We start from the raw sequence: 55,343 nt of genomic DNA, 5'->3' as shown, positions 1-55,343 counted from the left end.
ACTCCTGCCCGAGGACAAGGCCACGTTGATCGGTCAGCTCCGCAACGGCTGCAAGATCGCCATGGTCGGCGACGGCGTGAACGACGCCCCGGCGCTGACCAACTGCTGACGTGGGCATCGCGATGGGTGCGATGGGCACGGACGTGGCGATCGAGACCGCGGACGTCGCGTTGATGGGCGAGGACCTGCGTCACCTGCCACAGGTCCTGGCGCACGCGCGGCACGCCCGCCGGGTGATGCTGCAGAACGTCGGGTTGTCGCTGGCGATCATCGGTGTGCTGATTCCGTTGGCAGCCTTCGGGGTTCTGGGACTGGCGACCGTGGTGCTCGTGCACGAGTCCGCGGAAGTGCTCGTCATCCTCAACGCCATCCGCGCGGCCAAGAGCACCCCGCTGCCCGAGGTCACCGCGATCACGCCGAGCACTCCGCAGGCACTGAACCTGACGGTGGCGAGCAAGCAGGGCGATTCAGGCTGCTGCGACGCGTGCTGATTCGGCCCGCTAGCCTGGAGCGCGTGCCCGGCGCCAGCACGATGCGGAAGATCGCGCGAGTGAGTCTCGTGCGCGTCTTCGCCGTGCTCGCTCTGGTCGTCGGGATCGCACTCCTGCAGGGCACGCCCTGTGAACGGGATGTGGTCCTGACGGCGCAGTGCACGGTCTCGAGTGTTCAGGTCCTCGCCGACTCCCCGGCCACCGTGGGCGCAGCGGATCTGCTCGAAGGCCTTGGGGGCGTGCCGGAAGCCTGCCTCGCTGTGCTGCTGGCCGTGCTGCTCGCCGTTGCGGGACTTCGACTTCCTGGCTTGTTCCTGGTCAACGCCGGATCCGCGCCGGTGTTGTGGAGGGCGCCGGATCGGCGTCCGGAAGTGCGGCTCACCCAGCTCTGCGTGTTGCGGACATAGATCGCGTTGTGCCGGGCCTCGGCCTTGGCAGCGCTTGATCTTTCCCAACTCTTCGCACCGTACAGAGGTATGCCGTCATGACCAAGAACGCCAGGATTTCGTTGATCATCATCGCCGTGGTTGTGGTGGTGGTCGGAGGCTTCATCCTGCTCAGCAAGCTCAACGGCCCGTCGGCGCCGCAGCCGCAGGCCGGATCCACCAAGGCGGCCGGGCCGGTCGCCGCCGCTCCTGCGGAACTGCTCGTCCGGCCGGACAGCCACAAGCTCAACGACGCCCCCAACGCGAAGGTGACTCTCGTCGAGTTCCTCGACTTCGAGTGCGAGTCGTGCCGTGCGGCTTACCCCGGCGTCGAGCAGCTGCGCGCGGAGTACGGGGACCGCGTGACGTTCGTGCTGCGGTACTTCCCGATTCCCAGCCACCGCAACGCCGAGCTTTCGGCGACCGTCGTGGAGGCGGCGAGCAAGCAGGACAAGCTCGAGGCGATGTACAAGCGGATGTACGAGACCCAGGCCGAATGGGGCGAGAAGCAGGTCCTGCAGCGTGAGCTGTTCGTCGGATTCGCGCGGGAACTCGGGCTCGACATGGCGAAGTTCGAGGCCGATCTGAACGATCCCGCCACCCTCGAACGCGTGGTCAAGGACCGCAAGGACGGCAACACCGTCGGAGTGCAGGGCACGCCCACGTTCTTCATCAACGGCACCAAGTTCGGTGGCCGACCGAGCTACGACGGGCTGAAGGCTGTGATCGATCAGGAACTCGCCAAGTGACCTCGACCGAGGCCTCGATTGTGACCAGGCTGCTCCCGTGGGTGCTCACCGTGGGCGGCGGGGTCGGCCTGGTCGCCGCCTTCGTTCTGGCCGTCGAGAAGGTCGGCTAGGTCCTGCCCAGGGTGTTGAGGTGCGGATGGTTCACGAGACGCACGAAGAGGACGGTCCCGCTGTCCTGTTGTTGGGAGACAGCGGACTGGTGGGCATCACGCTACGACATTGCGCGGTGTGCATCAGGGGAAGCGGAACTGGTCGTCATGTCGGGGACCTGCGGCGTTGACGGCATCATTCAACGTCCACACGGGATTACCGGCGTGCAGGGAAATGGTGTTCCGTGAGCACCTTTGTCCTGGCGATCGTGCCGAGTGGAGGGCGCCTTGCCGCGACGACTCGGACAGGCGTTGTGTGCCTGGTCGTCGTGCTGAGCGTCCTGTTCGTGTTGATCGTGATGCACGCTGCTCCTTGCCTGGCCTCAGCCAGCGTCGTCAGGTTCTGGCTCCGTCTCCACTGGCGCTTGGGATCCAATCAACATTGAGAAGTCGGCGGGCCAGCGGTGCGCGAGCAGGTTCAGTGCTGTGACAACCGAAGCGATCGATGCTGCTTTGGTTGCTGTGACCGTCATTTCGCCGAAGTCGGTGTCGAGGCTGGCGTCTTGATCGTCGCCGATTCGGCGGATCTTCACCTTGGGGACCTGGAAGATGTCGTCGAGGGAGCCGCGGATCAGGCCGATGTCGCGGCTGACATCGCCGCTTTCCTCTGCGCTGACTTGGATACGTCGTGATATGCCGCGGAGGTCGACAGCGTCGAGAGCGAAGTCTGAGAGGAGGGCCGCGATGTCATCCCAGTGCGCGGCAGTTCCGTCGATTCGTCCTTGTAGGCGTCGGGCGTCGGAAGTCACGTTGACCTTCCAACGACCCACCTTGGCCGTGATGTACTTCCGGCCCTCTACCTGCCAGACCGGTGGGTCGTGCGCGTCGTCGGCTTGAACCGCGGCATCAGCACTTGGATCGTCGTCCTGGCCTGCTTCGCCGTCGATCACGAGCTGTGCCCGCTTGGCTGTCCAGGTCGTTGAGTTTGGCACGACCAAGGGACTGACGTTCACGCCTACGAGCATGTTCGCCATGGCCTCAAGTCGCTCGAGGGACATCATCGAGCCGATGTGGGTCCATAGCGCAGGTTTGGCGATGGAGGTTGGATCGGAAAGCAGGTACGGCAGCAGAACCGCGAGTTCGGTATCGGACATCTGCCCAGTCGACTCAGGTGCGTCCAGACCATCGGACGCCGACGAGCCGAAGTGGAGAAGTTCCGCGGCTCGGTTCAGCCGGAGTGCGGCCTCGAAGGTGAAAGTGTCGCGGGTGCGTTCCTGGAACGACTGGAGGAACTGCTGGCTGATGCCGTCATCGTCGGCTGTCGGGGTCGCGCCTCGGATGAGCAGCGCAGCGTCGTCGAGCGTCAGCAGTCCTCGGCCGCCTTTGATGAGGTTGGTCTGCACGAGGCGAACCAAAGGCTCCTTGGCGCGGCCTGGGGACTCTTCGAAACCTGCGGGGGTCGCCACTTCGGACAGCGCTGCGACATCGGTGACCAAGACACGTTGCTCTTGGAGGGCTTGTCGGCGCACGTTCTCGGCGCCTCCGGACGGCTCTAGGGAGGGGCCGATCGACACCATCATCGGTTCGCTTGTAGCGAGCGCTCGTACTTCGTCTGCCGTGGACGGTCGAAGTTGGTTGCGGATGAAGATGGGCCGGTGGTCTCGCTTTCCGGCCTCTTGCCACTCCACAACGAGGTCGGGCATGTAGGTGTGGTTGAAGTACTGGGTGAGGACGACCTTGGCGTCAGGGCTCAGCGAGCTGACTTCGTTGGCTACCGCCTCTTTCACTCCGCTGACGATGTCGCGCGGATTGCTCGACTCCATTGCTAGGCGGATCTGCTCCGTCACGGCTTCGCCGCGGGCGCTCACTTCTTGCCCTTGCGGTTGAGCTTGCTCTCGACGATCGAGAGTTCCTCCGGGCTGAGCATGAGCCCCTCCTGACGCTGGTGTACTACGAGCAGCCAGAGGCGGTCGGCGACCGTCCCCAACAGGTTGACGTCGAGTTCCTCATCTTTAAGCGCCTCAGGGTGTTTCTCGAGCGCGGCCTTGATCCGGTCGGCAGTGGTCAGCTTCGTCCAGTGGGTCTGTTCGAACGGGTGCCGGGTGATCCACATGAACTCCCGGCGAACGTCTTCGCCGTCCTTGAGGTCTTTGGCCGTGATGCTGTACGCGTTGGCGAGGAACTCCCAGTACTCGGCCGGCTGTTTACCGCCGGTCGACTCGTACTCCTTCACCTCGACATACAGGGGCGTTGGGGGATCGCGATGGATGAAGCCGAACAAGTCGTAGCGCTTCACCTTGTCGTCGAGTCGGCGCAGCGTACATACACCGGCGTTGTGGTACGAGTCGAAGGGCAGCTCGACCCACGTGGTGCTCTCCAGGAACCGCTTGGCGAAATCGACGCCGTCGATCCCCTTCTGCTGTATAGATTCGGCGGCCGGCATGGAGGGCATGGTAGCTGCCTGTGTCTCCGATCACATGATCTCGTGAGTGTGTCGTTATAGATCTGCACACGCGCGTGCTCCTCTGCTTGACAGAGGCATGGTGTCGTGCAGCTGGCACGCAATGCGTGCTCGGGCGCGCATGGGGCGAAGATCGTCCTGGCTACTCACGTCGACACATGCTCGCTGACTAAGAAGTCCTTGCGGTCATGTCCCTTGCTGGGCCTTCTCGCGGAGTTAAGGGATGTAAGTATCGCTCCGCCTCTCGGTGAGCGTTTCCAATCCCCAAGGGGGCACTGTGCCGACCCAGATGTATTCAACTTTTGCGGGCCCTGTGGCCGCCGCGTCCGACGCTGACGGGTGCCGGATTGTCCTGGCGGCGCAGGGTTGTCAGCGGGCGATCAGGCGCCCGATTCAGTACCGATCCTGTTCGCGCCCGCACAGGCTGCGGCGCTGCTGCAGGTACCGGAGTCCTGGCTGCGGCGTCGCGTTGCGCGCAGGGCCGTGTCGTGCACTTTCCTCGGCAAGCATCTGCGCTTCTCCGTCGAGAACCTTCAGTAGATCGTCTCTGATGTCGTGCGGTTGCCGGCGCCCAGTCGCGGTTCTTCGGTTCGGGGGACTCGCAGGCGAAACGTTGAAATGAGTCGCTGAAAGAAGGTCGCCAGCGCCTTCGGAGGTGGAGAACACATTTAGTTTTCCCTTTGTGGAGGAGCGAGTTTTCATCTGCATGTATCGGTTTCGGTGCATTCGGGGAACTTCCTGAAAAGGGTGAAATGATGGCTTGGGTGGAGCAAAATGGATGTGACTGGCGCGTCCGCTATCGGCTCGACGACGAACTGTCTACTCGGAGAACGGCTACCCGAGCGCGGCGGCGGCGGAGCGCGCGCTGGATGTGGAGTCGGATCAGCGCCGGAAGCGGTTCGCTGATCCGCGGTTGGCGAAGATGACGATCGACGAGTGGGCTCGGAAGTGGGCGGATGCGCACAGCGTGACCCTGATGACGTGGTCGACGTACGGCTCGCATCTGCGCAACCACATCCTGCCGTTCTGGTCCGGCACCGGCTTGGCGAGATCGAGCGGATCAGGGTGAAGGGGTGGGTCAACAAGACGCTGCGGTCGAAGCTCGCGGACAGAGCGCGAAGGACGTCCTGGTGTTGTTCTCTCAGATCATCGGCGAGGCGGTCGACGAAGGGCTGATCGGGTCGAACCCGTGCAGGAAGCTTCGAATCGCCTTCGCTGATTCACCAGAGCGGCCTCACGCCAGCACCGACGAGGTGGATGCGCTCGCGGGGAGGATGGATCCCGACGACGGGTTGCTTACGATCACCGCCGCCTACACCGGTCTGCGGTGGGGCGAGCTGGCCGGCCTGCAGTGGATCAGGACCTACCTCGACTCGAACCCGCGCATCGCGGTGGACCCGGAGTTCGATGCGCTGCACGAGGTTCGAGGACAGAAGCTCGTGCTCGGCCCGCCGAAAACCCCGGCCAGCGCGCGCGACGTTCACCTGCCGCCGTTCCTCGTGCGCGAGTTGCTGGCGCATCACGAGCGCAACCCCGACTCGCGATTCGTGTTCCCCGGTGCGCGAGGTGCGTTGTGGCGGCGTCGGTCCAACTTCCGGCAGCGCGTCTGGTTGCCGGCTCTCGCGGGCAATGAAGCCCTCGACTGGGCTCCGCTCAAGGAAGGGATGCATTTCCATGACCAGCGCCACACACACACGAGACCTGGCTCACTGAGGAGGACGTGCCGCATGTGCTGCGACTGGAGCGGCTTGGGCACAAGCGCAGGGAGGTCCACGACCGCTACTCGCACGTGACCGAGGCCATGATCAGCCGGATGCTGGCGCAGTTGCAGCTGCGCTGGGAGTTGGACGGCGGGTGGTCGTGGATCATGGAAGGCCGGGACGAAGCCTGGTGAACACTTAGGTACGGGAAATGTGTTCTTGGGCCCGTGCTCCCAAATTGCTCCCAATCAACGCAAACGGCCCGCCGATGGAATCCATCGACAGGCCGTCTGACTAGGTAAAACACACTGTGGGCGATACTGGGATCGAACCAGTGACCTCTTCGGTGTGAACGAAGCGCTCTCCCGCTGAGCTAAACGCCCGTGTTCTGTTGTCTTGCTGTTCCGCTCTCGCGGTGTGGCCATAGCCTACAACATCATCAACGAGAACCAAAAATCGGGCTCTGCAACCAGCTCCACTCGACGCCGAACCAGCCGCCTACCAGCGCGAACACGTTGAGGAAGTAGCAGGTTACGAGGACGATGGCGCAGACGCCTGCCATCACGAGGCCTCGGACCCAGGACGGCTGGCGCTTGAGCCACTCGACCCAGCGGTCGTAGTAGCGCTTGGCGAACTTCAGGACCTTGCCCGCCCACTCGAACTCCGTGGCGAGGATGGCGAGGCCCGCGAAGACCACCAGCCAGCCCGGGCCGGGGTACGGGATCATGATGATGCCCGCTACCAGCACCAGGCCGCCGATCACGCCCACGCCGATTCGGTAGGCGAGGTTGAGCGCCGGGTTTCTGTGGAACCAGTGGCGCCAGCCCTTGTGCTCTTCGGGCTTCACGTCGGGCTTCGTCATGTGTCGATCATCCTGTTGGGATTCAGGCGGGTGCAACCTGGCCGCCCGCTAGCACTTCCGAGGGTTTCGGCGGGGCTTGGCGGCCTGGTTCGAGCGACACCGCGAAGGTCGTGTGCTTGTGCGCGTCGGAGGACCAGGCCAGCAGTTGCGGGTCGGTCGAACCGGCACGTACGTCGAACACCGCCAACGGTACCGGCGCTTTCGTACTTGCGCCCCAAACTACGTAAACATGGCCCTGGTCGTTCGGCTTGAGGTTCGTCGGCATCACGGCGCCCGAGGTCGGGTTCGAGAGGACCACGGCCACCTCGTCGCCTGAACCGGTGCGCAGGACCGCCCTGTTCGTGGCCGGGTCCGCGGCCAGGGAGAGGGCCTTGTTCAGGTCGTTGGTGCGGGCCTCGGAGGCCGCCACCTCGCCGGAGAGCTGGTTGACGCGCACGCCGAGGTAGCCGGCGCCCGCCAGGACGGCCAGCGCTGCCGCCGCGGCCAGCAGGACGCGGCCGGTGCGGCGGCGGTGTTGCGGGCGCAGCGGGATCGGGGCCGCGTGGCGTGGCGTGTGTTGTGCGGGTGGTTCCTGGGGGATGTGCTCGATCTGTTCCATCAGCCTCGCGCGCAGGCGGGGTGGTGGTTGTTCCTGGCGGACCGCGCCGCCGATGCCCGCCAGCACCTCCTGCGTCGCCTCCACGGTGCTCCTGCACGTGGCGCAGGTCGGCAGGTGGTCGCGGACCAGTGCTTCCTCGTCGGGCTCCAAGGAGTGCATCGCCCAGCCGACGGCGAGCTCCTCCTGAGCGCACAGGTCGCCGTTCACCGGTGAACTCCTGTCGTCTCGCCGGTTTCTCCGGCCCACAAGTTCCCCAACGTGCCTCTCAGGCGTCTGATCGCCGCGAACGTGCGCGATTTCACAGTCCCCAGCGGGACGCCTGTCAGCTTTGCCACCTCGCACTGCGTGTAGCCACCCAGATAGGCGAGCGCGATCACTTGGCGCTGTTCTTCCGGCAGCGTGTGCAGGGCCGCTCTGACCTCGGCGCTCACCACGCTGACCAACGCTGCGTGGTCGGAACCTTCGACCGGAGGGGAAGCATCGTCGGTGAGGGGAACAGTCCGACGACGCTGAGTGTTCTCTTTACGTACGGCGTCCACCGCGCGGTGGTGAGTCAAAGTCATCAACCAGGTGCCGAAACTTCCGCGGGCGGGGTCGAACCTGGCGGGGTGCCGCCAGAGCGCGAGGAAGGCTTCCTGGACGACGTCCTCGGCCAGTTCCGGGTCCACGCAGATGCGCCTGGCCAGCGAATATGCTGGTGTGCCGTACCTGTCGTACAGCTCACCGAACGCCGACCGATCGCCCTGTGCGAGTCTTTGCACGAGCTCGAAATCGGTCGGCCGGCCGTCGCTCGACGCGACGGTTGGGCCGGGCGAGTCAGCCACCAGAGATGTCCTCACGTCCAACATTCGCGCAACAGCCGGTACCGGGTTCAGGTTAGACCCAGCAAGATGGGAGACGCTGAACCCCGGCTAACTAGCGAGGAGGCCACGGAGCGCGTGCACGCGGTCGCGTTACGGAGTCGAGCTGACCCGATGGGGTGATCTGCACCCGATTCGCGAGCGTTCCTCGCCACATGCACGTCACAACTAAGGTGCTCGGTCGTTTCATTGACCGGGAAGGGAGAAGAGGGTAACGACGATGCGCAACGATCACGTGACGCTCCGCTCGACAGCGGTCTTCGACCTGCTGGCACCGAGGACCCCTGCGGTCCCGGTTCAAGTGGAGTTGCGATACGACACGAAGGACCCGTACGCGGTCGTCGCCGCGTTCCGCACCGGCCGCGCCGGTTGGGTCGAGTGGGTGTACGCCCGCGACCTGCTCGCAGACGGACTCATCGCCGACGCCGGCGACGGTGACGTCCGGATCCGCCCCGCCGCCGACGACCCCGAGGTCGTCGTGATCGAGCTGAGCTCGCCTTCCGGGCACGCCATGTTCGAGGCGTCCGCCCAGGAACTCGCCGACTTCCTCGATCGGACCTACGACGTCGTCGTGCCGGGCAACGAGCACCTGTGGGTCAACGTCGATGAGGCGCTCACGCACCTCATCTCGAACGACCTGAGCTGAATAGTCCGAGGTAGGGGGCCCGCGAAGGCGATGCGGGCACCCCCGGTGAAACCCGCTTGAACCTCTCGTATAAGCTTTGTTTCAACATCATGAAGTCAGTGATGTAAGCGGATGTAGCGCAGTTGGTAGCGCATCACCTTGCCAAGGTGAGGGTCGCGAGTTCGAGTCTCGTCATCCGCTCTGTGGTTCCACGGCGTACGAGCCGTGGGGTCATGCTCCTGGCGGAGTGGCCGAGTGGCTTAGGCAAGGGCCTGCAAAGCCCTGTACACGGGTTCGATTCCCGTCTCCGCCTCGGACGATTAGCTCAGCGGGAGAGCACTACCTTGACACGGTAGGGGTCACAGGTTCAATCCCTGTATCGTCCATGTTCGGACCTCGGGGCGAGTTGTGTTCGCGGAAAGCGCGAACCGGCTCGTCCCGCAGTGTTTTCTGGGGGTGCAACCCCCAGACCCCGCCCGGCGGGCTTTGCCCCCGGACCCCCGACAGTGGGCGACCTGGGTTCAAGATCAGCCGATTTGGAACTTCCGGGGAGTGTCGGATAAAGTTCCTCTCGCGCCACGGGAAACCGGGGAGCGACGCGGATGTAGCGCAGTTGGTAGCGCATCACCTTGCCAAGGTGAGGGTCGCGAGTTCGAGTCTCGTCATCCGCTCGGACGATTAGCTCAGCGGGAGAGCACTACCTTGACACGGTAGGGGTCACAGGTTCAATCCCTGTATCGTCCACTCAAGCGCCGGAAGCCCTCGATCATCATGATCGGGGGCTTCTCGGCGTTACGGGCCGGATCCAGAAGGCCAGTTATTGTCCATTTTTTGGTCTGAAGCCCTGAAAATGCCCACTTTTTCGTCTTTTATTGACGCCGTGGGCGCATCTACCGTTGTGCGCTGTGTCCTACAAGTACGATTTCTTCATCAGCTACAGCCGTCAGGGCAGTGTGCAGAAATGGCTGTTGACCCACTTCTACAAGAAGCTCGAAGAGTATCTCGCTGACGAGTGCGCTCCCGCGCCGAAGGTGTACATGGACCGCACCATGCCGCGGGCCGTGGAGTGGGCGCACAACCTGGAGAACTCGCTGCGGCACAGCAAGATCATGATCCAGCTGCTGACCCCGCCGTACTTCGAGTCGGGCTGGTGCATGGCGGAGTTGGAGAGCATGCGGGCACGGGAGGCCATGCTCGGGCTGGCCGGTGCCGACATCTCCCAGGGGTTGATCTACCCCATCCTCTACTCGGATTCCGACAATTTCCCGGACGTCGGGCGAATGCGTTCCTGGCAGGACTTCAAGGAATACGCGCACCCGGATCCGGTCTACCAGGACTCGGTCGACTACCTCGCCTTCTGCCGGCAGGTCAGGGTGCTGGCGCGCGATCTGGTGCAGCTGGCGAAGCAGGTTCCCCCGTGGGATCCGAGCTGGCCGATCGTCGAACGCCCCGACCCGGTGGTCATCCCGCCACCGCCGTTACCGAGGTTCGTCTGATGACCGGAACCGTGATCACGTTCTACTCCTACAAAGGCGGCGTCGGACGCAGCTTCACCCTGGCCAACACCGCCGTCCTGCTCGCGCGCTGGGGTTATCGCGTGCTCGTGGTCGACTGGGATCTCGAAGCGCCCGGCCTTCACCTCTACTTCCAACCGCATCTGACCGAATGGCCGCGCAGTGGTGTGGTCGACATCGCGCAGGAATTCCACGCCGGTGTGCGAACGCCTGCCACTCACGAGGTGAAAGTCGACGTCGACGGGGTTCTCGACCTGATCGCGGCGGGCGGTGCCGACGAGAGCGGTCTCGAGGCCTCCTATCCGAGCCGGATGCAGGCGCTCGACTGGGAGGACCTGTACCGGCGAGGGTTCGCGGCCCACCTCGAGGAGTACCGCGAGCAGTGGATCGCCAAGTACGACTTCGTCCTCATCGACAGCCGCACCGGCGTCTCGGACATCGCCGGCATCTGCACCGCCCAACTGCCCGACCGGCTGGTCGTCGTGTTCACCGCGAACGACCAGAACCTCAACGACGTGGTCGGCGTCGCGCACCTCGCGGACAAGGCCAGGGACCGGCTGCCCTACGACCGGCCACGCCACCAGGTGATGCCGGTGCTGTCCCGGCTCGACAACCGCATGGAGTACGAACGGGCCGAGACCTGGCAGAAGAAGTGCGCGAAGGTCGTTGCCCCGCTGTTCCGGAACTGGCTGGTCAAGTCCGTCACCCCGGAGCAGATGCTCCGGCACGTCACCGTCCCCTACATCTCCTACTGGAGCTTCGGCGAACTGCTGCCCGTGTTGGAGGAGCAGCAGCCGTCGTCCGACCAGATCTCCTTCGCGCTGGAGACGGTCGCCGCGGTGATCGCGCAGCAGTTCGACCGCACCGACCTGCTGGCCGACAACCGGGACGCCTACGTGACGGCGGCACGGTCGCGGCGGCGCAAGTTCGACCAGGACGTGCTGGTGTCGAGCCCGCGGACGTTGTGGCGCACCGGATCCGAGCTGATCACCGAGCTGCGGTTGCTCGGGATCAAGGCGGACCGGTCCGTGTCGGGTGATCCCGGGATCCTCGAGCAGGCCGCGGACACCGCCGAGCACCTGTGCCTGGTGGTGGCCGGCGAGCTGAGCCGCTGGCAGCTCACCGAGGCGGAACGGTTCGTGCGCCGCACGCTGGGCCCGGACGGCGCTCAGCGGCAGATGTTCTGCCTGCTCACCCGCGGCACCGACCGCGAACTGCTGCCCGGCTTCCTGCGCAACCTCCGCCATCTCGAATTCGATCCGGCGATCAGGCCCGTGCGGGTCGCACGGGAGCTGCACGACCTGATCAAGGCGACACCCGCGCCCGAGACCGAGCCGGACGAGGAAGCCCTCAGGAGCGCTGAGGCCGCACTGCGCGAGTTGCCGGAACAGCTTCCGTACGCCGGGAGGTTCGCGCTCGTCGAGGAGACCGTCAGGGGAATGGCCGGCGCGCTCGACGACGGCGACATGGACCTGCTCCGCGACCGCTCGGCCGACCTGCTGCTGCTCAGCAAGCCGCACCGCAACGGGACCGCGGCGAAGGTGCCGGCACGGCTGCGCACCGAGGCGAGCACGCTGCTCGCCCGCATCGAACGACGAATCAACGCGTTCACCGACTGAAAGGGCGGCGTGATGCCGGAGACGTACGCACCCAGCGCCAGGGCTGCACTGGTCCAGCTGATGCTCGAAGACCGAGTGATCTCGAACGTGGAGCTGCTGAAGGACTACCGGATCGAGCTGGGGCGCGACGATCGTGAAGCGCTCAACGACGACGGCCTCATCGAGACGTCCAAGGAAGGCAGGCGACTGGTTCACCGGATCACCGACAAGGGCGTTGCCTGGTGCAGGAACGATCTCAGCGAAGGCGAGGCTCCGTCGCGCATGGGACCACTGGCTCGGGTGCACACCGCGGTGCTGCGCCGCGTGATGCGATTCCTCGTCGAACGCGGACTGTTCGCCGAGGCTGTGCGCACTGGCACCCTGGAGGAGTTGATCCGGCAGGTGTATCTGGAGCTGGGCGACGGCTACCAGGACTGGGTCCGGCTCGCCAAGATCCGTCCGCGGCTCGGCGCCGAGCGCGACGACGTGGACGAGACGCTGCTGCAGATGGTGAAGGCCGGAGACACACATCTAGTTCCCAGTTCGAACCGCAAGGCGCTGACCGACGAGGACCACGCCGCCGCCATCAGGATCGGCGGCGAGGACAAACACCTCATGGCGATCGAGGAATCATGACCGAGCACCTGCGTGAGGCGCTGGCCGTCCTGCGGTTCAACTCCGCCGAGACTCCCGATGACGTCTGGCACGCCTCCCCGTTCCACATCGACGGTCTGCACACCAGGGCTGTGCATCGTCTCCGTGCGGGCATCGCCGACGCGAGAGACAGCATCGGGCCGAGCGTCGGAGGCCTTGTCCTGCAAGGCGAGAAGGGTGTCGGCAAGACGCACCTACTGGGTTCGGTGCGCAGGATGGTCCAGCAGCAGGGCGGCTACTTCTTCCTCGTCGAGGTCACGTCCGGGATGGCGTTCTGGGACGATGTGGCCGAAGCGATGCGCAGCGAGCTGCGTCGTGCCAACGATGACGGTGAGCTCCAGCTCACCGTGTTGTTGCGCCAGCTGTGTCTCGGCGCGGACATGCCGGAGGAGGTCGCGAACGCGGTCGCGGGAGAGGCAGCACTGACGCCCGAACACCTGCGAACTTTCCTCAGCGGACTGCGCAAAGTGGACAGTCGCATTGCTGTGGAGTGCGGTGACACGATCCGGGCGCTGGTGTTGTACGCCTCGGAGCACTCCGACATCGGTCGCTCCTACCTCAAGGGTCTGGACGACGCGGGGGACGAACGCCGTCGCTGGGGTCTTCCGGGGGAAGCGAGCCCATCGCGCACCCTGGTGCGGGACATCTCTCGCGTCCTCGCGATGACCGGTCCCTGCGTCATCGCCGTCGACCAGCTCGACACGCTGGTCAACAAGGGCCAGGACGAGGCCGGAGAGCAGGTGACGAACCCGCAGCTGGTGCAGGAGATCGCGGACATCTCCGACGGGTTGATGCAGCTCCGCGAGACGACGAGGCGCACGATCACAGTCGTCGCTTGTCTGATCGACACGTGGTTGATGCTCAAGTCGATCGCGAGTGACACCGTCGAGGACCGCTTCACCACGACGCCGATCCTGGCCTCCATCGCCGACCCGGAGATCGGCAGGAGACTTCTCGAAAAGTGGCTCGGTGTGATCTATCAGCGCAACGGTATCGTGCCGCCACACCCGACGTGGCCGGTGGCGCCGAGCGCTTTCGATCCGGCGAACTGGGCGAATCGCACGCCGCGCCAGTTGCTCAAGCGGGTGCACCAGCACGCGGAGTCCTGCTTGTACGGCGAGCTGAGAGAACTGGGCTCGTTCGACGAGCCGGTGCAGTCCGATCCGGTGGCGCCGCCGGTGCAGGCAGGGCCTGAACCGGACTACATGGCGGAGTTCGACGCCAAGTTCGCACGGTTGAAGGAGGCGGCCGGGATCGCCGCCGCGGACATCAGGTCCGGCAACGAGGACGAGCTCGTGCCTGCCTTGTTGCTCGCGGGGTTGAAGTCGTGGATCACCGAGGTGGGCAACGACGAGCTGAAGTGGCACCCGGAACCTCATTCCGACGACATGGGGCTGCACGCGGGGTTGCGGCTCACGGTGAACGAGGAGCTGGACACCGAGGAGCGGTGGGGGCTGCGGTTCATCGCGGTCAGTCACGGCAACACGGTGTTGCGCAAGCTTCGGGAGGCTCGTGCTGCCGCGGAGGGAACGCATGGGGCGCGGGGGCGGCATCTGATCATCATTCGCAACGGGGCCAAGGGCTGGACCGGTGCGGTGACGCGGAGTCTGGTCGCCGAGCTCGAGAGTGCGGGTGGGCGGTGCGTCGACATCACGGACGAGGATCTGCGGACGTTCAGCGCGCTCAAGGAGATCTGTTCGGTGCAGACGCATCAGCTGCTTGCCTGGCTGGTGGCGCGGAAGCCTGCCAGCAGCACGACGTTTCTGAGGTCTGTCCTGCCTGATCAGGAACGGACCGCGGCCAGCCACCAGGAGACCCGGCCTCCGCCACGGCCGAGAACGCCGAAGCAGGAACCCCAGCGGGCTGACGGGGCGATCCTGCTCGGGATGGACGGCGAGATCCGGATCGAGCTGGAGTCGTTGCGCAAGCACGCGATCGTGTTCGCCGGGTCTGGTAGCGGCAAGACCGTGTTGTTGCGGCGGATCGTCGAAGAGTGTGCGTTGCAAGGGGTTTCGGCGATCGTGCTCGATCCCAACAACGACCTGGCGCGGCTGGGTGATGCCTGGCCCGAGGTGCCGGGGGAGTGGCGCGGCGGGGACGAGGCGTTGGCCGCTGAGTACCTCGCCGGCACCGAGGTGGTCGTGTGGACGCCCGGGCGGGCCGGTGGGCGGCCCTTGAGTTTTCATCCCCTGCCCGACTTCGCGCTGGTTCGGGGGGATGAGGACGAGTTCGAGGCCGCTGTCGAGGCCGCTGTGGCTCGGTTGGTGCCTCATGCGCGGATCGCGAGCGAGACGAAGTTCGCTGTTCGGGGGCGGGCTGTGCTCAAGGAGGCGTTGAAGCACTACGCGCGCAGTGATCGCAGGGATCTGAACGGGCTGGTGGACTTGCTGGCCGAGTTGCCGGACGGGGTCAGCAAGTTGTTTTCCGCGACTGCTACCGCGGCTGATCTGGCCGAGACGCTGCGGGCCGCGATGGTCAACGATCCGTTGCTCGCCGGGACTGGTGAGGCGACGGATCCCGGGGTGTTGTTCGAGCCTTCAGTGGGGAAGAAGGCGCGGATCTCGGTGGTCAGTTTTGTCGGGTTGCCGTCCGACGAGCAGCGGCAGGGGTTCATCAGCCAGTTGCAACTGGAGGTGTTCGCCTGGATCAAGCGGAACCCTGCCGCTGATCGGCCGCTGGGCGGGCTGATGGTGATGGACGAGGCGCAGACGATCGCGCCGTCCGGTGGTGCTTCGGCCAGTACTCGGACGACGATTCTGCTCGCGTCGCAGGCGCGGAAGTACGGGCTCGGGTTGTTGCTGGCCACGCAGGCGCCCAAAGGTGTGCACAACCAGGTGACCGGGAACGCCACGACGCAGTTCTTCGGGCGGTTGAACAGTCCGGCGCAGATCGCGGCGGCCACGGAGATGGCTCGGGCCAAGGGGAGTTCGATCTCGGACATCTCGCGGCTGGAACGCGGGCAGTTCTACGTCACCGGGGACACGTTCGGGTTCCGGCGGATGCGGGCGCCGTTGTGTCTCAGTCACCACCCGCCCAGTCCGTTGCGGCTGGAAGAAGTGATCGAGAGGGCCAGGCAGTGAGCGAAGGGCGGTGCCGCGAGGCACCGCCCTTTGTCGTCAGAGTGCGGTGAGCATGTCCTCGATCCGTTGCCACAGCACGGGAAGCTGCTCGGTGGAGCCGCCGAGCACGACGAAGTTCACCGTCTCGTTGTCGCTGTCGACCTGCAGCGCGTACACCGCGTCGCCCTCCCGTTCGACGCGCAGGGCGATCGTGGTGTCGCCGTGGTGCACGGTGCCGGTGAGACCGCGGCGGGCCAGTGCGGGTGAGGCTGCGGCGAACTGCTCCGCCAGGTGCCGGAGGGCGTTCGGGGCGGGGGCCGGCTCCTTGTGCGACGTGGCCAGGTCCGTCACCAGGGCTCGCTCCTCGCCTGCGGTTTCCGCCGCCTCTACGCGGGCCACCAGGGCGTCGACCAGGTGCTCGTCCGCGCGCAGGTAGATCACGTCGGACGACGCGGGCGCCTCGCCGGTCAGGACCGGTACCACGTGGTCGCGGTCGACCAGGTCGTCCACTGTGGACACGAACGGCACCAGGAAGCGCACCTGGGCCTGCGGCAGGTCGTTGCCCTCCAGCACCGTCAGGCCGCGCTGGCGGCACGCCTCGACCACCTCGTCGACGACGGCGCGCTGTTCCTCGGCGAACGACACGGCGATGTCGTAGGTCGCGGGTTCGGTCACTCCAACCTCCTCGGTGAGTTCCGGCCGGCGGCCGGGCGCGCGCAGCATTCACCGGGGTTGTCGACCAGAAGTGGATGAGGAGTGGACGCGTTGACCACCTCGGTGGGCAACGGGAAACACCTGGTTTCACGCTTTTCGAAGACGAATGCTCGAAGGGAGCCCGCAGAGAGCGGGCGAAATCCGGAAATCAATTCCGATCACCTTCGGAGGATTCGCCATGTCCAAAATCGTGTCCACTGTCGCCGCCGGCGCCGCCACGCTCCTGACCGCGATCGCCATCGCGGCCTCCGTTTCCGGTGGTGTCGCGGCCAACGCCGACGACAACCCGCCGCCGCCCCCCACCACGACCACCACGGAAACGCAGGACGGCGGCGGGAACGTGTGGCACGGCTGAGCCACTCGTGAAATCGCCCCGGCCTATTTTCTGCAAGGCCGGGGCGATTGCCTCGCGCACGTTCGGATGATGTACTCGGAACACGCCGGAAGGGGAGGTAATCGTGGCCGCGACCTTTGGTGAGTTGTTGCGCCGGCATCGCATCGCCGCGGGATTGTCGATGGGGCAGCTGGCCAAGCTGATCCACTACAGCAAGGGCTATCTCAGCAAGATCGAGAACGACCTCAAACCGCCCACCCCGACGGTCGCCAGGTTGTGCGACGGAGTGCTGAAGGTGGGAGGTGTGCTGGTCGAGGCGGCGATGCGGCCGGCCTCCAGCGGACGCAGACAGGTGCTGGTCGCCGGGACGATGCTCGGCGCGGGCACGATGCTCGGCGTCGCGCCGCTCGGGGGCGGCGGGGCGCGGTCGGTGCCGGACGAGATGGTGCTCGCCGGGATGCGCGCGTCGTTCGAGACGCTGCAGGGTCTCGGGCTGCGGACCAGTCCGCTGGTGCTCGTCGAACCGCTGAAAGCCCTGCAGCACACGGTGCACGGGATGGCGCGCGAGAACACCGGGCCGGTCGGCACGCGGTTGCTGCGGCTCGCGGCGCGCATCGCCGAGTACACCGGCTGGATGTGCCAGGAGGCCGGGGACGAGCCGAACGCGCTGTGGTGGACGAGGCACGCGTCCGAACTCTCCCGCGCGGCAGGCGATCCCGACATCGCCGCCTACGCGTTCGTGCGGGAGGCCGGGCTCGCGCTCTACCGGCAGGACGCGGTCTCCACGATCAGCCTCGCCCAGCAGGCGCAGTGGATCGGCAGCGCCGGGTCGCGGGTGCTCGCGCTGGCCGCACGGCGTGAGGCACAGGGACATGCGCTCGCCGGCGACCGATACGGGACGGAGAGCGCGTTCGACCGGGCCGCGCACCTGATGGAGGCCGTCGACCCGGACAGCGCCTACCCGGCGCTCGGTTCCAGCGCGCCCGATCCGCTGGAACTGGCCCGCGGGTGGTCGCTGTCCGACCTCGGGCTCAACGGGGAGGCGGCGGCCGTGCTCGACCGCCAGCTCGCGTTGATACCGGCCACGTCCCGCCGTTCCCGGGCCCGCTTCGGCACGCGCCGGGCACTCGCGTACGCGCTGTCAGGCGAGGTGGACGAGAGCTGCCGCACGCTCGCCCCCGTGCTGGACGACGCGGCGCAGGTCGACTCCGCGACGGTGCGGACCGACCTGCGGCAGCTCGCGAGAACCTTGGGACGGTGGCACAACCACGGCGCCGTCCAGGAGGTCTACCCGGAACTCAAGCGCCTGCTCACTCACCGCTGACGCAGGCGCACGTGAACGCTGCCCGCTGAACTCGCACCTCCTCGGCTTCGGGTTGTTCGAGCTCGCGGAACAACGCTTCGGCGGCGTTCCAGTGCGGGACCGCCTCGTCGTGCCGGTCCAGTTCGTGCAGCATCCGGGCGACGCCGATCTCGCCGTGCGCCTGGTTGGTGCGGTTCCCCGCGCCGGTCGCGATGTCCAGTGAAGACCGGAAGAGCAGCAACGCCCCGGACGGGTTGCCGGTGTCCCGCACGGTGGCGGCCCGGTCGCGGTCGAGCCTCGCGTTCAGGTCCGGGTCGGTCAACCCGATAGCCGCCTTGGCCGCCATGTTGTTGTGGTGCAACGCTTCGGTGAGCCTGCCCGAGAGCCGGTGCGCGTCGGCGATGTTGGTCAGCGCGAAGGCGGCCACGGACGCGTCGCCGAGTTCGACAGCGATGTCATGCGCTTCCAGGTGGTTCGGGATGGCCTCTTCGAGCATCCCGAGGTGCTGCCGGATCGCGCCCAGGTTGTTCAACGTGTGGGCGAGGCCTTGCTGGAACCCGATCTCCCGCGAGATCTTGACGGCCTCTTCCTGTTGCGTCAGTGCGATGTCGTAGCGCTGGTGTTGTTCGTTGAGATAGCCGAGCATGCTCAACGCGTGTGCGCGGCCGCGCAGGTCGCCGCACTGCTCGTACTTCGCTCGTGCGGACTCGAAGTGCTCCAGCGCCTCGTCGTGGTCACCGAGTTGGAGTGACGAGATGGCGAGCGCGGTCAGTGCCGCCGCCTCACCTGCCACATCACCCAGCCGGCTCCAGCGCCGCAACGCCTGCTGGGCCAGCTCCTGCGCTTCCGAGTGCCGGCCACACCTGTCGTTGGCGCTGGAAAGGCGTTGCAGCACATACGCTTGGCTGTAGTCGTCGTCCGTGCGCACGGTCTTGACCGCGTCGATCCAGTCGTCGAAGCGGTTCGTCGTGTTGAAGTGCCGCCAGATCAACGCGGCCAGCAGCCACGCGTGGTCAGGTCCGGAGTGCCCGATCGCCGCCATCAGGTTGTCGCGCTCGGCGGTGATCCACGCCAACGCGTCGTCCGGCACCGCGAACCGCAGTCTGAGCGGGCTTTCGCGGTTCACCGAGGGCAGCGCGAGGCGGTCGAACGGGTAGGCGACGCTCACGGCGTCGGCCAGCGTGACGAGGTAGAAGTCGAGGAGGCGCGTCAGGGCGTCGGCCGGTGGTCCGTCGGTGGCGGCGAACTCCTTGACGGAGTCGAGCATCTGGTAGCGGTCCGGCGCGACCTCTTCGAGCAGGCAGACCTCGTGCAGGTCGTAGAGGAGCCTGCGGGTGGCGGTGACGTCGTGGCCGGCCAGCGCGGCAGCGCCGATCAGGTCGACGTCGGGGCCCGGGAGGTGGCCGAACAGGCGGAAGAGTCGTTGCTGCTGGTCGTCCAACTGCTGGTAGGAGGCGTGGATGGCGGCGGTGCCCTCCCGCCAGGCCCCGCTGTCGTCCATCAGGCCGAGCAGGTGGTCGAGCGACCACCGGTCGTGCTTGCGCAGCAAGGCCGCGGCGATCGTGATGGACACCGGCAGGTAGCCGCAGCGCTTCACCAACCCGGCCACGGCCTTCGACCTGCCGTGCACGCGCGGTCCGGTCAGCGTCAGGAACAGCGCTTCCGCGTCGTCGCGCGGCATCGGCGCGAGCCGCACGTGTTCGCTGATGTCGGGCTCGCCCATCCTGCGGCTGGTGACGATCGCGAAGCAGTCGCCTGCCTCGGGCAGCAACGGGCGGATCTGTTCGGGTGACGCCGCGTTGTCCAGCACCACCAACGTTTTCGTGCCGTAGAGCTGGGTCTGGTAGAGCGTCGCCTTGCGGCCCTCGGTGTCCGGGATCTGTTCGGGCGGGATGCCCAGCTCCGTCAGGAGTTGCGTCAACGCCTCCGACACCGACATCGGGGCCACGTTCGGCGTGAACCCGTTGAGCCCCACGAGGAGTTGTCCGTCGGGGAAGCGGTGGCGCAGGCGGTGCGCGGCCTCGACGGCGAGTCCGGTCTTGCCGACGCCGGGCGTGCCGCTGATCCACACCGCGCGGCGTTCGTTCGATCCCGCGGCGGCGGCCTCGATCGTGTCGAGTTCCCCGGCCCGGCCGGTGAAACCACCCGGACGGGACGGCAGCGAGCTCGCCGGTTCGCCGCGGCGGGCGCGTTCGGCGAGGTTGCGCAGCACGGTTCCGGGTTCGAGGCCCAGGTCGGCGAGCGCGTCGGACGCGGCGTCGAAGGCCTTGATCGCCCCGACCCGGTCGCCGCCCGCGATCAGCGCGCGCATCAGCAGTTCCGTGTACTTCTGGTGGGCGGGCTGGAGGCGGACGGCGCGGCGCATCCGGTCGCGGGCCGAGCGGTGGTCACCGGTGACGAGCTCCAGTTCGGCCAGGTCGCCGAGCGCGTCGAGGTACGCCTCGTCCGGCGGGATCACCTCGGTCCCGCCGATCCGATCGATGTTGATGTCCTCCAGGAAGTCGCCGCGCCACAGCGCCACCGCCTCGCGCAGCAACGCGACGGCACGCCTCTGGTCGTTGTCCTGCAGGGCCTGGGCGGCTTCGGTGCGCAGCCGGTCGAAGCGCAGCGAGTCGATCTGGTCGTCGTCGACGCGCAGCAAATATCCGGTGGCCGTTCGCTCGATCTCCACGTCGGTGCCGTCGAACGCCTTGCGCAGCTTGTTGATGTACCCGCGTACCAGCGTCCGGCGTTCCGGGTTGTCCGGCCAGACGACCTCGGTGATCCGTTCGGGTGACACGGGTTTGTTCGCGTTCAACAGGAGCACGACGAGGATGAAGCGTTGTTGCTGGTCCCCCAACGGTATGGCGGCGTGGTCGTGCCACGCGTCCAGTGGACCCAGCATTCGAAATTCCACGCCGCCTCCTGCTCTGAAGCTTCCGTCTGGGTGGAATGTCGCGCAAGGTCGCTTCCGCGTGTCAGGGAATCATCTTTTTGTCCACGTTTGATCAACGCGATCCGGTAACGGTGCACGTCATGGTGTCCGATGTGTTGCCGTGCTACCTGGTGTGCGACGTGTCGTTCTCGATGAGCGACCACATCGACGAGGTCAACGCCGGAATGCGCGAGTTCCGCGGTGTGGTGCACGCGGATCGGCGGGCGTCCGCGCAGATCAGGCTGTGCGTGGTCGCTTTCGCGGAAAGCCCGCTGGTCGTGCGGCCATTGCTGCCCGCGCTCGATCCGGCGGAAATCATTCGCCCTCGCCAGGAATCGGGATCCGACTTCGGGTCCGCGTTCACCCTGGTGCGCACCGTGATCGAACGCGACGTGCACGCCCTCAAGGAACAACGGATGCGGGTGCGCCGCCCGATGATCTTCTTCGTCTCCGACGGCAGGCCGACCGATCCGGCCTGGCCCGCCGCACTGGCTCGGCTGACGGCCACCGCGTCGTGCCCGGAGATGATCGCGTTCGGGCTCGGCGCGGTCGACCAGCCGACGCTCGGCCGCATCGGCACCTCACGCGTCTTCCTGGGCCGCGACGGCGTCCGCCTGGGCAACGCGCTGGCCTCTTCGGTCGCGCGGACGGTCCTGCGAGCGGAGCACGTGTGAGGAATCCACGGCGTGTCCACTTCTCGTCCACACACGCACCGCAACCTGCCTCCGCCGCACGTGAGAGAGCACGGGAGGAGATCGGGAGATGATGACGAACCTGGTCCGGGAGCTGAAGACCCTCCGCAAGGGACGGGGCGTGCACGCCGGACGGATCGCGGACAGGGTCGGCCCGTCGCTGGCCGCCGCCTGCGGGATCACCAGCGCCGACGGGTCGGTCGCGGCGAAGCAGAAGCTCGTCACCCGGCTGACCGAGCTGGTCGAGCAGCTCCCGGAGGACCTGCAGCTCGCGGCGCGCGCGGCGTTCGGTCTCATCGCCGACGTCCGGCAGCCGCTCTACCAGGAGCGCGTCACCTGGGTGGCCGCGCGGATCGACCGCGACTCCCGCACCGTGCGGCGGCGCGTGGACGAGGCCGTGGAACAGCTGGCCGAGCTCGCCGCCACGACGTCCCCGCGCACGGACGGCGGGTGGCACACCGCGGAGCTCAGCGTCGCGGTGGTCCTGGACCAGGGCCAGCCGGAGGTGCTGGAGCGCTACCAGATCGTCGCGGACCAGGACGGCGTCGACTCGCTCGACTTCGCGCCGGTCTTCCCGGTGCGGCGGCGCGACGTGGACGTGCACCTGCTCTACGGCGGCACCCTGCAGGAACGCGGTGAAGGTGGCCGGCCCGGCTTCACGCTGATCCCGGCCGAACCGCTGGCGCGCGGCGTGACCCACGACTTCGCGATCCGCTACCGCATGTCGCACCGCGACGCCATGCACCCGTGCGTGCTGCACGTGCCCGAACGGCCGTGCGAACTGTTCGACCTGCGGGTGCGGTTCGAGCACGACCGCAAGCGGTTGGTGCGGGCGTTCGACGGGGTGCTGGTGCAGCGGTCCGACGCCGAACCGCCCGGGATGGCGCAGGCGGTGGACCGGGCGTGGGAGATCCACCTGCGGTTCCGGCGGCTGCTGCCCGGCCTGCTCTACGGGGCGCGGTGGGGGAGCGCGGCGGTGTGCTCGGCGCGCCGGGCGTCATGAGCGGCGAGGCTCGTACCAGGTCTCGCCCACCGGTTCGCCCGCCATGTTCCACGCCCAGACACGGGTCGGCGTGATGCGGCTGTAGACGCCAGGACCGACGAGGCCGACGCGGTCCGCCGGGTCGTCGGCGACGCCGTAGACCCGGATCGCCCTCGCGACGAACGGGGTGAACGAGACCAGGTCGTCGACCACGAGCGACACCTGGCGACGGCCGGCGGTGATGTTGCGGAACTTGCGGGTGGTCCTGACCTGGTCACCCGCACCGCCGACCCACAGGTACTCGCCGTCGTACTCGAACGCCACCGGCACCACGTCCGGCTGGCCGTCCTCGTTGACGGTGGCGAGGCGGGCCAGGGGTTGTTCGCGCAGGTAGGCGATCTCTTCGTCGGTGAACATGCCTCCAATACGAACAGGTTTCTGCGGATTCGACCATCAGGCGCCGGTCACGGCGCGCAACGCCCACGGCACCACCGGGTCGAGCGCGCTCAACCGGTCGCGCAGCCTGGTGTCCCCGACCAGCACCCCCGAGGCGAGTCCCGCCGCCACGTCGGGCTGACGGCTCAGGTAGGTCTGGTGCAGCGTCCCGTCGCGGAGGCGTTCGTAGTCCTCGCGCCAGTGCCAGCCGACGCCGGGATCGAGGCGGGTGTTGGCCGCGTAGGCCGCGCCGCCGTTCGCGATCTTGCGCTCGTACTGGTCGTAGCCGCGGTCCGGCACGTGCAGGATGTCGATGCCGGCCGTCGTCATCGGGCCGAGGCGCGGGCCGGCCACGCCGTGGTTGCCCTGGTCGACGGTGACGTCCGGATCGCCGCGGTGGCAGGTCTTGGGCCCGATCCTGGTGCCGCGCGGCGACAACGACGCGGTGTCGCGCAGGACCAGCCGCCGCATCCAGCCACCGTCGGCGGACGGGTCGGCGACCAGGTTGTCGCGCCGCATCTCCACCACCCCGAACGCCGGGTCCACCGCGCCGAGGTCGTCGCGCAGCGAGGTGGAGGCGGGCCAGAAGAACTCGTCGGCGTCCGCGTTGATCACCCAGTCCGCGCCGTGCGCGGCGGCCGCGCGGCGGGCCATCGCGGTCACCCAGCGGCCCTGCTCGTAGTCCTGCGCCGGTTCGTGGTGCAGTTCGAGCACGCCCGCGTCGCGGTAGGCCTCCAGGACCTCGACTGTGCCGTCGACCGAGCCGTTGTCGGTCGCGACGACCAGGTCCACCCCCGCGGCGAGGTGGTGTTCGATCATCGCGGCGACGACGTCGGCCTCGTCGCGGACGAGCAGGGTCATGATCAGGCGCACCCGCACAGCCTACGGACGGGGCCGGGGCATGCGCCGGGAGGAGTTCGTCCACAAACGACGAGCGTCGACCACCGCGCTCGTCCAGCACCGGGATCGCGGCGCGGCACCTCGCCGAAGCTCGGAAAGCATTCAGCGGCAACCTCTGACACCCCGCGAATTCACGGTTGGAGTCGAGAAGGTCTCAACCGGCGCGGCTGGCTTGACAACGAAAGCATCCCGAGCCAATCCTCCGCTGGTGCTGAAGCGAGGGAACGTCACGACGAAGTTGATTGGCGTCGGCGCGTTGGTGCTGGCGGTGGCCGCCTGTGGCGCCCCGCCCGCCAAGGAGACGCCGGCCGGCGCAGCCGGGACCGCGAAGTCCGCGAGTGAGCTCGGCGGCATGGACAAGCTGGTCGAGGCCGCGAAGAAGGAGGGCAAGCTCAACGTCATCGCGCTGCCCCCGGACTGGGCCAACTACGAGAAGGTCATCGAGGCGTTCAAGGCGAAGTACGGCATCGAGGTCAAGTCCGACCAGCCGGACGCCTCCAGCCAGGAGGAGATCAACGCCGCCAAGCAGCTCAAGGGCACCGACCGCGCGCCGGACGTGTTCGACCTCGGGCTGAACGTGGCGCTCGCGAACAAGGATCTGTTCGCGCCCTACAAGGTCAGCACCTGGGACGACATCGCCGCGGAGCTCAAGGACGCGGACGGCGCGTACTACGGCGACTACGGCGGCTTCATGTCGATCGGCTACGACGCCGCGAAGGTGCCCGCGCCGACCAGCGTGAAGGACCTGCTCAAGCCCGAGTTCAAGGGCAAGGTCGCGCTCAACGGTGACCCGACGGCGGCCGGCGCGGCGTTCTCCGGGGTCGTGATGGCGGCGCTGGGCAACGGTGGTTCCGCCGACGACATCGCGCCCGGTGTCGAGTTCTTCAAGCAGCTCAAGCAGGCCGGCAACTTCCAGCCGGTCGACCCGTCGCCCGCGACGATCGAGTCCGGCCAGACGCCCGTCGTCATCGACTGGGACTACACGAACGCCGCCCAGACCGAGAAGCTCAAGGGCAAGCTCGACTGGAAGGTCGTCGTGCCGGCCGAGGCGCAGATCGGCGGCTACTACAACCAGGCCATCAACAAGGACGCGCCGCACCCCGCGGCCGCGCGTCTGTGGCAGGAGTTCCTCTACTCCGACGAGGGCCAGAACCTCTACCTGCAGGGTCTCGCCCGCCCGGTGCGCCTCGACAAGATGGGTGACAAGGCGGACAAGGCGGCGAAGGAGAAGCTGCCGAAGACCGACGGCAAGCAGGTGTTCCAGACGCAGGCCCAGGCCGACAAGGCCAAGGCCGTCCTGACCGCGACCTGGGCGCAGGCCATCGGATGACCTCAGTCGCTCCCGTAGCGGCGGCAAAGCCCGGCGGTCCCGCCCCCAAGAAGGGTGGGGCCGCCGGTCGGCCATCTGCGGCCGCCTGGCTCGTCGCGGTGCCGTTCCTGGCGTTCGTCGGCATCTTCCTCGTCTACCCCACGGTGCTCGTGCTGGTCGGCGCCTTCCAGGACTCGAACGGCGCCTTCACGTTCGACAACCTCACGACCCTGTTCACTGGCGTCGTCTTCGACGCGTTCGTGCGCAGCATCGAACTCTCCGCGCTCACGGCGGTCATCGGCGCGATCTTCGGCGCGCTGCTCACGTGGGCGATCGCGGTCGGCAACCCCGACGGGATGCTGCGCCGGACCGTCGTCGCGGGCAGCGGTGTGCTCGCCCAGTTCGGTGGCGTGCCGCTGGCGTTCGCGTTCCTCGCGACGGTCGGCTTCGAAGGTCTTGTCACGAAGTTCCTGCGTGACAACGTTGGCATCGACCTGTTCGCCGGCAGCGCGTGGCTCTTCGAGCTGCCCGGCCTGACGCTCGTCTACACGTTCTTCCAGATCCCGTTGATGGTGATCGTGTTCCTGCCCGCGCTCGACGGCCTGCGCCCGCAGTGGCGTGAGGCCAACGCGTCGCTGGGCGGTACGAGCTGGACCTACTGGCGGCACGTCGGCGGACCGATCCTGACGCCGCCGTTCCTCGGCGCGCTGCTCCTGTTGTTCGCCAACGCCTTCAGCGCGTACGCCACGGCCGCCGCCCTCGTCTCGCAGGGCAGCCCGATCGTGCCGCTGCAGATCCGCGGGTTCCTCACCGGCGAGGTCGTGCTGGGCCAGGAGAACCTCGGCAAGGCGCTCGGCCTCGGCATGGTGATCGTGGTCAGCATCGCCATGGGCGTCAACGTGCTGCTGCAGAAGAGGGTGGCCAAGTGGGTTCGCTAGTCAAGCAGCGCGTCCTGCGCACGATCATCCTGCTGGTCCTGGGTGTCTACTTCGTCCTGCCGTTGATCGCGATGGCGGAGTTCTCCACCCGTGGCAGGAACGACACCCGCAGCCTGGAGTCGTGGACGTCCATCGTCGACGACGAAGGGCTGATGGAAGCCCTCGCCAACTCGCTGCTGCTGTCCGTCACGAGTGCGGTGCTGATGCTGGTGCTGCTCGTGCCGACGATGGCGTGGATCCGGTTGAGGCTCCCGCAGTTGCAACGGCTCGTGGAGTTCCTGTGCCTTCTGCCGCTGGCGATCCCCGCGATCGTGCTGGTGGTCGGCATGGCGCCGCTTTACGCGTGGGTGAACTACTTCCTCGGCGACTCACCGCTGACGTTGACGTTCGCGTACACGATCCTGGTGCTGCCGTTCGCTTATCGCGCGGTCGACGCCGGACTCTCCGCGATCGACCTGAAGACGCTCGCCGAAGCCGCGCGCAGCCTCGGCGCGTCGTGGTTCACGGTGCTGTGGAAGGTCGTCGTGCCGAACATCCGCGTCGCGCTGATCGGTGCTTCGCTGCTGAGCGTGGCGCTGGTGCTCGGTGAGTTCACGATCGCTTCGCTGCTCAACTTCGACACGCTGCAGGTGCAGGTCAACCTCCTGGGCAAGCGCAACGCGGGTGTGTCCATCGCGGTGTCGCTGCTGTGCCTGATCTTCGCGTTCGTCCTTCTGTTCGCACTTTCCTACGTCGGCCAACGGCGCCGTCAGACCGTGGTCGAGGAGTGAAGATGGGTCACCTGGTACTCAAGGGACTGCGCAAGACGTTCGGTGACAACACCGCGCTGGACGGCCTCGACCTGGAACTGGCCGAGGGTGAACTCGTGTCGCTGCTCGGCCCGTCGGGCTGCGGCAAGACGACGGCGCTGCGCATCGTCGCGGGCTTCGAGACGTCCGACTCGGGCACGGTCACCGTGGGCGGCAAGGACATCACCAAGGTTCCCGCCAACAAGCGGGACATGGGCATGGTCTTCCAGGCCTACAGCCTGTTCCCGAACATGACCGCGGCGCAGAACGTCGCGTTCGGCCTGAAGATGCGCAGGACCGACTCCAAGAAGGCCGGCGAACTGCTGGAACTGGTGGGGCTGGCGCACCTGGGCGGCCGCTACCCGCACCAGATGTCGGGTGGTCAGCAGCAACGCATCGCGCTGGCGCGGGCGTTGGCGATCCAGCCGCGTGTGCTGCTGCTGGACGAGCCGCTGTCCGCTTTGGACGCCAAGGTCCGCGTCTCGTTGCGGGACGAGATCCGTCGCATCCAGACGGAGCTCGGCATGACGACGCTGTTCGTCACGCACGACCAGGAGGAGGCGCTCGCCGTCTCCGACCGGGTCGGCGTGATGTCGCACGGACGCCTGGAGCAGCTCGACACCCCGTCCGTGGTCTACCGCGAGCCGAAGACCGCGTTCGTGGCGCAGTTCGTCGGCGTCACGAACTCCGTGGAGGCCAAGGCCGAGGGCCAGACCGTGGTGGTCAACGGGATCACGCTTCCGGTCTCGCACGACCAGCCGTCCGGGAGTGATGTCCGGTTGATCGTGCGGCCGGAGGACATCGGCGTTTCCGCGCACGACGGCGACGCCGGTGGCAAGATCGTGGGCGACGTGCTGACCCAGTCGTTCCTCGGGCCGGTCACGCGGATCTCGGTGAGGGTGGGGGAGCAGGTGCTGCGCATCGACCAGCCCTCCAACACCGCCGCCGCGTACCAGCCGGGGTCCCAGGTCGCGCTCGACCTCAGCGAATCACGGATCATGGTGGTGCCTGGATGATCAAGAAGCTCCTCGCGCGCGACACGGCGGAGGCCCACCGGGTCGCGACGCCGTTGGAGCTGTTGTTCGACCTGAGCTTCGTGGTGGCGGTCGCCCAGGCCGCCGCCTCGTTGCACCACGCCGTCTCCGAGAACCACGTCGGAGCCGGCGTGCTGGCGTTCTGCATGGCGTTCTTCGCCCTGTGGCTGCCGTGGCTGAACTTCACCTGGTTCGCCAGCGCGTTCGACAACGACGACACGCTGTACCGGGTCATCACGATGGTCCAGATCGCCGGTGTGCTCGTGGTGGCGGCGGGGATTCCCGCCGTCTTCGAGCACCAGGACTACCGGATCGTCGTCGGCGGGTACGTCGTCATCCGGCTCGGCATGGTCGCGCACTGGTTGCGGGCGGCGCGGGACAACCCGGAGCACAAGACCTGCACCCGGCGTTACGCCGGCGGCATCGCGTTCATGCAGGTGCTGTGGGTGTTGTGGGTCGTGGCCGCGCCGCCGTCGCTCCAGGTCGCGCTGTGGGTGCTCTTCATGATCGGTGAACTGCTGGTGCCGGCCTGGGCGGAACGCTCCGGCGCCACGACCTGGCACCCGCACCACATCGCGGAGCGGCACGGGCTGTTCACGCTGATCGTGCTCGGCGAGTCGATCCTCGCGGCCACGCTGGCGTTCCAGAAGGGCTTCGACAGCGGCGTCAACCTGATCTCGCTCGCCGCGGCCTCGCTGGTCATCGTGTTCTCGGTGTGGTGGATCTACTTCGAGGCACCGGCGCACCTGCACAACCTGAAGAAGGCGTTCCTGTGGGGCTACGCGCACCTCTTCATCCTCGGGTCGATCGCGGCGCTCGGCGCGGGGCTCGCCGCCAGCGTCGACTACGACCTGCACATCTCGCACGCTCCGGGGACGACGGTGGCCGCGTTCACGACGGTGCCGCTGGCGGTGTTCTTCCTCTGCGTCTGGTACGTGCAGGACTGTCCTGGGCAGTCCGGGGTGCGCAAGTACCTGCTGCCGCTCGGGTCGGTGGCGGTGCTGGCGGCGACGTTCGGGCCGGCGCCGATCCACGTGACGGCGGGGATCGCGCTGGTGCTCTGCGTCGCGACGCGGCTGGTGCAGACGCAGGATCACCGCGTCGAGGTGTGAGGCACTTTCGCGTCTTCTCGTCCTTCTGACACCGGTGGTGCGATGATCGTCGCCATGACCGGTGTCCGTGAACTCCGCCTGGTCGTCACCGCCGACGACTACGACGAAGCCCTGCGTTTCTACCGAGACGTGCTCGGGCTCGAGCAACGGGCGGCGTTCGCGTCCGACGGCGGGCGGGTCACGATCCTCGAGGCCGGCCGGGCCACGCTGGAGCTCACCGACCCGCCGCACGCCGAGTTCATCGACTCCGTCGAGGTCGGCAGGCGCGTCGCGGGGCACGTCCGGGTCGCGTTCGAGGTGGACGACTCCGCGGCGACCACCCGTGAACTGGAAGCGGCCGGGGCCGAGGTGATCGCGGAACCGACGCGCACGCCGTGGAACTCGCTGAACGCGCGGTTGAAAGCGCCCGCCGGGTTGCAGCTGACGTTGTTCCAGGAGCTGGGCGAATAGATGACGATCTCCGCTGCCGGGTACCGCGACCTCGCGAACCGGGACGTGCTGGCGTGCGCCGTGGTGACGGTCGCCGCGAAGTTACCGATGTCGATGACGCCGCTGATGATGGTGTTCCTGACGAGGGGGCTGCCCGGCGGGTACGTGCTGGCCGCGTCGCTGGTCGCCGTCTACGTGCTGGGCGAGATCCTCGGTGCCGCGCTGCTCGGGCTCTTCCTCGACCCGTCGCGGATGCGCGGGCAGTTGTCGATCGGGCTGGTGGTCGGGGCGGCGGCGTTCACGACGCTCGCGTTGACGCAGAACGTGACGGTGCTGGCGATCGCGGCGTTCGTCGCGGGGGCCGGGCCGTCGACGACGCCGGGCGGGTTGCGCGCGATGCTGCTCGGGCTCGTGCCGGACTCGTTGGTGCCCAAGGCGATGGGCTTCGACGCCATGATCACGCAGGTGGTGTGGGCGGTGGCGCCCGCGCTGGTCACGGTGCTGGCGTTGAGCGTCGACCACCGGGCGCCCGTCGTGGTGTCGGTGTCGCTCGTCGTCGTGGCGGCGTGGCTGGTGTTCATCCTGCCGCGCGGGCACGTGACGTCGCGGTCGGGCACGGCGAAGCCGCACGTGGTGGCGTCGGCGTGGCCGATCTACCTGGTGAGCGCGGCGGCACTGGCGCAGCTCGCGGTGGCCGAGCTCGTGCTGCCCGCGTTGCTGGAGCACCGGGGGATCGCGATCGGCTGGATCGGGCCGCTGCTCATGGGGTTCGCGGCGTGCAGCGCGCTGGGCGCGGTGCTGTACGGGCTGCGGCCGTGGCCGGGATCGTTGCGCACACAGGGTCTGGTGCTGCTCGTCGTCACGGCGACGTGCGTCGGCGCGCTGGCGTTGTTCCCGAACCTGCCGGGCATCGCGGGCGCGTTGCTCGCGGCCGGGCTGTTCCAGTCCGGGGTGCTGGTGACGCGCAGTCTGGCGTTGCGCGAACGGCTTCCGGTCGGCGCGCACGCGGCCGGGTTCTCGATGATGTACGCGGTCACGGGCGCCGGTTACGGGCTCACGGCCGTGGTCGCCGCGTGGGCGATGGACGTCGGCAACCCGGTGTGGGCGGTCTTCGGTGGTGTCGCGGTGACCCTGGTCCTGACAGCAGTCAGCGCGGCTGCCGAACGCCGGCAGCCGCGCTGATCTGAGTTGGACTCCTTCTGGATGGGAGCTTTCTACCCGCGGTAGAAGTTCCCCTGGGTCTGCACGTTCAGCTCGTCCGTGCGGAACAGCTTCGCGATGAACGTGCGCGGGTCGCGCATGTCGATCACGTCGAAGCCGCGGCCCATCTCCGAGGAGTAGATGTAGCCGTTGTACCAGTAGGTCGACCAGGTGCCGCCGGAACTGTTGTTCGGCATCGGGCCGCGCTCGAAGAAGCCGATCTCACGCGGCTTGCTCGAGTTCGTGAAGTCCCACACCGAGATGCCGCCCTGGTACCAGGACTGCACCATGATGTCCTTGCCGGGCACCGGGATCAGCGAACCGTTGTGCGCGACGCAGTTCTCCGAGTCGGTCTGCATGCGCGGGATCTTGTAGTAGGACTTGAACACCAGCTTGCGGTTCTTGCCCTTGCCCACGATGTCGTAGATGCCGTTGGCGCCGCGGTTCGGGCCGATCTTCTCGTTGCACGTCGCCGCGCCACCGCCACCGAGCTCGTCGGTGAAGACGACCTTGGTGCCGCTGTTGTTGAACGTGGCGGAGTGCCAGAACGCGAAGTTCTTGTCGTCCTGCACGCGGTTGATCTCGACCAGGTTCTCGCGGTTCGAGATGTCCCAGAGGACGCCGTCACCCATGCATGCGCCGGCCGCGAGGTCGAGCTGCGGGTAGACGGTGATGTCGTGGCAACCGCTCGTGGCCGAGGTGTAGCCGGTCTCGATGTCGCCGGAGCGACCGGGGTTGCCGCCGTCCGGGAAGAGGACCGGTGCCTTGAGCAGCGAGGCAGCGGCCGGGTTCTTCACCGGGACCTTGACGATGGAGATCTTGTCGTGCGGCGGCTGGCAGTCCGGGAACGTGGCGTTGGGCGAGTAGGAAGAGACGTAGAGGTACACGTCCTTCTTGTTCTTGCTCGGCACCATCGTGTGGGTGTGCGAACCGCAGGCGGTCTCGACGGCCGCGACGTACTTCGGGGCGGCCTTGTCGCTGATGTCGAAGACCTTGATGCCCTCCCACGACTCCTTGATCGTCGCCGGCTGGGAGACGCTGGAGCAGGAGTTGTCGCTGCGCGACGAGTCGGTCGACAGGAACAGCAGGTTCCCGTACACCGAGATGTCGTTCTGCGAGCCGGGGCACAGGACCTGGCTCTTGATCGTGGGCTTCTTCGGGTTGCGGACGTCGTAGATGACGAAGCCGTCGTAGTTGCCGACGAACGCGTAGTGGTCCTGGAACGCGATGTCCGTCTGCGTCGAGCTGAGCGGAGCCTGCTTGTCCAGGTGGGCGACCGGGACCATGTTGCGACTGCGGCTGATCTCGTCGACGCCCGGAAGAGCGGCGGACCCTTCCGCGCGCGACTCGAGCTGAGCCTCGCTCAGTCCCTTGCCGTCCGCAGGCAGGTCGGGCTCGGCGTTCGCGGACGCGGTCACCGTCGACAGCGTCAGCGCGAGCGCCCCCAGAACCGCCAACGGCGCTCTGCGCCGCCAGGCCGTTGCGCGTGAAGTCACAGCTGTACCCCCTCGGTACGGGTTGGTGAGGGGGAGTATCACCCTTTCGCCTTGCTAAGGGCCAGCGTCTTTCGGAGGTTTTTGCGCTTTTTGCGCACACCCGAAAGGCTGGAAAGACGTCATGGAGTGATTGTCCGATTTCGCACCGTCACTCTGGTATGCCACGTCGAGAGGCCCAAGATCGTGGCGCGGTGAGATGTATTGTCCGAAGCATGCGTTCTGGGGTCTTGGTCATCACGGCGGCGATCGCGTTGCTGGCGGGCTGCACGTCGGAGCCTCCCGCCCCGCCGATCATCGCGCCGGACACTCCCGGCGGCTCCGCGCCGACGGTCGCGCTCTCCGACGTGACCGGGGTGACCCAGGCGCCGCCGAACGACGCCGACCGCCAGTACGTGGCGATGATGATCGCGCACCACGAGCAGGCGCTCGCGATGACGCGGTTCGCCCCCGACCGCGCGCAGAACGAGACGGTGAAGGGCCTGGCGGACCGCATCCGGTTCAGCCAGGAGCCCGAGATCGGCGCCATGAAGCAGTGGCAGCGCACGTTCAACGCCATCGGCACGCACGGCGACCACAGCTCGATGCCCGGCATGGCGACGCAGGACCAGCTGACCGCGCTGGGTGCCGCGCGCGGCAGGGACTTCGACCGCATGTTCCTGGAGCTGATGATCAAGCACCACGAGGGTGCGATCAAGATGGCGACGGACGTGCGCGGGGCCGGTGCCAACGTCCAGGTCGAGGAGATGGCCGACGACGTGGTGGCCACCCAGGACGACGAGATCAAGCGGATGAAGAAGCTGCTGACGGAGCTGTGAGTCGGGCGCGGGCCTGGGCTGCGTCCGCGTGGTTGAGGCTGTCGTAGATCTCGACGGCCTCCTGCCAGACGCGGCGGGCCTCGTCGTGGTCGCCGGTGGCGGTGTGGGTGTCGCCGAGGTTCACCAGGGTGGTGGCGACTTCGAGTTGTTCGCCGATGGCCGTGAACACCTCCAGCGACTCCCGGTAGTGCGTGATCGCGCCGGCGAAGTCACCGAGGTGGTGCAGGTTGTAGGCGATGCTGTCGAGAGTGCTGGCCTCGCCGAGCCGGTCGCCGCCGGTCCGGTGCAGGGCAAGGGCTTTCCGGCAGTGGTCCAGGGCCTCGTCGTGCCGGCCCAACAGGCCGTGGAACCAGCCGACCTGGTTCATGGCGCCGGCCAGTTCGGTCGCGCTCGCGGCCAGTGCCATGGCGCGCTGCCCGTGGTGCAGCGCCTGGTCGAGCTCGCCCGTGCCTTCGCGGAAGCCGGCGAGACTGCGGTGGATGCGTGCCTGGCCGTCGGTGAGGCCGGCGCGTTCGTACAACTCCAGCGCGGACTCCAGGTGCGCGATCTTGGTGGCGGAGTCGCTGAGCCGGAAGTACGCGTGCGAGAGCAGGTGGTGCAGGCGGGCCTCGGCGTGGTCGTCGCCGAGCCGTCTGGTCGCGGCGAGGGCGGAATCCAGCACCGTGATCCACTCGTGCCAGCGGCCTGACCGGTCCATGTGGACGGTCAGGCACCACGGGAGCTGCCACGCGTGGACGTCGAACCGCTCGTTGGCCGCGGTCGTGCTCAGCGCGATGAGCACATCGGCCTCGACGGCGAACCACTTCGCGACGTTGCCGTGCGGGCGCTCCGGTGTGGTGCCCTCGACCGGCGGGGTGATGATCAGCTGCTGGCGGTGGGTGTCCAGCTCGGAGTCGGCGTGGTGGGCGCTGTGCAGGTAGTGGTCGAGCAGCCGGTGCAGCCCCTCCCTGCCCTCCGCCTCGCCGGCCAGGTCACGGGCGTGGGCGCGGACGAGGTCGTGCAGTTCGTAGCGTCCCGGCCTGGTCTCGGTGATGAGGTTGGCGGCGACCAGTTCGGTCAACGGGGGAACGCCCGCGGCGAGACTCCGGGCCGCGGCGGTGGACACGTCCGGGCCCGGATGCACGCCCAGGAGGCGGAAGAGGTGTTGTGCGGCAGGGGAAAGCCGGTGGTAGGACCAGTCGAAGACGGACCGGACGCTGGTCGTCTCCTCGCCGGTGTCGAGGAAGTCGAGCACGTCGTCGTTCGCGAAGTCGTCGGCGAGCGCGGTCAGCGAGTGCTGCGGGTCGGCGCGGGCGGCCACGATCGCGAGGGCGAGCGGTAGTCCACCGCACAACGCGGCGAGCCTCGACAGGGCTTGGGGTTCGGCGGTGGCGCGGGCGCCGATCCGCTGGGACAGGACCTCCTGCGCCTCCGCGTGGCTCAACGCGTCGATCCGCACCCTGGTGGTCCCGTCGAGGTCGTCCATCCGGTTGCGGCTGGTGATCACCACACGGCAGGCGGGGTCGTCCGGCAGCAGCGGACGCACCTGGTCGGCGTCGCGGGCGTTGTCGAGCAGGAGCAGCATGTTCTTGCCGCGCAACAACGTCCGGTAGAGCTCACCCTGTTCGTCGGTGCCCGCGGGCAGGTTGTCCGGTGGCACGCCCAGCGCGCCGAGGAAACCGCGGATGGCGTCCTCGGCGCGCACGGGTGCGGTCGGGTCGAAGCCACGCAGGTTCACGTGCAGCTCGCCGGCGGGGAAGTCGGCCTCGTTCGCCCATTGCAGCGCGAGTGTGGTCTTGCCGGCGCCGCCCACGCCGCTGAGCAGGGTCACCGGGCCGGACCGGCGCAACGCGGCGAGTTCGCGGTCACGGCCGGCGAACTGGGCCAGCGGTGCGGGAACCTGGCGCGGCACCGGCACGAGCGCCTCGACGGCCTCACGTTCGCGGGTCAGTTCCCTGGCGGTCGTGCTGACCGCGTCGATGCCCTCGAACGGGTCGCCGCGCCACAGCGTGAGTGCCTCGGCGTGCCGGCCCTGGTCGCGCAGCGCGCGGAAGTCGATCAGGTCCGAGTCGGCGACGTGGGCGAGGTACCCGGTCTCGTAGGTGCGGATGAAGTCCGTCTCGCCCAGCGCCCGCCGGAGTCTGCTGATGGCGGTGCGCACTGCCTGGGTGTCGCCGAGTTCGTGCAGTGGGACGACCTCGTTCGCGCGGGCGACGAGGAGCGCCAGCAGGTCCCGTCCGCGGCCTGCGGGCAGCGCGATCGGCTGCCCGCTCACCTCGACCGCGAGCGGGCCGAGCACGAAGAAGCGGACGTCCCCCACCTGGGGGAGTATCGCCTATTCGGTGCGCTGGCGCGGGAGAACCATGTCCTCGGCGTGCGTGAACCGCTCCGGCTCGTTGCCCGTGACCAGGCGTGCGATCGTGCGATGGCCCTTGTGCGCCTCGCGGAACGCGTCGGAGGCGACCCACGCGCGGAAGGCCTCTTCGGACTCGAACTCGTTGACCGAGACGTACGGCTGGTCGTCCTGGGTCGGCTTGAGCAGCGTGCTGCGCAGCAGGCCGGGGACTCCGGGCAGGTGGGTGCGCATGTTGCCGCGGAAGTACCGCTCGAACTCCTCGGACATGTCCGCGTTGACGAACATCCGGTTGGTCGCGATGAACATGCTGGCCTCCGTGATCCCGACGCTCTGTCGGGAACTATTCCAACTCCCCGTCGGGAAATCAAGCGCGATACGATCCCGATGTGCCGAGGATCAGCGCAGACACCGTGGCGGAGCACCGCGCGAACCGGTTGCGCGCCCTGCTGGACGCCGGGCGCGACATCGTGGCGACCGAGGGGGCGGAGGCGCTGACGCTCGCGTCGCTCGCCAGACGGGTCGGGCTGTCGCGGCCGAGCCTCTACGAGTACTTCCGGTCGCGCGAGGAACTGGTCGCCGCGATCGTGTCGGACGCGCTGCCGGAGTGGGCGGACAAGCTGGAGGACGCGGTCAACAGCGCGTCGTCCGTGCCGGAGAAGATCGAGGCGTACCTGCGCACGGAGCTCGCGATCATCACCGACGGCAGCCACGGGGCGGTGGTGGCGTTGTCCGCGCACACGCTGCCGGACTCGTCGCGCGAGCAGATCCGCGCCGAGCACGAACGGTTGCTGGCGCCACTGGTCGGGGTCTTCAAGACGGCCGGGGTGGAGCGCGCGCCGTTGCGGGCGATGCTCGTGCACGCGATGGTCGAGGCGACGTCGCGGATGATCACGCCGGGGCGCACCGAGCACAACGAGGCGGTCATCCGGACGCTGCTCGACCAGGTGGTGCACGGGCTGGACAAGCCCATCAGCTGAACGGCACGACCTCGCCGTGGCGGACGAGTTCGCAGTGGTGCCCCGGGTTCAGCGGATCGAGCGCCAGATCCAGCAACGCCGTCGCGGCCTGATTCGCGGTCGGGGCGGTGCTGACGTCCCACCACAGCGCGGAAGTCGGCGTGTTGATCATTCCGGGACACACCGCGGCGATCAGGATTCCTCTGGCCAGGTCGGTTTCGCGGCGTTCCCGCGCGAGCACGCGCACGGCGGCGACCTGGCCGATCTTGGAGGGATGTTCACGAAGCCCGGCCACGCCCCGGCCCGTGCCCTGCCGTCCTTCACCTCGTCGCGCCAGCGGACGATCTGCCCGTCCAGTTCGTCCAAAGAGGACGGACCGGTGAACCTCCTGTGCAGCACCGGCGCGAGCTGGCGCAGCGTGCCCAGTGAGCTCGCCACGACGATCAGCCTGCCGTTGTCGTTCAGCAGCGGGGCGAACGCCCTGAGGAGCCTGGTGGTGCCGAAGTTGTTGACCTCGGTGTAGGTGTCGATGATCGCGCGCGGATCGTCGTCCGGGCCGACGCGCATGACGGCGTTGCCGAAGACGATGTCGATGCCGCCGTGCCGTTCTTCCAGCTGTGCGGCGAGTTTCGCGGCGGAACCGGGGTCCGCGACGTCCAGGAGTTCGCCGCGGATCCTCGCGCCGCCGCCGGGCATCGACCGCACGGCGTCGGTGATCCGGTCGATGTTCCTGCCGGTGAGGTAGACGGTGTCGGTGGGCTCCAGGCGTTGGGCGAGCCCTTCGACCAGTGCCAGGCCCAGGCCCTGGGTGGCGCCGGTGACCAGTGCGACGGTCATGTCACGCCTTCGCGAGGAGGGTCTCGGAGTACGTCCAGAGGCGGGCGGCGTTGTCCGGGTCGACGGCGTAGCGGGCGACGCCGTGCAGGGGAGGGGCCTCGTCGCGACGGTCGACGGTCGGGGTCTCGGCGCAGTCGTCGAAGTAGCGGCCGCCGACGCCCTCCAGCAGTGGCGAGGTGGCCAGCAGCACCGACGTCGCCGCGCCCTGCTCCGGTGTCTTGATCGTGGAGAGGTCGACGTCGGCCTCCGTGATGCCGAGGTGGGCCGACAGGTTCGTGAAGATCGCGCCGGGCATGGCCGCGTTCGCCGTGATGCCGTCCTCGGCCCAGCGGCGGGTCGCCTCGACCGCGAACAGGACGTTGGCGGTCTTGCTCTGGCCGTAGGCGGTCCACGGGTCGTAGGTGCGAAACGAGTAGTTGACGTCGTCGAAGACCACCGGCGAGAGCATGTGGCCGGTGGACGTCACGACGACGATGCGGGCGTTGCCGGCGGCCCTGAGCGCTGGGTGCAGACCGGTGGCGAGCGCGAAGTGGCCGAGGTGGTTCGTGGCGAACTGCCACTCCCAGCCCTGCTCGGTGTACTGCTCGGGGACGGCCATGACGCCCGCGTTGGCGATGAGCACGTGCAGCGGGCCGTCCCAGCCGCGGACGAACGCGTCGACGGACGCGAGGTCGGTCAGGTCGAGCCTCGCGACGCGGACGTCGCCCCCGATGTTCCGAGCGGTCTTCTCGCCTGCGGCGACGTTGCGGACGGCCAGGGTCACCTCGGCGCCCCTGCCCGCCAGCGCCCGTGCCGTCTCGACACCGATGCCGGACGCCGCGCCGGTCACGACCACGCGCTTCCCGGTCAGGTCGACGCCCTCGGCGACCTCGGCGGCGGTGCTGCTGAATCCGAACTGAGTCTTGATCACGACCTCCAGGTTAGGCCGGTCGGAGGTATGCGGGTAGCGAGAGAATCTCATCTGAGGTATGCGTATACGTCATGGCCTTCACCGATGCGTCCCTGGTCGCTCTGCGCGTGTTCCGCGAGGTGGCGGAGCGGGGCACGCTCACCGCGGCGGCGACGGCTCTGGGCTACACGCAGTCGGCGGTGTCCCGGCAGATCGCGGCTCTGGAACGGGCGGCGGGCGCGGAGTTGCTGGAGCGGCGGCACGACGGCGTGCGGCTCACCCCGGCCGGTCGGCTCGTCCTGCGCCGCGCCGCCGTCGTGGTCGACCAGATCGACGCCGGGACCCGAGAGCTCGCCGGGCTGCCGGAGGACGAGGGCACCGTCCGGCTCGGCTGGTTCGCGACGGCCGGCGCCTGGCTCCTGCCGCAGGCGCTCCAGTCGCTGGCGCGGACGCATCCGTCGATCACCGTCGTCACGCGCGAGGGGAGCACACCGGCGCTGGTGCGCGCGTTGCGTGCCGGCACGGTGGACATCGCGTTGATCAGCTCCGCGCCACCGTTCCGCGCCCCGGACGACGAGATCCCCGCGCTGGAGGTGGACACCCTCGTCGAACGCAGCCTGCGCGTGGCAGTTCCGTCCACGCACCCGTTGGCGCGCAACGACTACATCGACGTGGCCGACCTGCGGGGCCAGCGCTGGATCGCCGGGCCCGGTGATCCGTGGGTGATGGGGGTGTGGCCAGGACTGGACGAACGGCCCGTGGTCGCGCACACCGCACGGGACTGGCTGGCGAAGCTGCACCTGGTCGGGGCGGGCCTCGGCATCACGACGGTGCCCACGTCGCTGACCGAGGTACTGCCCGCCGGGGTGCGGGTTTTGCCGGTGCGGGGCGGACCGGCCGAGCAGCGCAGGGTGCTGCTGGCGCGGTTGCCGGGACCGTTGGCCGAACCCGTAACCCGCGTGGCCGTCGCGCTGCGAACCGTTGTGGTCCAGGCTGACTGACGGCATCAACCGATCGGTTGATCCAGGTCGCGCTCGTCGTTCGATGATCTTCGCGCTTCGTTCTCCGAGGCTGGGGGCATGGCAATCATCGAAGTGCGCGACCTCGGGAAGAGGTACGGGCCCCGCGTGGCGGTGGACTCCGTGTCGTTCGAGGTGGCCGAGGGGGAGATCTTCGGGGTCCTGGGGCCGAACGGCGCGGGCAAGACGACGACGGTCGAGTGCGTGTCGGGGCTGCGGACGCCCGACCGGGGGAACGTGTCGGTGCTGGGGCAACGGCCGGCCGACGTGCGTGCGTCGATCGGGGTGCAGTTGCAGGACTCGGAACTGCCGGAGCGGATGCGGGTCAGCGAGGCACTGGAGTTGTTCTCGTCGTTCTACCCGTCCCCGGCCGACTGGTCGGAGCGGCTGGGACTGACCTCGCACCTCAAGTCGGAGTTCGGGCAGCTGTCGGGCGGGCTGAAGCAGCGGCTGTCGATCGCGCTGGCGCTCATCGGGTCGCCGCGGATCGCGATCCTGGACGAGCTGACGACGGGGCTCGACCCGCAGGCGCGGCGGGACACCTGGTCGGTGATCGAGGAGGTGCGGGCGGCCGGCGTGACGATCCTGCTGGTCACGCACTTCATGGAGGAGGCGGAACGGCTCTGCGACCGGGTGGCGGTGTTCCGCGACGGGCGGATCGTCGCGCTGGACACGCCGTCCGCGCTGGTGTCGCGTGTGGACGGTGCCACGCGGGTGCGGTTCGTGCCGTCCGTCGCGCTGGACGTGGCGTTGCTGGAGGCGCTGCCGGAGGTCACCTCGGTGTCGGCGGTGGGGGAACAGCTCGTGGTCAGCGGGTCGGAGAACCTGGTGCACGCGGTGACCTCCCTGCTGGCACGGCGACAGGTCGTGGCACGCCAGCTCCGCGTCGACCAGGTCTCCCTGGACGACGCCTACGTCGAACTCACCGGGGGTCGTGATGTTGAAGATCATTGAGATCGAGGCGCGGTTGTTCCTGCGCGATCGGCTGAACTCGCTGTTCGCGGTGTTGTTCCCCAGCTTGTTGTTGCTGGTGCTGGGCGCGATCCCGGCGTTGCGGACACCCGACGCGAACTTCGGCGGTCAGCGGTTCATCGACAGCTACATGTCGGCGCTCGTCGTGTTCACGCTGGTGTTCATCGGGTTGCAGCGCCTGCCCGCCGTCGTCGCGACCTACCGGGAGAAGGGCGTGCTGCGGCGGTTGTCGACGACGCCCATGCACCCGGCGCGGTTGCTGGCGGGGCAGATGGTGGTCAACTTCGTCGCGGTGATCTTGTCGGTGCTGCTCCTTGTGCTCGTGGGGTACGTCGTTTTCGGCGTCGACCTGCCTCACCATCCGCTCGGCCTGGCGTGTGCCGTGCTGCTGGGAGGCGCGGGCACGTTCGCGTTGGGCCTGGTGATCGCCGCCCTGGCCCCGAGCGCGCGGGCGGCCGGTGGCTGGGCGACGGTGGTGTTCATGCTGCTGATGTTCTTCGGCGGCGTGTACCTGCCGCGGTTCATGCTGCCCTCGGTGATCCAGGCGATCGGTTCGTACACGCCTCCCGGGGTGGAGGCGTTGCAGCAGGCGTGGCTCGGTACCGCGCCGGACTGGAGGCATCTCGCGATCATGGGGCTGGTGAGCCTCGTGGCAGGTACCGTCGCGGCCAAGACCTTCCGCTGGGAGTAGTTCGTGGACATGGCCGCGTTGGACAGGTGGGAGCGCAGGCTCGTCTCGATCGCCCGCGTCATCCCGTACTTCGTGCTGACCGTGACGACGGTGCTGTACTCGATCTTCACCACGCAGTCGGCGGCGGAGCGGTGGTTCACGTACGGCGTCGTGGCGTTCGGTTTCGTGTGGATGTTGTGGTGGTTCACGCTGCATCCCGCGTGGCACGGCAGGCCGGAGCTCATGGCCGTGTTCGTCGGCGGCATGGTCGTGTTCTACGGCGTGCTCGGCCTGCAGGAGCACTGGTTCGGCGCGGTGTCGTACGCGGTCTACATCCACGCGAGCGAGGTCCTGCGCGGCCGCTGGATGTTCTTCGTCGTGGCGCTGACGGCGGGGCTGGCGACGCTGTCGTTGTTCGGCGGCTACCCGCCCGCGGGGGAGGAGGCGGCGTTCTGGTTGCTGCTGCTCATCTTCGTGGTGGTGGCGTGCACCTTCACCTACGTCGGCCACGTGACGACCGAACAGTCCAGGCTGCGCAAGGAACTCCTGGAGGAGAACGAGGGCCTGCACGCCCAGTTGCTGGTGCAGGCGCACGAGGCAGGGGTGCAGGACGAACGGCACCGCATGGCCGGCGAGATCCACGACACCCTGGCGCAGGGCCTGGCGGGCATCATCACGCAACTGTCGGCGGCCACGAGCACAGACTGGGAACGCCGCGTGGCGGTGGCCGCGGAACTGGCGCGCTCGAACCTGGCCGAGGCCCGTCGTTCGGTGCACGCCCTGCAACCACCGGCGCTCGACTCGGCCGCGCTGCACGAGGCCCTGGACGACGTCGCGGCGGGCTGGTCCAAGCACAACGGCGTGCCGATCTCGGTGACGCTGACCGGAGCCGTGCGCGAAATGCACCCGGAGGTGGAGGTCGCGTTGCTGCGCACCGCCCAGGAGGCTCTGGCGAACGTGGCGAAGCACGCCTCGGCGTCCCGCGTGGGCCTGACCCTGTCGTACATGGAGGACGTGGTGACTTTGGACGTGCGCGACGACGGCGTGGGCTTCGACCTGGCGGCGCAGTCCGGCGGTTTCGGCCTGCCCGCGATGCGCCACCGCGTGCACCGCCTGTCCGGCGCGTTGTTCGTGGAGTCCGAACCGGGCGCGGGCACGGCGATCTCGGCGCGGGTGCCCGCGTGATCCGCCTGGTCATCGTCGACGACCACCCGGTGGTCCGCGACGGCCTGCGCGGCATGCTGTCCACAGGGGACTTCGAGGTGGTCGGCGAGGCCGCGTCGGGAGACGAGGCGGTCGCCGTCGTCACGGCCGTGGCGCCCGACGTGGTGCTGATGGACCTGCGCATGCCGGGCTCCGACGGCGTCTCCGCGATCGAACGGCTGCGCGACCACCCGTGCCGCGTCCTGGTGCTCACCACCTACGACACGGACCGCGACGTGCTGCCGGCCATCAAGGCGGGCGCCACCGGCTACCTGCTGAAGGACACCCCGCGCGACGAACTGCAGCGCGCCATCCGCGCGGCGCACTCGGGCGAGGCGGTGCTGTCTCCCGCCGTGGCCACGAGACTGCTCGGGCAGGTGCGGGAGCCCGCGCTGGAGCCGTTGTCCACGCGCGAGCTCGACGTGCTGGCGTTGGTGGCCAAGGGGACGACGAACCGGGCGGTGGCGGCGGCGCTGTTCATCAGTGAGGCGACGGTGAAGACCCACCTGCTGCACGTCTACGCGAAGCTCGGGGTGTCGGACCGGGCGGCGGCGGTGGCGGTGGCGTACGAACGCGGGCTGCTGCGCGGCCGGGAACGCTGAACGCGGGATCCCCCGCGGCGGGCCCGGCCGGAACCGGACCCGCCGCCTGCGGCAACTCCCCCTTGCCTGTGGCACCCCCCGATGCCACTTCCCTCACCCCTCGCGATGAAGGAACTCCCGCCAGTCCCCCAGATACGAGATGTCTCGTATGTCACCTGAATGGAGCAACGGGTCGACCATCGCGTCGCGCAGGACGGTCGCGAGGGCCGCGCTGCCGTCCTCCAGTTCGATGACGCCGATCTCCAGCTCGGCCGGTTCGGCGGGGACCAGGTGGTCGCGCAGGACCTTGAGCGGCAGGTCGTAGAGCTCACCCACCACCGAGGCCGAGCCCGACTCGTGCATCGCGGGGAACTGCCCCCGCACCGAGAAGTACCGGTACCTGGCCGCACTCCGCGCCCTGCACACCATCGGCGTGCCCTGCAGTTGCGAGTGCAGCGGTCCGCCCTTCATGCCGCCGCCGTTGAGGAAGATCAGTGCCATGACTCTCCAGGGTTCGGTGGATGGGGGTGGTCAGCGAGGTCAGGGGCAGGCCGGTGCCGCCGTGCCGCACGGCGACGAGCTCGGCCGCGATCGACACCGCGGTCTCGGCGGGGCTGCGGCCGCCCAGGTCGAGGCCGACGGGGGAGCGAAGCCGCGCCAGCGAGGCCTCGGGGACGCCCTCCGCGCGCAGCCGAGCGAGCCGTTCCCGGTGTGTGCGGCGGGAGCCGAGCGCACCGACGAACGCCAAGGGCCTGGACAGGGCTTCCACCAGCACCGGGATGTCGAACTTGGGGTCGTGGGTCAGCACCACGACGGCGGTGGACGAGTCGGTGTGGGTGGACGCGAGGTAGCGGTGCGGCCAGTCGACGACAACTGAGTGGGCTGCGGGGAAACGTTCGGGTGTGGCGAACACGGGGCGTGCGTCGCACACGGTCACGTGATAGCCGAGGAAGCGTCCGATCTCGGCCACCGCGGCGGCGTGGTCGATGGCGCCGAACACGAGCAGGCGCGGTGGTGGCATCCACGACTCGGTGAACACCCTGCCCTCGGCCTCGAAGCGAACCGAGAGCGGTTGTCCCGCGACGGAAGCCTCCAGGGCCGCGCGCAACGACGGGGAGTCGCGCTGCACCAGCACGTCCAGCGAGCCGCCGCAGGTGAGGCCGACCGCGAACGCCGTGTCGTCGGAGTAGCCGAACGAGGCGAGCGCGGGAACACCGGAGGCGAGCACCTGGCACGCCAGGTCGTGGACCTCGGCCTCCACGCAGCCGCCGGACACGCTGCCGATCACCTCACCCGAGGGACCGACGGCCATCGCGGCGCCGACCGGACGCGGCGCACTGCCGCGCACGGCCACCACCGAGGCGACCGCGAACCGGTCCCACGTGAGCAAAGTCGAAGCGAGGTCACGCATCGAGTCCTCCTGAAGGGGCTCGGCCGGGTGGCCGCCCGGCCGAGCCCTCGTGTCACTTGCCGGTGATCAGGTCCACGCCGAAGTACACGGCGAACATCAGCGCGAGGCCGGTCATCAGCCAGCCGGGCCAGCGGCCCTTGCAGATGCGCAGCACGACGTAGGACACGAGGCCCGCGCCGATGCCGTTGGTGATCGAGTAGGTGAACGGGATGATCGCGATCGTGAGGAAGACCGGGATCGTGTAGTCCGTTTCCTGCCAGGGGATTCGGCGGATCTGCGTCATCATCAGGCCGCCGATCACCACCAGTGCCGGAGCCGCCGCCTGGGCGGGCACGACCGTCGCGAGCGGCGTGAAGAGCAGTGCCACCAGGAAGAGTCCGCCGGTCACCACCGAGGCCAGACCGGTGCGGGCGCCTTCGCCAACGCCCGCCGCCGACTCCAGGAACACGGTGTTCGGGGCGGACCCCGTGACGCCACCGGCGATCGCGCCGGCACCGTCGACCATCAGGATCCTGCCCATCCCCTCGACCTTGCCGTCCTTGGTGAGACCGGCCTCGTCGGACACCGACGTGATCGTGCCCATGGCGTCGAAGAAGCCGGACAGCACCAGGGTGAACAGGAAGATCGTCGCCGCGATCACGCCCGCCGACACGAACCCGCCGAACAGGTCCACCCGTCCGAACAACCCGAAGTCCGGCGAGCTCACCACCGACGAGGGCAGCGAGGGGGTCACCAGCCCCCAGCCCTGCACGTCGAACGCGGCGTTCACGCCGATGGCGACGAGGGTGGCGACCACGATGCTGATCAGCACGGCACCGGGCACGCCCCGCGCCATCAGCACGATCATCAGCAGCAGACCCAGGCAGAAGATCGCGATCGGCCAGCCGCTCAGGTGGCCGTCGACGCCCATCCGCACCGGCACCGTCGAGTGCGCCGCGTCCGGCGTGCGGGTCACGAAACCGGCGGAGACCAGTCCCACCAGGGCGATGTAGAGCCCGATGCCCACTGTGATCGCGATCTTCAACGGCTCCGGGATCGCGTTGATGATCCGCTCGCGGACCCCGGAGGCCGCCATGATCACGATGCAGACGCCTTCCAGCACCACCAGACCGAAGGCCTGCGCCCAGGTCATCTCGGGCGCCATCTGGAAGGCCACCACGCCGTTGACGCCGAGACCGGCGGCGATGGCGAGGGGCGCGTTGCCGACGAGTCCCATGAGGACGGTCATCACGCCCGCGGCCAGTGCCGTCGCGGTGGTGATCTCCGCGATGGTGAGCTTGGCGCCGGTGATGTCCGCGGACGCGCCGAGGATCAACGGGTTCAGCAGCACGATGTACGACATCGCGACGAAAGTCGTGATGCCACCGCGCACCTCACGGCCCAAAGAGCTGCCACGTTCGGTGATGCGGAAGAACTGGTCGAGGGCCGACGTCGATTGTCGGCTCCGTAACTGGGTCATGGAGGACGGCCTTTCCCATGCCGGTGGGCGCGTTCCAACGCCGGAACGCGTTTAAGCAGATGCAAGCTCCGGTCAGCTAGACAGGCTTGTGGCCGTCAGTAATCGATACGAGTCGCGAGTGACATCCACGCGGTGAACGGGGCGTTGTCCTCGCCCGTGGAGATCTGGTGCACAGGCAGGTCCCAGTCGGAACGGGACTTGCTGAACAGCTCGTAGAACTCCCGGTCGTCGAAACCTGCCGCCGCCGCGTCGTGGCGGTCGGCGGCGTAGATCACCTTGTCCACGCGCGCCCAGAGCGCGGCGGACAGGCACAGGGGACACGGCTCGCACGACGAGATCAGCGTGCAGCCGGTCAGCTTGAAGTCACCGAGTGCCTGGCAGGCCGCGCGGATCGCGACGACCTCGGCGTGCGCGGTCGGGTCGAGGTTCGGCGTCACCTGGTTCACACCGGTGGCGATCACCTCGCCGTCACGGACGATCATCGCGCCGAACGGGCCCCCGCCGGAGGCCACGTTCTGGGTGGCCAGGTCGATGGTGGCAAGAAGATGTGCGTTCACAGCAGGAACTCCAGAAGCTCAGGTACCGGTGAGGTGTTCCGGGCGGACCGGGACGCGGGTGAGCGCCAAGCCGGTCGCCGCGCGGATCGCCGCCACGATCGCCGGGGTCGACGAGATGGTGGGCGGTTCGCCGACGCCACGGATCCCGTACGGGGCGTGGGGATCGGCGAGCTCGAGCACGTCGATGCTCATCGGCGGCATGTCGAGCACGGTGGGAATCAGGTAGTCGGTGAAGGACGGGTTGCGCACCTTGCCGCCGGAGGTCTGGATCTCCTCCATCACCGCGAGACCGAGGCCCTGGGCGGAACCGCCCTGGATCTGGCCCACGACGGCCTGCGGGTTCAGCGCCTTGCCCACGTCCTGCGCGCAGTCCAGGGAGACCACGCGCACCAGGCCGAGGTCGACGTCCACGTCGACGACGGCGCGGTGGGCGGCGAACCCGTACTGGACGTGCGCGTTGCCTTGTCCCGTCTCGGGATCCAGCGCCTCGGTCGCGCGGTGCCGCCACTCGGTGGTCTCGTCGATCACCTCGTCGCCGATGTCGGTGCGACCGTCCAAACGCGCCTGCACCAGAGCACAGGCGGCCTTCACGGCGCCACCGGTCACGTACGTCTGGCGCGAGGCCGAGGTGGAGCCGCCGTTGCCGATCGTGGTGTCCATCGGCAGCACGGTCACGCGCTCGATGCCGAGTTCGGTCCGCACGATCTGCTGCATGATCGTCACCAGGCCCTGGCCGACCTCGCACGCGGCGGTGTGCACGGCGGCGGCCAACTCCCCGTTGACCATCGACACCCGGACGCGGGCGGTCGAGTAGTCGTCGTAGCCCTCGGAGAAGCAGATGTTCTTGATGCCGACCGCGTAGCCGACGCCGCGGACGACGCCCTCGCCGTGCGTGGTGTTCGAGACGCCACCGGGCAGTTCGCGGATGTCCGACGACGTGCCGGCGGGCAGAGGCTTGTCCTGCACCAGCTTCAGCAGCTGCGCGACGGGTGCGGCCGAGTCGACGACCTGACCGGTCGGCATCACCGAGCCCTCGGTCATCGCGTTGCGGACGCGGACGTCGACCGGTGACATGCCGAGCGCTTCGGCCAGCTTGTCCATCTGGGACTCGTAGGCGAAACCTGCCTGCACAGCACCGAATCCACGCATCGCACCGCACGGCGGGTTGTTCGTGTAGAGGCCGTAGGCGTCGATCGTGACGTTGTCGACCTCGTACGGACCAACGCCCAACGTAGCCGCGTTCGCCACGACAGCGGGTGTCGAAGAGGCGTAAGCGCCGCCATCGAGGTACATGCGAGTGCGGACGTACACGAGCTTGCCGGTGTGGTCGGCGCCGTGCTCGTAGTACAGCACGGCCGGGTGCCGGTGCACGTGCCCGTAGAACGACTCTTCGCGGTTGTAGACCATCTTCACGGGCTTGCCGGTGTGCAGGGCCAGCAGGCACGCGTGCACCTGCATCGACAGGTCCTCGCGGCCACCGAACGCGCCGCCGACACCGGACAGCGTCAGCCGCACCTGCTCCTGCGGCAACCCGAGAGCGGCCGCCACCTGGTCGCGGTCGACGTGCAGCCACTGCGTCGCGACGTACAGGTCGATCGAGCCGTCGGTGGCCGGCACCGCGAGCCCGGACTCCGGCCCGAGGAACGCCTGGTCCTGCATGCCGACCTCGTACCGCCCGGTCACCACGACCTCGGCCTCGACGTCCTGCGAGCCACGCCGGATCGGCACGTGCCGCACCAGGTTCCCGCCGGGGTGCAGCGGCGTGTCCTGCGCCGCGGTCTCCATGTCCACCACGGGTTCCAGCACGTCGTAGGTCACGACGATCTTCTTCATCGCCCGCTGCGCCGTCTCGGGGTGGTCCGCGCCGACCAGCGCGATCGGCTCGCCCTGGTAGCGCACGACGTCCACGGCCAGCACCGGCTGGTCCTTGTGCTCCAGCCCGTACAGGTTGCGGCCGGGTACGTCCGAGTGCGTCAGCACCGCGTACACGCCCGGCACCTTCAACGCTTCCGTCAGATCGACCGACGTGATGCGGGCGTACGGGTGCGGTGAGCGCAGGGTCGCGCCCCAGATCATGTCCTCGTGCCACAGGTCGGACGAGTAGGCGAACTCGCCGCGCACCTTGAGGTTGCCGTCCGGGCGCTGCGGCGACGTCCCGATGCCACCCGAGACCGCGGAGGTCAGTTCGGCGGGAGTGAGGGTCATCGCGCAGCCTCCTGGAGCTTCAGACTGGCCGCGGAGAGGTCACGCGCCAGTTCGTCGGTGGACGCCGTGAGCAGGACCCCGTCCCGCACCACGACCTCACCGCCCACGATCAACAGTTTCAACGGCGGGGGAGTGCCGAGCACGAGTGCCGCCACCGGGTCCGCGATCCCCGCGTAGTCCAGTCCGGACAGGTCCCACACGGCGAGGTCCGCGACCTTGCCCGGTTCGATCGACCCCAGCGAGTCCGCGCGGCCCAGCACCTGCGCGCCGCCCATCGTGCCCATCCGCAACGCCTCGCGGGCGTTCATCGCGGCCGGACCACCGCGCTGACGTGCCTGGTAGAGCGCCGACCGCAGCTCGACGACCAGGCCACCGTCCTCATTGGACGCGGCCCCGTCGACACCGAGCCCGACCGGGGCGCCTGCGTCCAGCAGGTCGCGGACGGGTGCGATCCCGGTGCCCAGCCGGCCGTTGGACGTCGGGCAGTGCGCGGATCCGGTGCGCGTCGCCCCGAGGCGCTTCACGGCGTCACCGTTCAGGTGCACGGTGTGGGCGAGCCACACGTCCGGCCCCAGCCAGCCGAGCTGCTCGGCGTACTCGGTCGGCGTGCAGCCGTTCTCGGCCAGGCACTGCTCCTCCTCGTCGATCGTCTCGGCGAGGTGCGTGTGCAGCCGGACGCCGTGCCGGCGAGCGAGCGAAGCCGCGCCGGCCATGAGTTCGCGCGACACGGAGAAGGGCGAGCACGGTCCGACGGCCACCCGCACCAGCGCGTCGTCCGCGGTCGAGTGGTAGTCGCCGATCGCCCGCTCGGTCGCGATCAGCGCGGCCTCGGTCTCCTCGACCAGGTTGTCCGGCGGCAGTCCGCCGTGCGACTGGCCGCGGTCCATCGAGCCGCGGATCGCCTCCAGTCGGATGCCTATGCGCCGGCCCGCCGACACCAGCGCGTCGAACACGTCGCCGCCACCGGAGGGGAAGACGTAGTGGTGGTCGGCGGCCAGCGTGCAGCCCGTCAGCGCCAGCTTCGCGAGCCCTGCCGACGCCGCCGCGTGCGTCACGGTGTCGTCCAGCCCGCGCCACACCGGGTACAGCGTGGTCAGCCACTCGAACAGCGTGGCGTCGGTCGCGAGGCCGCGCGTCGCCCACTGGTAGAGGTGGTGGTGGGTGTTGATCAGCCCCGGCGTGACCAGGCACGACGACGCGTCGACGTAGGTGTGCGACTCGGAGGGCCTCGGGGCGGGGCCGGCACCGACGGACCGGATCCGTCCGTCGTCGATCACGACGTGCCCGGACGCGTGCTCGGTCCCGGCCTCGTCCACAGTGGACACCGCGCAGCGGTCGAGGACGATCATCGGCGCGACGCCGCCAGTCGCACGGCGTCCAGGATCTTCTCGTACCCCGTACAGCGGCACAGGTTCCCGGCCAGCGCCTCGCGGATCTCCGGATCGGACGGGTTCGGCACGCGGTCCAGCAGGTCGTGCGCCTGCACGACGAGTCCGGGCGTGCAGAACCCGCACTGCACCGCCCCCGCCTCGACGAAGGCCTCCTGCACCGGGTCGAGCCGGTCACCGTCGGCCAGGCCCTCGACCGTGCGCACCTCGCGGTCCTGGACCTGCCCGGCCGCGACCAGGCACGCGCACACCGGCACGTCGTCCAGGTACACCGTGCACGAACCGCACTCACCCTGCTCGCAGGCGTTCTTCGAACCGGGCAGCCCGAGCCGCTCGCGCAGCACGAACAGCAGCGACTCGCCCTCCCACACGTCGTCGGCCTGGCGCTGCTCGCCGTTGACCGTCACGTTCACGCGCATGCCTGCTCCCCGTCCATGAGTTCCTGCCAAGCCCAGCCCAGCGTTCTGCGTGCCATCACGGCCAGCGCGTGCTTGCGGTACGCCGCCGACCCGCGCACGTCGTCGATCGGCGACGCGGCCCGCGAGACCAGCTCGCCGAACTCGCGCTTCACCGAGTCGAGCAGCGGCTTCGGGTTTTGGAAGTCCACCGCCGAGGCCAGGAACTGCTCGGCCTCGGGAGCCCGGCGCGGCGTCGGAGCCGCGGACCCGACCGCCGCGCCCACCCGGTTCTCCTGCGGGAACAGCGAGATCCCGAACGAGCACACCGCGATCACCATGGCGTTGCGGGTGCCGACCTTCGAGAACTGCTGTGGCCCCTTGGCAGGCGTCAGGTGAACGGCCACGATCAGTTCGTCCTGCTCCAGCGCGTTCCGCTTCACCCCCAGGTAGAACTCGGCGGCGGGGATCATCCGCGTGCCGCGCACGGAGGCCACCTCGATGACCGCGTCGGACGCCAGCAGCACCGGGTGCGTGTCCCCGGCGGGGGAGGCCGCGCCGAGGTTGCCGCCGACCGTGCCGCGGTTGCGGATCTGCGGCGAGCCGACCGTTCGTGCGGCCATCGCGAGGCCCGGCAGCTCGGCGCCGAGTTCCTCGATGATCCGCACGTACGGCACACCCGCGCCGACGCGCAGCCCGTCCGACCACTGCTGGAGCTCGGGGATCCGGGTGAGGTCGAGCAGGGCGGAGGGCCTGCGGTGGTCGTAGTTCAGCTCCACCATGACGTCCGTGCCGCCGGCGATCGGCACGGCATCAGGGCGCTGGGCTTTCAGCTCCAACGCCTCCGCAAGCGTTTCCGGTCGAAGGAAGTCCATCGTCAGCTACCTCGGTAGGTGGAGTAGGCGAACGGCGACAGCAGCAGCGGCACGTGGTAGTGCTGCGCCGGATCGGAGTAGTCGAAGGTGAGCACGACCTCGGGGAAGAACGGCGCGGCCTCCGCCGTGTCGAACACCAGCCGGTAGACCCCGGCTTCGAGGCCTTCACCCCAACCGGTGATCCGGCCGTCGGTGTTCGTCTCGGCGTTCGCCACTTCGGACCCGTCGCGGCGTCGCAGCGACACGGCGATGCCGGCGAACGGCCTGCCGCGTGCCGCGTCCAGCACGTGCGTGGAGATCGTCACTCGCCCTCCCATCTGGTTGTGAGCCAGTACACAGAGACACGGCTGTGTTCCTCTACGGCAGAAGTACATGAATCGCCAGGCCCCTGCACGACGAGGATTTGTGCTTTCCTACAAACACGAATGGACGAAAGTGACCTGTCATGTTGCTGCTGCGGACGTTGCTGCAGATGCCGGAACTGCGCCTGAGCCTGCACACCGGTGAGGACCAGCTCGACCGCACGGTCTCCCGCGTGTACGGAACGGAGCTGCCCGACCCCAGCCGGTACCTGTCCGGCGGGGAGCTCGTGCTGTCCGGCCTGCTCTGGCACCACGGCCCGCAGGACTCCGAGACGTTCGTCCGCTCGCTCGCCTCGGCCCGCGTCGCCGGGCTGGCCGCGTCCGAGACCGAGAACCGCGCGCTGCCTCTCGACCTCGTCGACGCCTGTGAGCGCCACCACGTGCCGTTGCTCGAAGTGCCCGTCGACCTGTCGTTCGCGACCATCACCGAACGCGTCTCGATGGAACTGGTGGGGCTCTCCCGCCACCGCCGCCTGCTCAACGTCGTCGCGGAGGGCTCCGGCCTGCCCGCGCTGCTGCTCGCCGGCAGTCACGAACTCGGCGCGTCCTGCTGGGTGCTGTCCACGGCGGGCCGCGTCGTCGCGGGCGGCGAACTGCCGGACCGCCTCACCCTGGTCAAGGAGTTCCTCCAGGCCGACCGGCTGCCGAAGACGGTCAAGGGCGTGACCCTCGTGCCCGTCTCCGAACGCGGTGGCAACCGCCTCACCAGCTGGATCCTCGTCGTTCGCGGCGCGGTCCAGCAGGAGGCCGCCACCGAGCTCGCGTCGCTCGTGGGGCTGGAGAGGCTGCGCGAGGCCCAGGGCCGTCAGATCGAGAACCGCACCGCCGCGCCCCTGGTGTCCGCGGTGCTGAGCGGCTCGGCCGACGTCGAGTCACGGCTCGCGGCAGCCGGTCTGGAACGCGCCCAGCTGCGGGTCATCAGCGCGGTGACGTCCGACCAGCGGCCCGACCTGGCGGCGGCGGTGCTGGAGGAGGCGCTGCCGCAGGCCCTCGTGACGCCCGTCGGCGACACCGTCTACGCGGTCGCCAAGGCCGGCGACTCGCTGCCCGACGACCTCCGCGAGGCGATGCGCGTGATGGAACCGGGCCTCGGCTCGTCCCGCGTGCTCGTCGGCATCAGCTCACCCGTCACGTCCCGAGGGCTCCGCGGGGCCGCTGAGGAAGCCACGCACGCGCGTCGGCTGGGGGAGCGCCGTGGCGGCCGCACGTGTGTGGTGGCGGGCGAAGAGATCGCACTGCACCAACTGCTGCTCGCGGGCGTGCCGGAGGAGTTGCGCACTTCGTTGCGACGGCGGCTCCTCGGGCCCGTGCTGGACTACGACGCCGAGCACGGGTCGGATCTCGTGGGCACGTTGAAGGTGTTCCTGGACTGTTCTGGCTCCTGGACGGCGGCAGCGGCCCGGCTGCACGTCCACGTCAACACGCTGCGGTACCGGGTGGGGCGCGTGGAGGAACTGCTCGGCGCGGACCTCGCGGAGTTCGAGGCGCGCGTGGACCTCTTCCTCGCGTTGCAGGCCGGGTAGCTTGGAACGGTGCCCGACCATCGGCCGATAGAACGAATCGCGGCCGACCTTCGTCGTGTGCGCCGGACACGGGCCGGGTTCGAACCCGGGGCGTCGGCCGCGAAGAAGATCGGTGCTCGTCAGGCCTACGACGCGCTGCTCGTGCAGGCCTGCGCGGCGCTGGAGGTCGAGCACCGGTTGCTCTCCCTGCCCGAGGGGCTGGACCGCGAGGTCGAGCGATTCAGGGTCGAGGAATGTCTGAGGCATCAGGGGTTGTCACTCTGATGGCTGATGCCACTTGAGCCTTCAGGCTGATGCTGCGGCACGTCTCCGCTTCCTACTGTTCGGGGCATGAAGACCGCCGCCTTACTCGTGGGCCTGCTGCTGGCCGGAATCACCGGCTGTGCGGTAGCGCCCAGCATCCGCGTGGTGGTCGAGGGGACGGGTACGACCGACCGGCTCACCTACACGTTCCCCGGCGAGGAGGAACGCACCCTGCGCAACCCCGACCTGCCGTTCGAGCGCATGGGCAAGCGCAAGGGCCGGGTCGTCGTGCGGCTCGAGGGCGTGCACGGCGAGCTCACCTGCAAGATCATCGTCAACGGCCGCCAGGTGCGGTCGTCGACCTCGAAAGCAGGAGCCGCGCTCACGTGCGATCACTCTATGGCCGTCTGATGAAAGCGGAGGAAAGCCCGTAGCTTCAACGTGTCGGGGAGGTACGGGTGATGAGTGACGTGCTGGCTGTCAAAGCCACTGGGGTCATCAGGGGCAGGAACGACGTACCACCGCGCTTTCGGCCACCTGCGCCGCCGCCGCACTTCGTGGGCAGGGACGCCGAGCTGGCGGGCATCAGGGCCGGGGTGACGGTGCTGCACGGCGCGGCCGGTGCGGGCAAGACCGCGCTGGCGCTCAAGTGGTTGCGGGACAGGGGATCCGGCGCCCAGCTGTACCTCGACCTGGCCGCGCACGACCTGAGCCGGGTGCTGCGGGCGTTCGGCCTCCACGCCGAACCCGCCGACGAACCGGCCGTGTTCCGCAGTCTCGTCCTGCGCCGGCAGTTCACCCTGTTGCTGGACAACGCGGACTCGGCCGAGCAGGTGACACCACTGTTGCCGGCGTCCGGCACCGTGCTCGTGACCAGTCGCCGGGAACTGGGCCTGGGGCAGGGGATCGAGGTCGGCCCGCTGCCCGACGACGGACGGCTCGGGCCGCTGCTCGATCAGTCCTATGTGGAGCTTCCTGAACGGCAGGCGCGGCTCTACCGACTTTGCGCGTGGGAGTCGGACGCGTTCGGCGTGCCGGTGGCGGCGGCGATCGCGGGGGAGTCGGAGTGCGACGTCGAGGACGCGCTGGACGACCTGGTGGAGAAGTCGTTGCTGACTGAGGTCGGCGACTACGCGTTCAGGTTCCATGACCTCGTGCGTGCCCATGCGCGCGCAAAACGTCATCAGTCGTAGGTAGGCGTCGGAGCGTTTAACGCAAGGCGCTCCGGTGAACGAACTTCCTTGCCAGTAAAGGGTTGTCCACACCGACCCGTCCCTTTCGGGAATCCGAATTGGTCATATCCTTCGCGTCATGCCGAAGGATTTCCGGGCCACGACGCTCGAACGCGCCATCGGGCGTCAGCTGGCCGGGTGGCGCGCCGAGCGCGAGCTGAGCCTCACCGAGGCCGGTCAGCGCGTGGGCTTCAGCAGCGCCAAGCTGTCCATGATGGAGAACGCGGTGCAGCCGTCGGCCCCCGTGGACGTCATGGCGCTCGGGTACGTCTACAAGGTGCCCGTCGCGGAGTGGCAGGCCGTGGTGGTGCGGGCGCAGCACGCGGAACGGGTGCGCGCGCGTTCGGCCGGCGGGCCGGACTTCGACCCGGCGGCGGACTTCGCGAACCTCGTGTTCGAGGCGACGCTGCTGCGGGTGTTCACGACGGATCTCGTGCCCGCGGTCTTCCAGCTTCCCGGGTACCTGAACGCGGTGATGCAGTCCGACGACCCGGTGCGCACGGCACGGCTGGCGATGGTGCGGGAGGCGTGGGCGTCCCGGCTGAACGGCAAGGACCCGTTGGTGGCGCACGCCGTGTTCCCGGAGGCGGTGCTGCGGCACGTGATCGGTGGGCCACGAGCCATGAAGGCGCAGTTGCTGCACCTGATGGAGACCAGCGAGCACCCGGCGGTGAGCGTGCGGGTGGTGCCGCGCGGCGCGGGGGCGTACCCGGCGATGGGGTCGCCGTTCACGTTGCTGGGGTTCCCGCACCGGCAGCACAACGACGTGGCCTACCTGGAGACGTTCATCAAGGGCGAGTACGTCGAGGAGCCGGGGCTGACGGAGGAGTGCGCGGCGCGGTTCGCGAGCCTGCAGGAGACCGCGCTCGGGGAGGGTGAGTCGCTGGAACTCATCGCGGAGGCGGCGGCTGACCTGTAGAGATGTCGGATTGCTGAGAAAACTCCGGTTCGCCGCCCAGCCGGGGAAGGATCAGGGGCACCCAATCCTCTGACAAGGAGGCGGCATGTACCGCAGATTCGGTGTCCTGCTCGCGGCGGTCCTGGGCGTCACGCTCACCGTCGCGGCGCCGGCCACCGCAGACGGTTCGAAGAGTTTCCCGACCGAGTTCGCCCTGCCCAACGGGTGGCAACCCGAAGGCATCGCGATCAGC

Annotated in this window: 59 protein-coding genes and 6 tRNA genes (2 of these 65 cut by a window edge); 40 read left to right on the top strand and 25 right to left on the bottom strand. The window is 68.5% G+C overall.

The genetic code is table 11. The features are described from left to right. From PV646_RS40815 to PV646_RS40800, 4 genes are all read left to right on the top strand, one after another. Window positions 1-109 carry the final stretch of a heavy metal translocating P-type ATPase gene (locus PV646_RS40815; RefSeq protein ID WP_500348080.1) on the top strand. It extends 1,535 nt beyond the left edge of the window, so only the last 109 of its 1,644 coding nucleotides appear in the window; its start codon lies beyond the left edge, outside the window; the stop codon is at window positions 107-109. Between the two features lies 1 nt (window position 110). Then, window positions 111-491 (top strand): hypothetical protein, encoded by a 381-nt coding sequence (locus PV646_RS40810; protein WP_500348079.1) that lies wholly within the window; start codon window positions 111-113, stop codon window positions 489-491. 23 nt (window positions 492-514) lie between these two features. Further along, the gene (locus tag PV646_RS40805; protein WP_500348077.1) at window positions 515-898 is read left to right on the top strand and encodes a hypothetical protein; all 384 of its coding nucleotides are present in this window, start codon (window positions 515-517) and stop codon (window positions 896-898) included. Window positions 899-975: 77 nt separating this feature from the next. Further along, the gene (locus tag PV646_RS40800; protein WP_500348076.1) at window positions 976-1,665 is read left to right on the top strand and encodes a DsbA family protein; all 690 of its coding nucleotides are present in this window, start codon (window positions 976-978) and stop codon (window positions 1,663-1,665) included. 472 nt (window positions 1,666-2,137) lie between these two features. On the opposite strand, the gene PV646_RS40795 is transcribed toward PV646_RS40800, so the two are convergent. After that, on the bottom strand, window positions 2,138-3,622 hold the full coding sequence (locus PV646_RS40795; RefSeq protein WP_500348074.1) for a hypothetical protein: 1,485 nt from the start codon (window positions 3,620-3,622) through the stop codon (window positions 2,138-2,140). Beyond that, window positions 3,619-4,197 (bottom strand): hypothetical protein, encoded by a 579-nt coding sequence (locus PV646_RS40790; RefSeq protein WP_500348072.1) that lies wholly within the window; start codon window positions 4,195-4,197, stop codon window positions 3,619-3,621. The genes PV646_RS40795 and PV646_RS40790 overlap by 4 nt, the downstream gene beginning before the upstream one ends. 940 nt (window positions 4,198-5,137) lie before the next feature. Between PV646_RS40790 and PV646_RS40785 the strand changes: the two genes are divergently transcribed. Together PV646_RS40785 and PV646_RS40780 are read left to right on the top strand one after the other, a co-directional pair. Beyond that, complete coding sequence (locus PV646_RS40785; RefSeq protein ID WP_500348071.1) at window positions 5,138-5,284, top strand: hypothetical protein; 147 nt, start codon at window positions 5,138-5,140, stop codon at window positions 5,282-5,284. Window positions 5,285-5,288: 4 nt separating this feature from the next. After that, window positions 5,289-6,008 (top strand): tyrosine-type recombinase/integrase, encoded by a 720-nt coding sequence (locus PV646_RS40780; protein WP_500348069.1) that lies wholly within the window; start codon window positions 5,289-5,291, stop codon window positions 6,006-6,008. Between the two features lie 218 nt (window positions 6,009-6,226). Here PV646_RS40780 and PV646_RS40775 read toward each other — a convergent pair. From PV646_RS40775 to PV646_RS40760, 4 genes are all read right to left on the bottom strand, one after another. Beyond that, a tRNA-Val gene (locus tag PV646_RS40775) sits at window positions 6,227-6,298 on the bottom strand. Window positions 6,299-6,354: 56 nt separating this feature from the next. After that, window positions 6,355-6,777, bottom strand: a complete 423-nt coding sequence (locus tag PV646_RS40770; protein WP_500348067.1) for a TIGR02611 family protein — start codon at window positions 6,775-6,777, stop codon at window positions 6,355-6,357. Between the two features lie 22 nt (window positions 6,778-6,799). Further along, window positions 6,800-7,582 (bottom strand): anti-sigma factor, encoded by a 783-nt coding sequence (locus tag PV646_RS40765; RefSeq protein WP_500348065.1) that lies wholly within the window; start codon window positions 7,580-7,582, stop codon window positions 6,800-6,802. Then, complete coding sequence (locus PV646_RS40760; protein ID WP_500348063.1) at window positions 7,579-8,199, bottom strand: RNA polymerase sigma factor; 621 nt, start codon at window positions 8,197-8,199, stop codon at window positions 7,579-7,581. The genes PV646_RS40765 and PV646_RS40760 overlap by 4 nt, the downstream gene beginning before the upstream one ends. Before the next feature lie 256 nt (window positions 8,200-8,455). Between PV646_RS40760 and PV646_RS40755 the strand changes: the two genes are divergently transcribed. The 10 genes from PV646_RS40755 (at window position 8,456) to PV646_RS40710 (ending at window position 15,706) form a co-directional block, all read left to right on the top strand. Next, window positions 8,456-8,881 carry an SsgA family sporulation/cell division regulator gene (locus tag PV646_RS40755; protein ID WP_030477975.1) on the top strand — a complete coding sequence of 142 codons (426 nt, stop codon included), beginning with the start codon at window positions 8,456-8,458 and terminating at the stop codon, window positions 8,879-8,881. A 107-nt stretch (window positions 8,882-8,988) separates the two neighbouring features. Next, a tRNA-Gly gene (locus tag PV646_RS40750) sits at window positions 8,989-9,061 on the top strand. A 40-nt stretch (window positions 9,062-9,101) separates the two neighbouring features. Next, window positions 9,102-9,173: transfer RNA gene (locus PV646_RS40745), tRNA-Cys, on the top strand. Between the two features lies 1 nt (window position 9,174). Then, window positions 9,175-9,246 (top strand) — tRNA-Val (locus PV646_RS40740). 212 nt (window positions 9,247-9,458) lie between these two features. Further along, window positions 9,459-9,531, top strand: a tRNA-Gly gene (locus PV646_RS40735). 1 nt (window position 9,532) lies between these two features. Beyond that, a tRNA-Val gene (locus tag PV646_RS40730) sits at window positions 9,533-9,604 on the top strand. Between the two features lie 161 nt (window positions 9,605-9,765). After that, entirely contained in the window at window positions 9,766-10,356 is a 591-nt protein-coding gene (locus tag PV646_RS40725; protein ID WP_500348060.1) for a TIR domain-containing protein, read from the top strand. Beyond that, on the top strand, window positions 10,356-11,993 hold the full coding sequence (locus tag PV646_RS40720; protein WP_500348059.1) for a KGGVGR-motif variant AAA ATPase: 1,638 nt from the start codon (window positions 10,356-10,358) through the stop codon (window positions 11,991-11,993). Before PV646_RS40725 ends, PV646_RS40720 begins: the two co-directional genes overlap by 1 nt. Before the next feature lie 87 nt (window positions 11,994-12,080). Next, window positions 12,081-12,608, top strand: coding sequence for a hypothetical protein (locus PV646_RS40715; protein ID WP_500348058.1), 528 nt, complete (start codon window positions 12,081-12,083; stop codon window positions 12,606-12,608). After that, window positions 12,605-15,706 carry a helicase HerA domain-containing protein gene (locus tag PV646_RS40710; protein ID WP_500348057.1) on the top strand — a complete coding sequence of 1,034 codons (3,102 nt, stop codon included), beginning with the start codon at window positions 12,605-12,607 and terminating at the stop codon, window positions 15,704-15,706. Before PV646_RS40715 ends, PV646_RS40710 begins: the two co-directional genes overlap by 4 nt. Before the next feature lie 36 nt (window positions 15,707-15,742). Here PV646_RS40710 and PV646_RS40705 read toward each other — a convergent pair whose 3' ends face one another. After that, window positions 15,743-16,360, bottom strand: a complete 618-nt coding sequence (locus tag PV646_RS40705) for a hypothetical protein (RefSeq protein WP_500348056.1) — start codon at window positions 16,358-16,360, stop codon at window positions 15,743-15,745. 217 nt (window positions 16,361-16,577) lie between these two features. Between PV646_RS40705 and PV646_RS40700 the strand changes: the two genes are divergently transcribed. Together PV646_RS40700 and PV646_RS40695 are read left to right on the top strand one after the other, a co-directional pair. Next, window positions 16,578-16,754 (top strand): hypothetical protein, encoded by a 177-nt coding sequence (locus tag PV646_RS40700; protein ID WP_500348054.1) that lies wholly within the window; start codon window positions 16,578-16,580, stop codon window positions 16,752-16,754. Between the two features lie 103 nt (window positions 16,755-16,857). Further along, window positions 16,858-18,057, top strand: a complete 1,200-nt coding sequence (locus PV646_RS40695; RefSeq protein ID WP_500348052.1) for a helix-turn-helix domain-containing protein — start codon at window positions 16,858-16,860, stop codon at window positions 18,055-18,057. Here the strand turns inward: PV646_RS40695 and PV646_RS40690 are convergent. After that, window positions 18,044-20,932 (bottom strand): AfsR/SARP family transcriptional regulator, encoded by a 2,889-nt coding sequence (locus PV646_RS40690; RefSeq protein ID WP_500348050.1) that lies wholly within the window; start codon window positions 20,930-20,932, stop codon window positions 18,044-18,046. The two genes, PV646_RS40695 and PV646_RS40690, sit on opposite strands and share 14 nt — an antisense overlap. 119 nt (window positions 20,933-21,051) lie before the next feature. On the opposite strand from PV646_RS40690, the gene PV646_RS40685 reads away from it, so the two are divergent. Both PV646_RS40685 and PV646_RS40680 read left to right on the top strand, forming a co-directional pair. Beyond that, the gene (locus PV646_RS40685) at window positions 21,052-21,624 is read left to right on the top strand and encodes a vWA domain-containing protein (protein ID WP_500348049.1); all 573 of its coding nucleotides are present in this window, start codon (window positions 21,052-21,054) and stop codon (window positions 21,622-21,624) included. Window positions 21,625-21,715: 91 nt separating this feature from the next. After that, window positions 21,716-22,645 (top strand): hypothetical protein, encoded by a 930-nt coding sequence (locus tag PV646_RS40680; protein ID WP_500348047.1) that lies wholly within the window; start codon window positions 21,716-21,718, stop codon window positions 22,643-22,645. Here PV646_RS40680 and PV646_RS40675 read toward each other — a convergent pair. Further along, window positions 22,640-23,041 carry a PPOX class F420-dependent oxidoreductase gene (locus PV646_RS40675; protein ID WP_500348046.1) on the bottom strand — a complete coding sequence of 134 codons (402 nt, stop codon included), beginning with the start codon at window positions 23,039-23,041 and terminating at the stop codon, window positions 22,640-22,642. The two genes, PV646_RS40680 and PV646_RS40675, sit on opposite strands and share 6 nt — an antisense overlap. Before the next feature lie 36 nt (window positions 23,042-23,077). Further along, on the bottom strand, window positions 23,078-23,932 hold the full coding sequence (locus PV646_RS40670; protein WP_500348044.1) for a glycosyltransferase family 2 protein: 855 nt from the start codon (window positions 23,930-23,932) through the stop codon (window positions 23,078-23,080). Between the two features lie 235 nt (window positions 23,933-24,167). On the opposite strand from PV646_RS40670, the gene PV646_RS40665 reads away from it, so the two are divergent. From PV646_RS40665 to PV646_RS40635, 7 genes are read left to right on the top strand one after another with little or no spacing between them, the layout of a single operon-like run. Next, the gene (locus PV646_RS40665; protein ID WP_500348042.1) at window positions 24,168-25,289 is read left to right on the top strand and encodes an ABC transporter substrate-binding protein; all 1,122 of its coding nucleotides are present in this window, start codon (window positions 24,168-24,170) and stop codon (window positions 25,287-25,289) included. Further along, window positions 25,286-26,206 (top strand): ABC transporter permease, encoded by a 921-nt coding sequence (locus tag PV646_RS40660; RefSeq protein ID WP_500348040.1) that lies wholly within the window; start codon window positions 25,286-25,288, stop codon window positions 26,204-26,206. The genes PV646_RS40665 and PV646_RS40660 overlap by 4 nt, the downstream gene beginning before the upstream one ends. Further along, window positions 26,194-26,976, top strand: a complete 783-nt coding sequence (locus tag PV646_RS40655) for an ABC transporter permease (RefSeq protein WP_500348038.1) — start codon at window positions 26,194-26,196, stop codon at window positions 26,974-26,976. The genes PV646_RS40660 and PV646_RS40655 overlap by 13 nt, the downstream gene beginning before the upstream one ends. A gap of 2 nt (window positions 26,977-26,978) precedes the next feature. Continuing rightward, window positions 26,979-28,010, top strand: coding sequence for an ABC transporter ATP-binding protein (locus tag PV646_RS40650; RefSeq protein ID WP_500348037.1), 1,032 nt, complete (start codon window positions 26,979-26,981; stop codon window positions 28,008-28,010). Then, a complete protein-coding gene (locus PV646_RS40645) occupies window positions 28,007-29,140 on the top strand; it encodes a low temperature requirement protein A (protein ID WP_500348036.1) in 1,134 nt (377 codons plus the stop codon). Before PV646_RS40650 ends, PV646_RS40645 begins: the two co-directional genes overlap by 4 nt. 54 nt (window positions 29,141-29,194) lie before the next feature. Then, window positions 29,195-29,590 (top strand): VOC family protein, encoded by a 396-nt coding sequence (locus PV646_RS40640; RefSeq protein WP_500348034.1) that lies wholly within the window; start codon window positions 29,195-29,197, stop codon window positions 29,588-29,590. Continuing rightward, window positions 29,591-30,751, top strand: coding sequence for an MFS transporter (locus tag PV646_RS40635; protein ID WP_500348032.1), 1,161 nt, complete (start codon window positions 29,591-29,593; stop codon window positions 30,749-30,751). Window positions 30,752-30,783: 32 nt separating this feature from the next. On the opposite strand, the gene PV646_RS40630 is transcribed toward PV646_RS40635, so the two are convergent. After that, a complete protein-coding gene (locus tag PV646_RS40630) occupies window positions 30,784-32,265 on the bottom strand; it encodes an LVIVD repeat-containing protein (RefSeq protein WP_500348030.1) in 1,482 nt (493 codons plus the stop codon). Between the two features lie 212 nt (window positions 32,266-32,477). Here PV646_RS40630 and PV646_RS40625 point away from each other — a divergent pair, with 212 nt between their 5' ends. Then, the gene (locus tag PV646_RS40625) at window positions 32,478-33,080 is read left to right on the top strand and encodes a DUF305 domain-containing protein (protein WP_500348028.1); all 603 of its coding nucleotides are present in this window, start codon (window positions 32,478-32,480) and stop codon (window positions 33,078-33,080) included. Here PV646_RS40625 and PV646_RS40620 read toward each other — a convergent pair. Together PV646_RS40620 and PV646_RS40615 are read right to left on the bottom strand one after the other, a co-directional pair. Continuing rightward, the gene (locus PV646_RS40620; protein ID WP_500348026.1) at window positions 33,046-35,379 is read right to left on the bottom strand and encodes an ATP-binding protein; all 2,334 of its coding nucleotides are present in this window, start codon (window positions 35,377-35,379) and stop codon (window positions 33,046-33,048) included. The two genes, PV646_RS40625 and PV646_RS40620, sit on opposite strands and share 35 nt — an antisense overlap. Window positions 35,380-35,394: 15 nt before the next feature. Next, complete coding sequence (locus PV646_RS40615; RefSeq protein WP_030477998.1) at window positions 35,395-35,721, bottom strand: antibiotic biosynthesis monooxygenase family protein; 327 nt, start codon at window positions 35,719-35,721, stop codon at window positions 35,395-35,397. A gap of 80 nt (window positions 35,722-35,801) precedes the next feature. Between PV646_RS40615 and PV646_RS40610 the strand changes: the two genes are divergently transcribed. Continuing rightward, window positions 35,802-36,392 (top strand): TetR/AcrR family transcriptional regulator, encoded by a 591-nt coding sequence (locus PV646_RS40610; protein ID WP_500348024.1) that lies wholly within the window; start codon window positions 35,802-35,804, stop codon window positions 36,390-36,392. On the opposite strand, the gene PV646_RS40605 is transcribed toward PV646_RS40610, so the two are convergent. Genes PV646_RS40605 through PV646_RS40595 form a run of 3 tightly spaced genes read right to left on the bottom strand, consistent with a single transcriptional unit; the run spans window position 36,385 to window position 38,169 of the window. Beyond that, a complete protein-coding gene (locus PV646_RS40605; protein ID WP_500348022.1) occupies window positions 36,385-36,543 on the bottom strand; it encodes a hypothetical protein in 159 nt (52 codons plus the stop codon). The genes PV646_RS40610 and PV646_RS40605 overlap by 8 nt on opposite strands. A gap of 20 nt (window positions 36,544-36,563) precedes the next feature. After that, window positions 36,564-37,208, bottom strand: coding sequence for an SDR family NAD(P)-dependent oxidoreductase (locus PV646_RS40600; protein ID WP_500348020.1), 645 nt, complete (start codon window positions 37,206-37,208; stop codon window positions 36,564-36,566). Window position 37,209: 1 nt separating this feature from the next. Further along, window positions 37,210-38,169, bottom strand: a complete 960-nt coding sequence (locus PV646_RS40595) for an SDR family NAD(P)-dependent oxidoreductase (protein ID WP_500348019.1) — start codon at window positions 38,167-38,169, stop codon at window positions 37,210-37,212. Window positions 38,170-38,189: 20 nt separating this feature from the next. On the opposite strand from PV646_RS40595, the gene PV646_RS40590 reads away from it, so the two are divergent. From PV646_RS40590 to PV646_RS40570, 5 genes are all read left to right on the top strand, one after another. Continuing rightward, on the top strand, window positions 38,190-39,098 hold the full coding sequence (locus PV646_RS40590) for a LysR family transcriptional regulator (protein ID WP_500348017.1): 909 nt from the start codon (window positions 38,190-38,192) through the stop codon (window positions 39,096-39,098). 78 nt (window positions 39,099-39,176) lie between these two features. Then, a complete protein-coding gene (locus PV646_RS40585; protein ID WP_500348015.1) occupies window positions 39,177-40,070 on the top strand; it encodes an ABC transporter ATP-binding protein in 894 nt (297 codons plus the stop codon). Continuing rightward, entirely contained in the window at window positions 40,054-40,779 is a 726-nt protein-coding gene (locus tag PV646_RS40580; protein ID WP_500348011.1) for an ABC transporter permease, read from the top strand. Before PV646_RS40585 ends, PV646_RS40580 begins: the two co-directional genes overlap by 17 nt. Window positions 40,780-40,788: 9 nt before the next feature. Continuing rightward, complete coding sequence (locus tag PV646_RS40575) at window positions 40,789-41,943, top strand: sensor histidine kinase (protein ID WP_500348288.1); 1,155 nt, start codon at window positions 40,789-40,791, stop codon at window positions 41,941-41,943. Further along, window positions 41,940-42,563 (top strand): response regulator, encoded by a 624-nt coding sequence (locus PV646_RS40570; RefSeq protein WP_500348009.1) that lies wholly within the window; start codon window positions 41,940-41,942, stop codon window positions 42,561-42,563. The genes PV646_RS40575 and PV646_RS40570 overlap by 4 nt, the downstream gene beginning before the upstream one ends. Before the next feature lie 93 nt (window positions 42,564-42,656). Here the strand turns inward: PV646_RS40570 and PV646_RS40565 are convergent, their stop codons facing one another. The 9 genes from PV646_RS40565 to uraH form a co-directional block, all read right to left on the bottom strand. After that, on the bottom strand, window positions 42,657-42,986 hold the full coding sequence (locus PV646_RS40565; RefSeq protein WP_373294128.1) for an allophanate hydrolase-related protein: 330 nt from the start codon (window positions 42,984-42,986) through the stop codon (window positions 42,657-42,659). After that, window positions 42,871-43,953 (bottom strand): XdhC family protein, encoded by a 1,083-nt coding sequence (locus PV646_RS40560; protein WP_500348008.1) that lies wholly within the window; start codon window positions 43,951-43,953, stop codon window positions 42,871-42,873. Before PV646_RS40560 ends, PV646_RS40565 begins: the two co-directional genes overlap by 116 nt. A gap of 52 nt (window positions 43,954-44,005) precedes the next feature. After that, a complete protein-coding gene (locus tag PV646_RS40555; protein ID WP_500348007.1) occupies window positions 44,006-45,412 on the bottom strand; it encodes an NCS2 family permease in 1,407 nt (468 codons plus the stop codon). 95 nt (window positions 45,413-45,507) lie between these two features. Further along, window positions 45,508-45,969 carry a nucleoside deaminase gene (locus PV646_RS40550; protein ID WP_500348005.1) on the bottom strand — a complete coding sequence of 154 codons (462 nt, stop codon included), beginning with the start codon at window positions 45,967-45,969 and terminating at the stop codon, window positions 45,508-45,510. A gap of 18 nt (window positions 45,970-45,987) precedes the next feature. Then, the gene (locus PV646_RS40545) at window positions 45,988-48,174 is read right to left on the bottom strand and encodes a molybdopterin cofactor-binding domain-containing protein (RefSeq protein WP_500348003.1); all 2,187 of its coding nucleotides are present in this window, start codon (window positions 48,172-48,174) and stop codon (window positions 45,988-45,990) included. Beyond that, window positions 48,171-49,523 carry an 8-oxoguanine deaminase gene (locus PV646_RS40540; RefSeq protein ID WP_500348001.1) on the bottom strand — a complete coding sequence of 451 codons (1,353 nt, stop codon included), beginning with the start codon at window positions 49,521-49,523 and terminating at the stop codon, window positions 48,171-48,173. The genes PV646_RS40545 and PV646_RS40540 overlap by 4 nt, the downstream gene beginning before the upstream one ends. After that, entirely contained in the window at window positions 49,520-49,981 is a 462-nt protein-coding gene (locus tag PV646_RS40535) for a (2Fe-2S)-binding protein (protein ID WP_500347999.1), read from the bottom strand. Before PV646_RS40535 ends, PV646_RS40540 begins: the two co-directional genes overlap by 4 nt. Further along, complete coding sequence (locus tag PV646_RS40530) at window positions 49,972-50,832, bottom strand: FAD binding domain-containing protein (RefSeq protein ID WP_500347997.1); 861 nt, start codon at window positions 50,830-50,832, stop codon at window positions 49,972-49,974. The genes PV646_RS40535 and PV646_RS40530 overlap by 10 nt, the downstream gene beginning before the upstream one ends. A gap of 2 nt (window positions 50,833-50,834) precedes the next feature. Next, window positions 50,835-51,137 carry a hydroxyisourate hydrolase gene (uraH, locus tag PV646_RS40525; protein WP_500347995.1) on the bottom strand — a complete coding sequence of 101 codons (303 nt, stop codon included), beginning with the start codon at window positions 51,135-51,137 and terminating at the stop codon, window positions 50,835-50,837. A 140-nt stretch (window positions 51,138-51,277) separates the two neighbouring features. On the opposite strand from uraH, the gene PV646_RS40520 reads away from it, so the two are divergent. The 6 genes from PV646_RS40520 to PV646_RS40495 all read left to right on the top strand — a co-directional run. Then, the gene (locus PV646_RS40520) at window positions 51,278-52,717 is read left to right on the top strand and encodes a PucR family transcriptional regulator (protein ID WP_500347993.1); all 1,440 of its coding nucleotides are present in this window, start codon (window positions 51,278-51,280) and stop codon (window positions 52,715-52,717) included. Window positions 52,718-52,774: 57 nt separating this feature from the next. Continuing rightward, window positions 52,775-52,981: a hypothetical protein gene (locus tag PV646_RS40515; RefSeq protein ID WP_500347992.1), complete on the top strand. Its 207-nt coding sequence runs from the start codon at window positions 52,775-52,777 to the stop codon at window positions 52,979-52,981. Window positions 52,982-53,047: 66 nt separating this feature from the next. After that, entirely contained in the window at window positions 53,048-53,371 is a 324-nt protein-coding gene (locus tag PV646_RS40510; RefSeq protein ID WP_500347991.1) for a hypothetical protein, read from the top strand. Between the two features lie 50 nt (window positions 53,372-53,421). After that, window positions 53,422-54,153 carry a hypothetical protein gene (locus PV646_RS40505; RefSeq protein ID WP_500347989.1) on the top strand — a complete coding sequence of 244 codons (732 nt, stop codon included), beginning with the start codon at window positions 53,422-53,424 and terminating at the stop codon, window positions 54,151-54,153. 118 nt (window positions 54,154-54,271) lie between these two features. Next, complete coding sequence (locus tag PV646_RS40500; RefSeq protein ID WP_500347988.1) at window positions 54,272-55,111, top strand: helix-turn-helix domain-containing protein; 840 nt, start codon at window positions 54,272-54,274, stop codon at window positions 55,109-55,111. 85 nt (window positions 55,112-55,196) lie between these two features. Next, window positions 55,197-55,343, top strand: the start of a protein-coding gene (locus PV646_RS40495; protein WP_500347986.1) for an SMP-30/gluconolactonase/LRE family protein. 753 nt of this gene lie beyond the right edge of the window; 147 of the gene's 900 nt are visible here — the first part of the coding sequence; its start codon is at window positions 55,197-55,199; its stop codon lies beyond the right edge, outside the window.

The organism is Streptomyces sp. ID05-26A (assembly GCF_033794685.1).
Classification (GTDB): domain Bacteria; phylum Actinomycetota; class Actinomycetes; order Mycobacteriales; family Pseudonocardiaceae; genus Lentzea.
This window is presented reverse-complemented; position numbering and strand designations above follow the sequence as displayed.

Bases quoted from the DNA above. Each gene is read 5' to 3' on its own strand.
- PV646_RS40800 (WP_500348076.1), top strand. From the start codon at position 976: ATGACCAAGAACGCCAGGATTTCGTTGATCATCATCGCCGTGGTTGTG.
- PV646_RS40790 (WP_500348072.1), bottom strand. From the start codon at position 4,197: ATGCCGGCCGCCGAATCTATACAGCAGAAGGGGATCGACGGCGTCGAT.
- PV646_RS40785 (WP_500348071.1), top strand. From the start codon at position 5,138: ATGACGATCGACGAGTGGGCTCGGAAGTGGGCGGATGCGCACAGCGTG.
- PV646_RS40770 (WP_500348067.1), bottom strand. From the start codon at position 6,777: ATGACGAAGCCCGACGTGAAGCCCGAAGAGCACAAGGGCTGGCGCCAC.
- PV646_RS40755 (WP_030477975.1), top strand. From the start codon at position 8,456: ATGCGCAACGATCACGTGACGCTCCGCTCGACAGCGGTCTTCGACCTG.
- PV646_RS40720 (WP_500348059.1), top strand. From the start codon at position 10,356: ATGACCGGAACCGTGATCACGTTCTACTCCTACAAAGGCGGCGTCGGA.
- PV646_RS40710 (WP_500348057.1), top strand. From the start codon at position 12,605: ATGACCGAGCACCTGCGTGAGGCGCTGGCCGTCCTGCGGTTCAACTCC.
- PV646_RS40700 (WP_500348054.1), top strand. From the start codon at position 16,578: ATGTCCAAAATCGTGTCCACTGTCGCCGCCGGCGCCGCCACGCTCCTG.
- PV646_RS40685 (WP_500348049.1), top strand. From the start codon at position 21,052: ATGGTGTCCGATGTGTTGCCGTGCTACCTGGTGTGCGACGTGTCGTTC.
- PV646_RS40680 (WP_500348047.1), top strand. From the start codon at position 21,716: ATGACGAACCTGGTCCGGGAGCTGAAGACCCTCCGCAAGGGACGGGGC.
- PV646_RS40675 (WP_500348046.1), bottom strand. From the start codon at position 23,041: ATGTTCACCGACGAAGAGATCGCCTACCTGCGCGAACAACCCCTGGCC.
- PV646_RS40660 (WP_500348040.1), top strand. From the start codon at position 25,286: ATGACCTCAGTCGCTCCCGTAGCGGCGGCAAAGCCCGGCGGTCCCGCC.
- PV646_RS40650 (WP_500348037.1), top strand. From the start codon at position 26,979: ATGGGTCACCTGGTACTCAAGGGACTGCGCAAGACGTTCGGTGACAAC.
- PV646_RS40645 (WP_500348036.1), top strand. From the start codon at position 28,007: ATGATCAAGAAGCTCCTCGCGCGCGACACGGCGGAGGCCCACCGGGTC.
- PV646_RS40640 (WP_500348034.1), top strand. From the start codon at position 29,195: ATGACCGGTGTCCGTGAACTCCGCCTGGTCGTCACCGCCGACGACTAC.
- PV646_RS40635 (WP_500348032.1), top strand. From the start codon at position 29,591: ATGACGATCTCCGCTGCCGGGTACCGCGACCTCGCGAACCGGGACGTG.
- PV646_RS40625 (WP_500348028.1), top strand. From the start codon at position 32,478: ATGCGTTCTGGGGTCTTGGTCATCACGGCGGCGATCGCGTTGCTGGCG.
- PV646_RS40615 (WP_030477998.1), bottom strand. From the start codon at position 35,721: ATGTTCATCGCGACCAACCGGATGTTCGTCAACGCGGACATGTCCGAG.
- PV646_RS40605 (WP_500348022.1), bottom strand. From the start codon at position 36,543: ATGATCAACACGCCGACTTCCGCGCTGTGGTGGGACGTCAGCACCGCC.
- PV646_RS40600 (WP_500348020.1), bottom strand. From the start codon at position 37,208: ATGACCGTCGCACTGGTCACCGGCGCCACCCAGGGCCTGGGCCTGGCA.
- PV646_RS40595 (WP_500348019.1), bottom strand. From the start codon at position 38,169: ATGAGATTCTCTCGCTACCCGCATACCTCCGACCGGCCTAACCTGGAG.
- PV646_RS40590 (WP_500348017.1), top strand. From the start codon at position 38,190: ATGGCCTTCACCGATGCGTCCCTGGTCGCTCTGCGCGTGTTCCGCGAG.
- PV646_RS40585 (WP_500348015.1), top strand. From the start codon at position 39,177: ATGGCAATCATCGAAGTGCGCGACCTCGGGAAGAGGTACGGGCCCCGC.
- PV646_RS40580 (WP_500348011.1), top strand. From the start codon at position 40,054: ATGTTGAAGATCATTGAGATCGAGGCGCGGTTGTTCCTGCGCGATCGG.
- PV646_RS40575 (WP_500348288.1), top strand. From the start codon at position 40,789: ATGGCCGCGTTGGACAGGTGGGAGCGCAGGCTCGTCTCGATCGCCCGC.
- PV646_RS40560 (WP_500348008.1), bottom strand. From the start codon at position 43,953: ATGCGTGACCTCGCTTCGACTTTGCTCACGTGGGACCGGTTCGCGGTC.
- PV646_RS40555 (WP_500348007.1), bottom strand. From the start codon at position 45,412: ATGACCCAGTTACGGAGCCGACAATCGACGTCGGCCCTCGACCAGTTC.
- PV646_RS40545 (WP_500348003.1), bottom strand. From the start codon at position 48,174: ATGACCCTCACTCCCGCCGAACTGACCTCCGCGGTCTCGGGTGGCATC.
- PV646_RS40540 (WP_500348001.1), bottom strand. From the start codon at position 49,523: ATGATCGTCCTCGACCGCTGCGCGGTGTCCACTGTGGACGAGGCCGGG.
- PV646_RS40535 (WP_500347999.1), bottom strand. From the start codon at position 49,981: ATGCGCGTGAACGTGACGGTCAACGGCGAGCAGCGCCAGGCCGACGAC.
- PV646_RS40530 (WP_500347997.1), bottom strand. From the start codon at position 50,832: ATGGACTTCCTTCGACCGGAAACGCTTGCGGAGGCGTTGGAGCTGAAA.
- PV646_RS40520 (WP_500347993.1), top strand. From the start codon at position 51,278: ATGTTGCTGCTGCGGACGTTGCTGCAGATGCCGGAACTGCGCCTGAGC.
- PV646_RS40510 (WP_500347991.1), top strand. From the start codon at position 53,048: ATGAAGACCGCCGCCTTACTCGTGGGCCTGCTGCTGGCCGGAATCACC.
- PV646_RS40505 (WP_500347989.1), top strand. From the start codon at position 53,422: ATGAGTGACGTGCTGGCTGTCAAAGCCACTGGGGTCATCAGGGGCAGG.
- PV646_RS40500 (WP_500347988.1), top strand. From the start codon at position 54,272: ATGCCGAAGGATTTCCGGGCCACGACGCTCGAACGCGCCATCGGGCGT.